This window comes from Variovorax davisae, from assembly GCF_030316845.1.
In the GTDB taxonomy this organism is placed as follows: Bacteria; Pseudomonadota; Gammaproteobacteria; order Burkholderiales; family Burkholderiaceae_C; genus Variovorax; species Variovorax davisae.
The window spans coordinates 217507-273374 of the sequence record NZ_JASZYS010000010.1; the positions used below are offsets into that span (position 1 = coordinate 217507).

General features: G+C 71.0%; 55 protein-coding genes (1 of these 55 running past the window's edge). 39 read left to right on the top strand and 16 right to left on the bottom strand.

Going from position 1 to position 55868, the window contains the following annotated elements:
* Positions 1-497 carry the 3' portion of a hypothetical protein gene (locus QTI33_RS22945; protein WP_286508645.1) on the top strand. The gene continues 94 nt to the left of window position 1, outside the view, so only the last 497 of its 591 coding nucleotides appear in the window; its start codon lies off the left edge, out of view; it ends in the stop codon at positions 495-497.
* Here the strand turns inward: QTI33_RS22945 and QTI33_RS22950 are convergent.
* Entirely contained in the window at positions 494-1090 is a 597-nt protein-coding gene (locus QTI33_RS22950) for a hypothetical protein (protein ID WP_286508646.1), read from the bottom strand. The genes QTI33_RS22945 and QTI33_RS22950 overlap by 4 nt on opposite strands.
* 153 nt (positions 1091-1243) lie before the next feature.
* Here QTI33_RS22950 and QTI33_RS22955 point away from each other — a divergent pair, with 153 nt between their 5' ends.
* The 3 genes from QTI33_RS22955 (at position 1244) to QTI33_RS22965 (ending at position 3523) form a co-directional block, all read left to right on the top strand.
* Entirely contained in the window at positions 1244-2662 is a 1419-nt protein-coding gene (locus QTI33_RS22955) for an 8-oxoguanine deaminase (protein ID WP_286508647.1), read from the top strand.
* A gap of 128 nt (positions 2663-2790) precedes the next feature.
* Positions 2791-3087 (top strand): hypothetical protein, encoded by a 297-nt coding sequence (locus QTI33_RS22960; RefSeq protein ID WP_286508648.1) that lies wholly within the window; start codon positions 2791-2793, stop codon positions 3085-3087.
* 37 nt (positions 3088-3124) lie between these two features.
* Positions 3125-3523 carry a phage holin family protein gene (locus QTI33_RS22965; protein ID WP_286508649.1) on the top strand — a complete coding sequence of 133 codons (399 nt, stop codon included), beginning with the start codon at positions 3125-3127 and terminating at the stop codon, positions 3521-3523.
* Positions 3524-3536: 13 nt separating this feature from the next.
* On the opposite strand, the gene QTI33_RS22970 is transcribed toward QTI33_RS22965, so the two are convergent.
* Both QTI33_RS22970 and QTI33_RS22975 read right to left on the bottom strand, forming a co-directional pair.
* A complete protein-coding gene (locus tag QTI33_RS22970; RefSeq protein ID WP_286508650.1) occupies positions 3537-3956 on the bottom strand; it encodes a YbaY family lipoprotein in 420 nt (139 codons plus the stop codon).
* A complete protein-coding gene (locus tag QTI33_RS22975) occupies positions 3953-5962 on the bottom strand; it encodes an acetoacetate--CoA ligase (RefSeq protein WP_286508651.1) in 2010 nt (669 codons plus the stop codon). The genes QTI33_RS22970 and QTI33_RS22975 overlap by 4 nt, the downstream gene beginning before the upstream one ends.
* 99 nt (positions 5963-6061) lie before the next feature.
* Here QTI33_RS22975 and QTI33_RS22980 point away from each other — a divergent pair, with 99 nt between their 5' ends.
* The 9 genes from QTI33_RS22980 (at position 6062) to QTI33_RS23020 (ending at position 14831) form a co-directional block, all read left to right on the top strand.
* Positions 6062-6781, top strand: a complete 720-nt coding sequence (locus QTI33_RS22980) for a TetR/AcrR family transcriptional regulator (protein WP_286508652.1) — start codon at positions 6062-6064, stop codon at positions 6779-6781.
* A complete protein-coding gene (locus QTI33_RS22985; RefSeq protein WP_286508654.1) occupies positions 6778-7722 on the top strand; it encodes an ABC transporter substrate-binding protein in 945 nt (314 codons plus the stop codon). Before QTI33_RS22980 ends, QTI33_RS22985 begins: the two co-directional genes overlap by 4 nt.
* Positions 7719-8513 (top strand): ABC transporter ATP-binding protein, encoded by a 795-nt coding sequence (locus QTI33_RS22990; protein ID WP_286508657.1) that lies wholly within the window; start codon positions 7719-7721, stop codon positions 8511-8513. Before QTI33_RS22985 ends, QTI33_RS22990 begins: the two co-directional genes overlap by 4 nt.
* Positions 8506-9279: an ABC transporter permease gene (locus QTI33_RS22995; protein ID WP_286508658.1), complete on the top strand. Its 774-nt coding sequence runs from the start codon at positions 8506-8508 to the stop codon at positions 9277-9279. The genes QTI33_RS22990 and QTI33_RS22995 overlap by 8 nt, the downstream gene beginning before the upstream one ends.
* On the top strand, positions 9276-10031 hold the full coding sequence (locus QTI33_RS23000) for an ABC transporter permease (protein ID WP_286508659.1): 756 nt from the start codon (positions 9276-9278) through the stop codon (positions 10029-10031). Before QTI33_RS22995 ends, QTI33_RS23000 begins: the two co-directional genes overlap by 4 nt.
* Positions 10032-10074: 43 nt before the next feature.
* The gene (locus tag QTI33_RS23005; RefSeq protein ID WP_286508660.1) at positions 10075-10881 is read left to right on the top strand and encodes a cyclase family protein; all 807 of its coding nucleotides are present in this window, start codon (positions 10075-10077) and stop codon (positions 10879-10881) included.
* An 8-nt stretch (positions 10882-10889) separates the two neighbouring features.
* A complete protein-coding gene (gene fahA, locus QTI33_RS23010; protein WP_286508661.1) occupies positions 10890-12221 on the top strand; it encodes a fumarylacetoacetase in 1332 nt (443 codons plus the stop codon).
* A gap of 72 nt (positions 12222-12293) precedes the next feature.
* Positions 12294-13916 carry a mechanosensitive ion channel family protein gene (locus QTI33_RS23015; RefSeq protein WP_286508662.1) on the top strand — a complete coding sequence of 541 codons (1623 nt, stop codon included), beginning with the start codon at positions 12294-12296 and terminating at the stop codon, positions 13914-13916.
* A 99-nt stretch (positions 13917-14015) separates the two neighbouring features.
* Positions 14016-14831: a class I SAM-dependent methyltransferase gene (locus tag QTI33_RS23020; RefSeq protein WP_286508663.1), complete on the top strand. Its 816-nt coding sequence runs from the start codon at positions 14016-14018 to the stop codon at positions 14829-14831.
* A gap of 12 nt (positions 14832-14843) precedes the next feature.
* Here QTI33_RS23020 and QTI33_RS23025 read toward each other — a convergent pair whose 3' ends face one another.
* From QTI33_RS23025 to QTI33_RS23045, 5 genes are all read right to left on the bottom strand, one after another.
* Positions 14844-15281 carry a MaoC family dehydratase gene (locus QTI33_RS23025; protein ID WP_286508664.1) on the bottom strand — a complete coding sequence of 146 codons (438 nt, stop codon included), beginning with the start codon at positions 15279-15281 and terminating at the stop codon, positions 14844-14846.
* Positions 15281-16558 (bottom strand): benzoyl-CoA 2,3-epoxidase subunit BoxA, encoded by a 1278-nt coding sequence (gene boxA / locus QTI33_RS23030; RefSeq protein ID WP_286508665.1) that lies wholly within the window; start codon positions 16556-16558, stop codon positions 15281-15283. The genes QTI33_RS23025 and boxA overlap by 1 nt, the downstream gene beginning before the upstream one ends.
* Positions 16559-16620: 62 nt before the next feature.
* Positions 16621-18048 carry a benzoyl-CoA 2,3-epoxidase subunit BoxB gene (gene boxB, locus QTI33_RS23035; protein ID WP_286508666.1) on the bottom strand — a complete coding sequence of 476 codons (1428 nt, stop codon included), beginning with the start codon at positions 18046-18048 and terminating at the stop codon, positions 16621-16623.
* 35 nt (positions 18049-18083) lie between these two features.
* A complete protein-coding gene (boxC, locus tag QTI33_RS23040; RefSeq protein ID WP_286508667.1) occupies positions 18084-19751 on the bottom strand; it encodes a 2,3-epoxybenzoyl-CoA dihydrolase in 1668 nt (555 codons plus the stop codon).
* Between the two features lie 129 nt (positions 19752-19880).
* Positions 19881-20813: a helix-turn-helix transcriptional regulator gene (locus tag QTI33_RS23045; protein ID WP_286508668.1), complete on the bottom strand. Its 933-nt coding sequence runs from the start codon at positions 20811-20813 to the stop codon at positions 19881-19883.
* A gap of 160 nt (positions 20814-20973) precedes the next feature.
* Here QTI33_RS23045 and QTI33_RS23050 point away from each other — a divergent pair, with 160 nt between their 5' ends.
* The 9 genes from QTI33_RS23050 to QTI33_RS23090 all read left to right on the top strand — a co-directional run bounded on the left by QTI33_RS23050 (position 20974) and on the right by QTI33_RS23090 (position 29956).
* The gene (locus tag QTI33_RS23050) at positions 20974-21438 is read left to right on the top strand and encodes a 4-hydroxylaminobenzoate lyase (protein ID WP_286508669.1); all 465 of its coding nucleotides are present in this window, start codon (positions 20974-20976) and stop codon (positions 21436-21438) included.
* Positions 21435-22988 carry a 3,4-dehydroadipyl-CoA semialdehyde dehydrogenase gene (locus QTI33_RS23055; RefSeq protein ID WP_286508670.1) on the top strand — a complete coding sequence of 518 codons (1554 nt, stop codon included), beginning with the start codon at positions 21435-21437 and terminating at the stop codon, positions 22986-22988. The genes QTI33_RS23050 and QTI33_RS23055 overlap by 4 nt, the downstream gene beginning before the upstream one ends.
* A gap of 36 nt (positions 22989-23024) precedes the next feature.
* Positions 23025-24575, top strand: coding sequence for a benzoate-CoA ligase family protein (locus QTI33_RS23060; protein ID WP_286508671.1), 1551 nt, complete (start codon positions 23025-23027; stop codon positions 24573-24575).
* Positions 24572-25372: an alpha/beta fold hydrolase gene (locus tag QTI33_RS23065; RefSeq protein ID WP_286508672.1), complete on the top strand. Its 801-nt coding sequence runs from the start codon at positions 24572-24574 to the stop codon at positions 25370-25372. Before QTI33_RS23060 ends, QTI33_RS23065 begins: the two co-directional genes overlap by 4 nt.
* A gap of 108 nt (positions 25373-25480) precedes the next feature.
* A complete protein-coding gene (locus tag QTI33_RS23070; protein ID WP_286508673.1) occupies positions 25481-26647 on the top strand; it encodes an ABC transporter substrate-binding protein in 1167 nt (388 codons plus the stop codon).
* Between the two features lie 19 nt (positions 26648-26666).
* Positions 26667-27539 carry a branched-chain amino acid ABC transporter permease gene (locus tag QTI33_RS23075; protein WP_286508674.1) on the top strand — a complete coding sequence of 291 codons (873 nt, stop codon included), beginning with the start codon at positions 26667-26669 and terminating at the stop codon, positions 27537-27539.
* Position 27540: 1 nt separating this feature from the next.
* Positions 27541-28512, top strand: a complete 972-nt coding sequence (locus tag QTI33_RS23080) for a branched-chain amino acid ABC transporter permease (protein WP_286508675.1) — start codon at positions 27541-27543, stop codon at positions 28510-28512.
* Entirely contained in the window at positions 28509-29255 is a 747-nt protein-coding gene (locus QTI33_RS23085) for an ABC transporter ATP-binding protein (RefSeq protein WP_286508676.1), read from the top strand. Before QTI33_RS23080 ends, QTI33_RS23085 begins: the two co-directional genes overlap by 4 nt.
* Positions 29255-29956, top strand: coding sequence for an ABC transporter ATP-binding protein (locus QTI33_RS23090; protein ID WP_286508677.1), 702 nt, complete (start codon positions 29255-29257; stop codon positions 29954-29956). The genes QTI33_RS23085 and QTI33_RS23090 overlap by 1 nt, the downstream gene beginning before the upstream one ends.
* Before the next feature lie 311 nt (positions 29957-30267).
* Here the strand turns inward: QTI33_RS23090 and QTI33_RS23095 are convergent, their stop codons facing one another.
* The 3 genes from QTI33_RS23095 to QTI33_RS23105 are packed head-to-tail and all read right to left on the bottom strand — an operon-like array spanning position 30268 to position 34810.
* Entirely contained in the window at positions 30268-31629 is a 1362-nt protein-coding gene (locus QTI33_RS23095) for an efflux transporter outer membrane subunit (protein ID WP_286508678.1), read from the bottom strand.
* An 11-nt stretch (positions 31630-31640) separates the two neighbouring features.
* Positions 31641-33602, bottom strand: coding sequence for a MacB family efflux pump subunit (locus QTI33_RS23100; protein WP_286508679.1), 1962 nt, complete (start codon positions 33600-33602; stop codon positions 31641-31643).
* Positions 33599-34810 (bottom strand): efflux RND transporter periplasmic adaptor subunit, encoded by a 1212-nt coding sequence (locus tag QTI33_RS23105; protein ID WP_286508680.1) that lies wholly within the window; start codon positions 34808-34810, stop codon positions 33599-33601. The genes QTI33_RS23100 and QTI33_RS23105 overlap by 4 nt, the downstream gene beginning before the upstream one ends.
* Positions 34811-34951: 141 nt before the next feature.
* On the opposite strand from QTI33_RS23105, the gene QTI33_RS23110 reads away from it, so the two are divergent.
* The 7 genes from QTI33_RS23110 (at position 34952) to QTI33_RS23140 (ending at position 41937) form a co-directional block, all read left to right on the top strand.
* Positions 34952-35485, top strand: coding sequence for a sigma-70 family RNA polymerase sigma factor (locus QTI33_RS23110; protein ID WP_286508681.1), 534 nt, complete (start codon positions 34952-34954; stop codon positions 35483-35485).
* Positions 35478-36443: a FecR family protein gene (locus QTI33_RS23115; protein ID WP_286508682.1), complete on the top strand. Its 966-nt coding sequence runs from the start codon at positions 35478-35480 to the stop codon at positions 36441-36443. Before QTI33_RS23110 ends, QTI33_RS23115 begins: the two co-directional genes overlap by 8 nt.
* 90 nt (positions 36444-36533) lie before the next feature.
* A complete protein-coding gene (locus tag QTI33_RS23120) occupies positions 36534-39014 on the top strand; it encodes a TonB-dependent siderophore receptor (RefSeq protein WP_286508683.1) in 2481 nt (826 codons plus the stop codon).
* Between the two features lie 40 nt (positions 39015-39054).
* Positions 39055-39684 (top strand): DUF4198 domain-containing protein, encoded by a 630-nt coding sequence (locus QTI33_RS23125; RefSeq protein WP_286508684.1) that lies wholly within the window; start codon positions 39055-39057, stop codon positions 39682-39684.
* Entirely contained in the window at positions 39681-39962 is a 282-nt protein-coding gene (locus tag QTI33_RS23130) for a DUF3649 domain-containing protein (RefSeq protein ID WP_286508685.1), read from the top strand. Before QTI33_RS23125 ends, QTI33_RS23130 begins: the two co-directional genes overlap by 4 nt.
* Positions 39959-41584 carry a PepSY-associated TM helix domain-containing protein gene (locus QTI33_RS23135; RefSeq protein WP_286508686.1) on the top strand — a complete coding sequence of 542 codons (1626 nt, stop codon included), beginning with the start codon at positions 39959-39961 and terminating at the stop codon, positions 41582-41584. The genes QTI33_RS23130 and QTI33_RS23135 overlap by 4 nt, the downstream gene beginning before the upstream one ends.
* On the top strand, positions 41581-41937 hold the full coding sequence (locus QTI33_RS23140; protein WP_286508687.1) for a DUF3325 family protein: 357 nt from the start codon (positions 41581-41583) through the stop codon (positions 41935-41937). The genes QTI33_RS23135 and QTI33_RS23140 overlap by 4 nt, the downstream gene beginning before the upstream one ends.
* Before the next feature lie 12 nt (positions 41938-41949).
* On the opposite strand, the gene QTI33_RS23145 is transcribed toward QTI33_RS23140, so the two are convergent.
* Positions 41950-42720 carry a class II aldolase/adducin family protein gene (locus QTI33_RS23145; RefSeq protein ID WP_286508688.1) on the bottom strand — a complete coding sequence of 257 codons (771 nt, stop codon included), beginning with the start codon at positions 42718-42720 and terminating at the stop codon, positions 41950-41952.
* Between the two features lie 99 nt (positions 42721-42819).
* Here QTI33_RS23145 and QTI33_RS23150 point away from each other — a divergent pair, with 99 nt between their 5' ends.
* Together QTI33_RS23150 and QTI33_RS23155 are read left to right on the top strand one after the other, a co-directional pair.
* The gene (locus tag QTI33_RS23150) at positions 42820-43521 is read left to right on the top strand and encodes a DUF899 family protein (protein WP_286508690.1); all 702 of its coding nucleotides are present in this window, start codon (positions 42820-42822) and stop codon (positions 43519-43521) included.
* A 10-nt stretch (positions 43522-43531) separates the two neighbouring features.
* Positions 43532-43909, top strand: a complete 378-nt coding sequence (locus QTI33_RS23155; protein WP_286508691.1) for a DUF1090 domain-containing protein — start codon at positions 43532-43534, stop codon at positions 43907-43909.
* Here QTI33_RS23155 and QTI33_RS23160 read toward each other — a convergent pair.
* Entirely contained in the window at positions 43906-46188 is a 2283-nt protein-coding gene (locus QTI33_RS23160) for a toll/interleukin-1 receptor domain-containing protein (RefSeq protein ID WP_286508692.1), read from the bottom strand. The genes QTI33_RS23155 and QTI33_RS23160 overlap by 4 nt on opposite strands.
* A 104-nt stretch (positions 46189-46292) precedes the next feature.
* Between QTI33_RS23160 and QTI33_RS23165 the strand changes: the two genes are divergently transcribed.
* Positions 46293-46703, top strand: coding sequence for a hypothetical protein (locus QTI33_RS23165; protein ID WP_286508693.1), 411 nt, complete (start codon positions 46293-46295; stop codon positions 46701-46703).
* Between the two features lie 70 nt (positions 46704-46773).
* On the opposite strand, the gene QTI33_RS23170 is transcribed toward QTI33_RS23165, so the two are convergent.
* A complete protein-coding gene (locus tag QTI33_RS23170; protein ID WP_286508694.1) occupies positions 46774-47496 on the bottom strand; it encodes a Crp/Fnr family transcriptional regulator in 723 nt (240 codons plus the stop codon).
* 104 nt (positions 47497-47600) lie between these two features.
* On the opposite strand from QTI33_RS23170, the gene QTI33_RS23175 reads away from it, so the two are divergent.
* The 4 genes from QTI33_RS23175 to QTI33_RS23190 all read left to right on the top strand — a co-directional run bounded on the left by QTI33_RS23175 (position 47601) and on the right by QTI33_RS23190 (position 51811).
* Positions 47601-48521, top strand: coding sequence for a beta-keto acid cleavage family enzyme (locus QTI33_RS23175; RefSeq protein WP_286508696.1), 921 nt, complete (start codon positions 47601-47603; stop codon positions 48519-48521).
* 13 nt (positions 48522-48534) lie between these two features.
* Positions 48535-49485: a 3-hydroxyacyl-CoA dehydrogenase NAD-binding domain-containing protein gene (locus QTI33_RS23180; protein ID WP_286508697.1), complete on the top strand. Its 951-nt coding sequence runs from the start codon at positions 48535-48537 to the stop codon at positions 49483-49485.
* A 40-nt stretch (positions 49486-49525) separates the two neighbouring features.
* Positions 49526-51337: a feruloyl-CoA synthase gene (locus QTI33_RS23185; protein WP_286508698.1), complete on the top strand. Its 1812-nt coding sequence runs from the start codon at positions 49526-49528 to the stop codon at positions 51335-51337.
* A gap of 75 nt (positions 51338-51412) precedes the next feature.
* Positions 51413-51811: a surface-adhesin E family protein gene (locus QTI33_RS23190; protein ID WP_286508700.1), complete on the top strand. Its 399-nt coding sequence runs from the start codon at positions 51413-51415 to the stop codon at positions 51809-51811.
* Here the strand turns inward: QTI33_RS23190 and QTI33_RS23195 are convergent.
* The gene (locus tag QTI33_RS23195; RefSeq protein WP_286508701.1) at positions 51808-52344 is read right to left on the bottom strand and encodes a DUF4136 domain-containing protein; all 537 of its coding nucleotides are present in this window, start codon (positions 52342-52344) and stop codon (positions 51808-51810) included. The two genes, QTI33_RS23190 and QTI33_RS23195, sit on opposite strands and share 4 nt — an antisense overlap.
* Positions 52345-52420: 76 nt before the next feature.
* Complete coding sequence (locus QTI33_RS23200) at positions 52421-53062, bottom strand: response regulator transcription factor (protein WP_286508702.1); 642 nt, start codon at positions 53060-53062, stop codon at positions 52421-52423.
* Positions 53063-53278: 216 nt separating this feature from the next.
* Here QTI33_RS23200 and QTI33_RS23205 point away from each other — a divergent pair, with 216 nt between their 5' ends.
* The 3 genes from QTI33_RS23205 to QTI33_RS23215 all read left to right on the top strand — a co-directional run.
* Positions 53279-53737: an FHA domain-containing protein gene (locus QTI33_RS23205; protein ID WP_286508703.1), complete on the top strand. Its 459-nt coding sequence runs from the start codon at positions 53279-53281 to the stop codon at positions 53735-53737.
* Positions 53738-53998: 261 nt separating this feature from the next.
* Complete coding sequence (locus tag QTI33_RS23210) at positions 53999-54724, top strand: OmpW/AlkL family protein (RefSeq protein WP_286508704.1); 726 nt, start codon at positions 53999-54001, stop codon at positions 54722-54724.
* 121 nt (positions 54725-54845) lie between these two features.
* A partial coding sequence (locus QTI33_RS23215; protein WP_286508705.1) for a methyl-accepting chemotaxis protein occupies positions 54846-55868 on the top strand: 1023 nt, incomplete at its 3' end.

The window sequence follows — 55868 nt, forward strand, 5'->3', positions numbered from 1 at the left end:
GCACCCTGGATCCGGTGCCGGTGAGCCGAGGCGGCACCGAAATGCGCATCGAGCACTTCAAGCCCGCCGACACCGACGCCAGCCGGCGGCTGCACAAGGTGAAGATCGGCCGGGTCCTGCTGCCCCGGCTGGTGGCCTTCATCGCCGAGCATTTCGCGAGCATCACCCTGATCCAGATCTCGCTGGCGCGCGACATCGCGGGCTATGGCGAAGGCTTCAGGCTGGCGGCCGAACGCGCCGCGGTGCTGCAGGCCATGGGGGCCGGCCGGATCCTGATCACGCCCATGCCCGACACCCAGCGCATGGGCCATTTCGTGGTCGCCGGCGTCTGGGAATACAAGCAGGCCAACCTGGCCGCACTGGCGGCGACACTGCAGAAGGAATGGGCCGCGTTCGAAGAACGACAGGCCGCCGCCGCCCGCGGACCCGCCCGCAAGCGCCGCTGGTTCTTCGCCCGCCGGCCGCTCGGCGGCGGGGCCCGCTGGCCACGGCGCTAGGCCGCTTCGAGTTCGCGGAAGCAGGCCAGCATCGCCGCCACGCCGGGGGCGTCGACCGGCCCCTGCCGCCAATCGGGCGCCTCGTGGTCCATCTGGACGCAGAGGTCGTCCCAGGCCTGGGCGAGCGCCGCCCATTCGGTCACGCCGGGCTCGGCGATGCGCTGCGCCAGCAGCGGCAGCGCATGCCGCAGGGACGGCACCTGCTCGATCAGCAGCCGGCAGCGCCGGAACGCGCCGCCGTCGCGCGGCAGCACCGGCAACCGGTGCCGGTAGTGGCGGGGCCGCACGCCGGTCAGCAGCACGAACAGCGAGAGGCTGGCCGGCCCCTGTTCGCCGGCCGCCAGCCAGCGCAGGGATTGCGGGTCGAGCCGCAGCGCGGCGCGGCCCAGCTGGGCGCGCATCCGTTCGATGGCGGGGGGCGTTTCACGCAGGCGCAGCCGCGCCAGTGCCCCGGGGGTGCCGATGACGGCGGTGGCGTCCAGCATGCGCGCCATGCCGGCGTGCAGCAGCTCGGTGTCGTGGGCCTGCTTCATCAGGGCCAGGAACTCGGGCAGCGGCATGTGCCCATAGACCACCCGGCATCCTTCGCGCATCAGGATGCGATAACCGGGCTCGCCGGATGGGGGAAGGCTCCGAGTGTCCACCCCAAGCTATCGGCAGCAGCGCCGTGCGCGAACAGGGGGGCGGCGAAAAAAATCGCGCGGCCTGGTGCACACTGGCCGCCGGCCCCCACCAGGAACCCCGCCATGAACGCCGCCGCGACACCCCGACGCCCGCTGATCCTCCGGCACGCCGACCGGCTGGTCACCATGGACGCCGCCCGGCGCGAGATCCCCGACGGCGCGCTCGTGACCGAGGGCCCGGCGGTGGCCTGGGTCGGCGCCACGGCGGAGCTGCCAGCGGTCTACGCGGAGGCCTTGGCGCGCGGCAAGGCCGACGCGATCGACCTGCGCGGCCACGTGGCGATGCCCGGGCTGGTCAACACCCACCACCACATGTACCAGAGCCTGACGCGGGCCGTGCCCGAGGCCCAGGACGCCGAGCTGTTCGGCTGGCTCACGAACCTGTACCTGCTCTGGGCCCGGCTCACGCCCGAGATGATCCGGGTCTCGACCCGGACCGCGATGGCCGAGCTGATGCTGTCGGGCTGCACCACGTCGAGCGACCATCTCTACCTGTTTCCGAACGGCGCGCGGCTCGACGACTCGATCGAGGCCGCCGAGGCCATGGGCATGCGCTTCCATGCGGCGCGCGGCAGCATGAGCGTGGGCAAGAGCCTGGGCGGCCTGCCGCCCGACGAGGTGGTCGAGAGCGAGGACGCGATCCTGCGCGACAGCGAGCGCCTGATCGGCCGCTGGCACGATCCGTCGCGCCACGCGATGCGCCGCATCGTGCTGGCGCCCTGCTCGCCGTTCTCGGTCTCGCGCGACCTGATGCGGCTGTCGGCCGAACTGGCGCGCGAGCGCGGCGTCTCGCTGCACACCCACCTGGCCGAGAACGACAACGACATCGCCTACTCGCGCGAGAAGTTCGGCATGACGCCGGCCGAGTACGCCGAGGACCTGGGCTGGGTCGGACCCGACGTCTGGCATGCCCACTGCGTCAAGCTCGACGCGGCCGGCATCGCCCTGTTCGGCCGCACCGGCACCGGGGTCGCGCACTGCCCGTGCTCCAACATGCGGCTGGCCTCGGGCATCGCGCCGATCGGCGCCATGCGGCGCGCCGGCGTGCCGGTCGGCCTGGGGGTCGACGGCAGCGCCTCGAACGACGGCGCCCACCTGCTCGGCGAAGCGCGCCAGGCGATGCTGCTGCAGCGCGTGGGCTTCGGCCCGGCCGCGATGACCGCCCGCGAGGCGCTCGAGATCGCCACCCTGGGCGGTGCCCGCGTGCTCGGGCGCGACGACATCGGCGCGCTGGCGCCGGGCATGTCGGCCGACGTCGTGGCCTTCGACCTGCGCGGTGTCGGGCATGCGGGCGCCGGCCACGACCCGGTCGCCGCGCTGGTCTTCTGCCAGCCGGGCGCCGCCGCCCTGAGCGTGGTCGATGGGCGGGTGCGGATCCGGGACGGCCGCTTCACCGACCTCGACCTCGCGCCGCTGCTGGCGCGGCACCGCGAACTGGCCCGTACGCTGTATGAGCAGGCGCGCCACCCGCATCTGGCCTGAGCCACGGCAGCCGGCACCCGCTCACCGTTTTCCGTGATGGCGCGATCGCGGATCTCTTTGTATCTTCGAGGGTTCCGCCCGGGGGTGGAGCCAATCAACGAAGTCATCGGAATCTGGAAGAGTGAGCCATGCAGCCTGAGGTCGAGATCACGAAACGCGCGGACGGCAACTTCAAGGCGACCGTCGGGACCGGCGACGGCACCCACCACTACGCGCGCGAAGGACTGGTCTCGCTCGCCGAGTGCCTGCAGGACGCGGCCTCGGTGCTCGGCGACGAATTCAGCTACGCGACCGTCATCTACGACCGCCTGCGCATCGGCAGCTACCCGGTGGCCGTGATGGAGCACCGGGCCTTCGAACTGGCGGATGAGCTGATGGTGAAGTTGTCGAACCGGCGCGCGGAGGGCAGAGCGGCGCCGATATGATGGCCGGGTCATCTACGAACGAACCGCGAGCCCCGTCATGCTGAATTCCCTGGCGCCCTTTCTCCTGCATTGGGCCATCACGGCCCTCTCGCTCTGGGTCGCCAGCTACATCTTTCGCGGCCTCAAGTTCGAGAGCACCGGCTCGCTGGTGATCTCGGCGCTGCTGCTCGGCTTCGCCAACGCGGTGGTCAAGCCGCTGCTGATCATCCTGACCCTGCCGCTGACCTTGCTGACCTTCGGCCTGTTCCTGCTCGTGATCAACGCGCTGATGATCCTGCTGGTGTCGGCGCTGGTGCGCGGCTTCAGGGTGTCGGGCTTCTGGACCGCGCTGTTCGCGAGCATCTTCATCTCTCTGCTGAGCGTGTTCCTGGGTGCGCTGGTCGACACCAGTGGCCCGGATGCGATCCAGATGCCCAGCAGCGGCAACTGGCTCTGAACGCCGAGCGCCTCTAGCGCGCGACTTTGATCAGCATCAGGCTGGCCGTGCTGCCCTGGCCCTGGGTCAGCACGGGGTGCGCGGTGTCGGTGACGAACAGCAGCTGGCCGCCCTGCAGGATGCGGGCCGACACCGTGTAGCGCATGCGCGGGTCGATGCGGGCCGGATCGACGCCGAGCTCGAACTGGAACGGCACCTGCCGGCCGCCAGCACGGATGCGCTGCTCGGCAAGCACCACGGCGGCCACGTCCATGCGTGACACGTCGAGCAGTTGGACGACGACCTCGGCCTCGGGGTCGAGCGCGATGCGCTCGCGGTAGGCGACCGAGCCGGTCACGCGCAGGGGCACGGGCGCGCCCGGCGCTGCCGCGCAGCCCGCCAGCAGCACGGCGACGGCGCCGCCCAGGCCGAACAGGATCGAGCGTTTCTTCATGCGGCCGGATTGTGCGCCTGCGCATGGCGCGCGGCGAACGCCACGTACCAGTCGAGGCTGCCGGGGTTGGCCATCGCCTCGCGGTTCACCACCTTGTCGATCGGCTGCCCCAGCAGCAGCTTCTTGATCGGCAGCTCCTGCTTCTTGCCCGACAGCGTGCGCGGGATCTCCGCCACCTGGAAGATGTCGTCGGGCACGAAGCGCGGCGACAGCGAGCTGCGGATCGACTGCTCGAGCCGGCCGCGCAGCGCGTCGTCGAGCGCCACGCCCGGACGCAGCACCACGAACAAGGGCATGTAGCTCTCGCGGCCGAGGTATTCGAGGTCGACCACCATCGAGTCGAGCACCTCGGGCAGGGCCTCGACCGCGTTGTAGATCTCGCTGGTGCCCATGCGCAGGCCCTGGCGGTTGATGGTCGCGTCGCTGCGGCCGTAGATGATGCAGCCGCCGTCCTCGCCGATCCTGATCCAGTCGCCGTGGCGCCAGACGCCGGGGTAGGTGTCGAAGTAGCTCGACAGGTAGCGCGCATTGCCTTCGTCGCCCCAGAAGAAGAGCGGCATCGACGGGATCGGCCGGGTGCAGACCAGCTCGCCGACCTCGCCGATCACCGGTTGGCCCTGGTCGTTCCAGGCCTCGACCGCATGGCCGAGCTCGCGGCACTGCATCTGGCCCGGCACCTCGGGCAGCTCGCGGTTGCCGCCGACGAAGGCGCCGCAGAAGTCGGTGCCGCCAGAGATGTTGCACCACCACACGTTCTGCGCGCCCGCGTCGAGCACCTGCTGAGAGCCCCAGCGCTGCACTTCCTCCGGCAGCGGCGAGCCGGTGCTGCCGAGCGCGCGCACGCGCGACAGATCGCCGCAGTCCCTGGCGACCAGGCCGGCCTTCATGCAGTGGGTGAAGTAGGCCGCGCCGGCACCGAAGAAAGTGACCCGGTGCCGCGCGACGAAGCGCCACAGCACGCCCCAATCGGGCTTCTCCTTGCTGCCCGCCGGGTTGCCGTCGTAGATGCAGATGGTGGCGCCGAAGGCCAGGCCCGAGAGCTGCGAGTTCCACATCACCCAGCCGGTGGAGCTGTACCAGTGGTAGCGCTCGCCGAAGTTGTTGGCGCCATAGCTGGCGCCGACGTCGTTGTGCAGGCCACAGGCACGCATCGTGAGGAGGATGCCGCCCTGCCCGTGGACGATGGGCTTGGGCAGTCCGGTGGTGCCGCTCGAATAGACGATCCAGATCGGATGGTCGAAGGGCAGCCACTCGGGCTCGAAGGCCGCCACCTCGCCGTCGTCGCGCTCGGCGGCCTGCGTCCACTCGACATCGTGGGCCACCTCGGCGGCGGCGAACGGGGTCTTCACCAGCAGCAGCTTCTGCACGCTCGGCAGCTGGCCGCGCAGCGCCTGCAGCACCGCGCTGCGGTCGAGCGGCTTGCCGCCGTAGTGCACGCCGTCGACGGCGATCAGCAGCTTGGGCTCGATCTGGCCGAAGCGGTCGGCCACGGCCGGCGTGCCCATGTCGGGGGCGCACACGCTCCAGATCGCGCCGATGCTGGAGCAGGCCAGGAAGGCGACCATGGTCTCGGGCCGGTTGGGCATGTAGGCCGCGACCCGATCGCCGCGCCCCACGCCGAGCGAGCGGAGCGTGAGCGCCACCGAGGCGACCTGGCGGCGCAGTTCGGGCCACGACATCTCGCGCACCTCGCCGAGTTCGTTGTCGCTCACGATGGCCGGCATGCCCGCGGCATGGGCGGCGTCGGCGTGGCGCAGCACCTCGCGCGCGTAGTTGACCTGGGCACCGGGGAACCAGCGCGCGCCGGGCATGCGGGCGTCGGCCAGCACCGCCGCGTGCGGCGTCGGCGAGCGCAGCCCGGCGTAGTCCCAGATGCTCTGCCAGAAGGCATCGAGCTCGGTGACGGACCAGTGCCAGAGCGCGCCGTAGTCGTCGAAGCGAAGGCCGCGGGTCTGGTGCAGCCAGTCCTGGTACAGGCGGATCTGGGGAATGTGGGGGGCGCGCATGCACCAAGCCTAGCGCCGCGGCCGGCCGCGCTCAATCGGGGTTGACCTCAGGGTTTGTACGTGTGTTCAATTTTTTTGTACAACCGTTCAATACGACCCATGAGCACCCGCCCCCTGCCGGTCAAGCGCCGGGCGACCCGAGCCACCGCCGCCGAGGCGGCGCGGCCCGATCGCAAGCAGGCGATCCTGCTGGCGGCCGAGAAGCTGTTCGCGCGCCACGGCTACCACGTGGTGACGATCCGCCAGATCGCCGAGGAAGCCGGCGTGCCGCTGGCGCTGGTGGGCTACTACTACGGCCAGAAGCACGAGCTCTTCCACGCCATCTTCGCGCACTGGGGCCACTCGATCGAGGAACGCCTCGACGGCCTGCGCGCGGTCGACAACGACCCGGCCGACCCGCGCACCTTGCCGCGCATCATCGAGGCCTTCACCGGCCCGGTGCTGGCCCTGCGCGCCAGCGCCGAAGGCGAGTACTACGCGCTGCTGGTGGCGCGCGAGCTGTACCACGCGACCGAGGAGGCCGACCGCGTGCTGCGCGGCTACTTCGACCCCCTGGCCGAGGCCTACATCGACGCCCTGCACATCGCGCTGCCGCATGCCACGCGCGGCGAGGTCGCCTGGGGCTACCAGTTCGCGCTCGGCGCCCTCTTGCACCACCTGAGCGACAACCGCATCGAACGGCTGTCGCGCGGCGAGAACCGGCGCGGCGATCCGGCGGCGGCGCCGATGCTGGTGCGCTTCATCGTCGGCGGCCTGCGCGCCGCGCTGCCGCGGCCCCGGACCCCGAACAAGAAAACCCACCCCAGGAGACAGACATGATGAAACGACGCAAGCTGCTGTCGGCGCTCGGCGCCGCCGGCGTCGCGGCGGCGCTGCCCGCGCACGCCCAACCCGCCGGCCGGATCGTGTTCGGCTACACCGCCGTGACCGATTTCGCCTCGGTCTTCGTGGCCGCCGAGGAGGGTTACTTCAAGAAGCGCAACCTCGACGTCGAGCTCAAGTTCATCCCGCTGAACTCCACCATCCCGGCCGCGCTGCAGTCCGACTCGCTGCAGATCGGCGGGCCGACGCCGTCGGTGTTCCTGCAGGCGGTCGATGGCGGGCTCGACCTGGTGCTGGTGGCGGGCGGTGGCCTGACCTCCAAGACCATCACCGGCTTCGGCCTGGTGGCGCGCGCCGGCTCGGGCATCAAGACGGCGCAGGACTGCGTCGGCAAGAAGATCGGCGTGCCGGGACTCGGCGCCTTCCTGCACGTGACCTTCCGCGCCTACCTGAAGGACAACGGCGTCGACTACCGCAAGGTGAACTTCGTCGAGGCCGCGTTCCCGCAGCACGGCGACCTGCTGCGCGGCGGCTCGGTCGACGCGGTGGTGTCGGCGGACCCGTTCATGAGCCGCATCACCGACAGCGGCGCCGGCTACGTGGCCTCGTACTACTCGACCTTCCTGCCCGAAGGCAACCAGACCATCGTGCACGCCGCCAAGCGCGAATGGGTGCAGAAGAACGGCGCCGCGGCGCGCGGCTTCCGCGAGGCGGTGCAGGAGGGCGCGGCCTTCATGCAGCAGCCGAAGAACGACGCCCGCGTGCGCGCCAGCATCGGCAAGTACATCAAGCTGCCGCCCGAGGTGCTGGCCAAGGTGCAGATCTCGCCGCCCGGTCCGCTGGTGAGCGAGAAGCAGCTCGCCTACTGGGTCGGCCTGATGAAGGAGCAGGAGATGCTCAAGACCGCGCTCGACGTCACGCAACTGGTCGTGAAGTGAACGCCCGCGAGACCCGGGCGCCGGAGCTGCTCCGCATCGAGGGCGTCAGCATCCGCTACGACGGCCGCGAGGTGCTGTCGCCGACCTCCTTCGAGGTGGCGCGCGGCGAGTTCGTGTGCATCGTCGGGCCGAGCGGCTGCGGCAAGACCACCCTGCTGCGCGCCGCCAGCGGACTGGTCGCACCCAGCGGCGGCGCGGTGCGGCGCCACGGCCTGCCGATGACCGGGCCGTCGCGGGAGGTGGCTTTCGTGTTCCAGGACTACGGCCGCGCCCTGCTGCCCTGGCGCACGGTCGAAGGCAACGTGAGCCTGGCGCTGGAGGCCGCCGGCGTGCCCGCGGGCCTGCGCGCGCCGCGCATCGCCGAGGCGCTGGACAAGGTCGGCCTGGGCCGCCATGCGCGCAAGTTCCCGCTGCAGCTGTCGGGCGGCATGCAGCAGCGGGCGCAGATCGCGCGCTGCCTGGCCCAGAAGCCCGAGCTGATGATGATGGACGAGCCCTTCGGCGCGCTCGATGCACTCACCCGCCAGGGCCTGCAGGACGAACTGGCCCGGCTGGTGCGCGAGGACGGCCTCACGGTGCTCTTCGTCACCCACGACCTCGAGGAGGCGATCTACCTCGGCGACCGCGTGATCGCGCTGCAGGCCGACCCCGGGCCGGGGCGCCCGAGCATGGCGCGGATGATCGAGGTCGCCATCCCGCGTCCGCGCGACCAGCTGACGACCAAGGAACACCCCGAGTTCCTGCGGCTGCGGCGCGAGCTGTTCTCCTTCATCGCGCAGGGCCATGACTGAGCCACGCCGCGCAGTCTCCTTGCTGCGGCCCTGGGTGCTGCCGGCCTTGCTGCTGGGTGCCTTCGAGTGGTACGCGCGCCGCGCCGCCGCCCTCGGCAGCGATGCGCTGGCGCCGCCGAGTGCCGCGGCGCGGGCCTTCGCGGGTGCGGCCCTCGATGGCTCGCTGTGGCAGGCCACGGCGTTCACGCTCAGCACCGCGGCGCTCGGTTTGCTGCTCGGCGCCGTGCTCGGCATCGGCGGCGGCATCGTGCTCGGGCTCTCGCGCCGTGCCGCCGACCTCGGAATGCTGTCGATCGAGGTGCTGCGACCGGTGCCCTCGGTGGCACTGATCCCGCTGGCGATGCTGATGTTCGGCTTCGGCGTGCGCATGGAGCTGGCGATCGTCGCCTTCGCCACCTTCTGGCCGATGCTGATCCTGGTGCAGGCGGCGGTGCGGCAGGTCGACCCGCGCCTGCTGGAGGTCAGCCGCGTGCTGGGCCTGTCGAAGCGCGACCGGGCTTGGAAGATCGTGCTGCCGGCGATCGTGCCGCGGCTGTTCGTGGCGCTGCGCCTGGGCGTGGCGGTGGCGCTGGTGGTCGCGGTGACGGTCGAGATCGCCGCCAACCCGAACGGCATGGGCTACGCGATGATGATCGCGCAGCAGAGCTTCGACCCGGCCCTGATGCTGGCCTGGCTGGGCTGGATCGGCCTGGTCGGCTATGCGATCAACGCCGCGATGCAGTGGCTGCAGCGGCGCGTGGCGCGGCGCATGGGCGCCACGCCATGAACCGTCGCCTCGGCCCCTGGATCGGCTCGGCCGGCGTGCTTGCGGCGCTGGTCGCGCTGTGGTGGGCCGCCAGCCACGCCGGCTGGGTCAGCCGCGTGTTCCTGCCCACGCCCGAGGCCACGGCGGAGAGCCTCGCCGAGGGCCTGCGCGGCGACCTGCTCGGCTACACGCTGGCGACCGTCGGCCGCATGCTCGAAGGCTGGCTGCTGGCCTCGGTCTTCGGCGTCGTGCTCGGCGCCGCCATCGGCGTTTCGCCGTCGGTGCGCGCCTGGGTCCAGCCGACGCTCGAATTCATCCGCCCGCTGCCGGCCTCGGCGCTGCTGCCGCTGGCGATCTCGATCTTCGGACTCAACCCCGGCATGGTGCTGTTCGTGGTGGCCTTCGGTGCCATGTGGCCGGTGCTGCTGGCGACCGTGCACGGCTTCGCGGCCGTCGAGCCGCGGCTGTCCGAGGTGGCGCGCTGCCTGCAGCTGCCGCGCGCCGCCTTTGTCTGGAAGATCGGCCTGCCGAATGCGCTGCCCGACATCCTGGCCGGCATGCGGCTGTCGATGACCATTTCGCTGATCGTCGCCGTGGTCGGCGAGATGATCGCCTCGCAGAGCGGGCTGGGCCAGGCCATCCTGCTGGCGGCGCGCAGCTTTCGCGCCAGCGAGCTGTTCGCCGGCATCGCGCTGCTGGGCCTGATCGGCTTTGCCAGCAACGCGCTGCTGGCGGTCGCGGAGAAGAAATTGCTGCGCTGGCAGCACACGTGAGACCTTGCTCTGTCCCCAACTGACCCCAAAAAGGAGCCCCACCATGACCCGCAAGTTCGTCGACCTGTCCATCTTCCTCGAGAACGACGTGATGTCGGACCCGCCCGCCTTCGCGCCGAAGATCCAGTACTTCACGCACGAGCAGACCTACGAGCAGATCGAGCCCTTCTTCCCCGGCCTGAAGAAAGAGGACCTGCCCGACGGCGAAGGCTGGGCCGTGGAGCTGGTGCAGCTGTCGACCCACAATGGCACCCACCTCGACGCGCCCTACCACTTCCACTCCACCATGGACAAGGCCCTGGGCGACAAGAAGCCCGCGATCGCGATCCACGACGTGCCGCTCGAGTGGTGCTTCCAGCCCGCGGTGAAGCTGGACTTCCGCCATTTCGAGGATGGCTACGTGGTGACGGCCGACGACGTCGAGGCCGAGCTGAAGCGCATCCGCCACACGCTCAAGCCGCTGGAGATCGTGGTGGTCAATACCCGCGCCGGCTCGCGCTACGGCCACAACGACTACGTGTCGGCCGGCGCCGGCATGGGCTACGAAGCGACGATGTACCTGCTGGAGCGTGGCGTGCGCCTGACCGGCACCGACGCCTGGAGCTGGGATGCGCCCTTCGTCCACACCGCGAAGAAGTACGGCGAGACGCAGGATGCCTCGCTGATCTGGGAAGGCCACAAGGCCGGCCGCGACATCGGCTACTGCCACATCGAGAAGCTGCACAACCTCGAAGTGCTGCCGCCCGACGGCTTCTTCATCAGCTGCTTTCCGCACAAGATCCGCGGCGCCTCGGCCGGCTGGACGCGCGCGGTCGCGATCTTCGACGATGCGCTGATGGCCAGCGAGTGAATGCCGCCATGCCGCTCGACCACACGCACGACCCCGCGGCCCGCAGCTGGCTCGCCTCGGCCCAGGCCGCGCGCTGCGACTTTCCGATCCAGAACCTGCCGTTCGCGGTGTTCCGCGTGGCCGGCAGCGGCGAGGCCTTCCGTGGCGGGGTGGCGATCGGCGACCAGGTCGTCGACCTGGCGGCGCTGGCCGATCTCGGAACGCTCGATGGCCCGGCCCTGCAGGCCGCACGCGCGTGCGCGCAGCCTGTTCTCAACGACTTCTTCGCCCTCGGCCCGGCCGCCTGGCGCGCGCTGCGCCACGCGCTGTTCGCCGCGTTGGCGGCAGACGCCGCCGCGGCCACCGCCGACGCGATGCGCGCCTGCCTGCGGCCCCAGTCGGCGGCCGAATTCACCCTGCCGGCGCGCATCGGCGACTACACCGATTTCTACACCTCGATCGACCATGCGCTGAACATCGGCCGCCTGCTCAAGCCCGACGATCCGATCACGCCGAACTTCCAGTGGATCCCGATCGCCTACCACGGGCGCGTGTCGACGCTGGGCGTCAGCGGCCAGCGCTTCCACCGGCCGATGGGCCAGACGATGGCACCCGGGGCCGGCGCGCCGGTCTACGGCCCCTGCGCACGGCTCGACTACGAGCTCGAACTCGGGATCTACATCGGCCGGGGCAACGCGGCCGGCGAAGCCATCCCGCTCGACCGCGCCGAAGACCACGTCTTCGGCCTCTGCCTGCTCAACGACTGGTCGGCGCGCGACATCCAGTTCTGGGAGATGGCGCCGCTCGGGCCTTTCCTGGCGAAGAACTTCGCCACCACGGTGTCGCCGTGGATCGTCACCCTGGACGCACTGGCCCCCTACCGCAGCGCCTGGACCCGGCCGGCCGACCATCCGCAGCCGCTGGACTACCTCGAGGGCGCGGCCAACCGCGCGCAGGGTGCGATCGACATCCGGCTCGAGGTCTGGCTGGAGAGCGCGCGCGACCGCGCCGCCGGCAGCGGGCCGACGCGCCTGTCGGGGACCAGCTTCCGCCACCAGTACTGGAGCATCGCCCAGATGGTGGCGCACCACACGGTGGGCGGCTGCAGCCTGAACCCGGGCGACCTGTTCGGCAGCGGCACGATCTCCGGGCCCGGGCCGGGCGAGGCCGGCGCCATGATCGAGCTCACCCGCGGCGGGCAGGCGCCGGTGGCGCTCGCCGGCGGCGACACGCGCGCCTTCCTCCAGGACGACGACGCCGTGATGCTGCGCGGGTGGTGCGAGAAGCCGGGCGCGGCACGGATCGGCTTCGGCGAGAGCCGGGGGACGGTGCTGCCGGCCCGCGGGTCGACGCCGGCCTGACGCCGCGCCTTGTCCGGGCTGGCCGATCGTGGTGTACTTTCCGCCACCCCAGCGCAAAGGAACGACTTCGGGATGGCCTTTCCACTCGTCTGCTTCTTCATGCTTCCCGTGGCGCGCCTGCGCCGGTGCGCCTGGCTGCTGGCCTTCGCGATGAGTGCGGCGGCAGTTGCCGCAGCCGCCCAGGAAGCCCCGCCCACCGGCGCCACGCTCAAGGTCTGGAACCGCACGGTCTTCGTCTTCCGGATGCCGATGTTCGGCCTTTCGCCGCAGCAGCGCGCCGACCGGGCCGCCGAGCGCATCGGCGACCTCCCGCTGGCCAGCCTCGGTGCGCCGGTCGAGGTCGCCAACTTCAGCCACGAAGGCGTGCCCGGCTATGCGGTGATGCTGGACGGCGGCACGCTGTTCGCGGTGTTCGCCAACGACCTGGAGCCCGGCGACCCGGCGCTGGCGCAGGTGGCTGCGCAGGCGGCCTCGCGGCTGCACCAGGCGCTGCTGGCGCGCCAGGCACAGGCCAGCAAGCGCCAGTTCGCGATCGCGCTCGGCGGGGCCGCGCTCGCCACGCTGGTGCTCGCGGCGGTGGTGCTGGCGCTGCAGTTCATGGCCGGGCGCATCGAGGCGCGGATGCGGGGCCCGCGCGAGCGGGCGTCGGCACGGCCCCTGTTCGATGCCCGCCGGATCGCCGTGACCTTGCTGGGCTATGCCGTCCAGTGGCTCAAGGTCGGCCTGATCCTGATGGCGGCCTATGTCTGGCTGGCCTACGTGCTGACCCGCTTTCCCTACACCCACCCCTGGGGCGACACGCTCGACGCCTCGCTGGTCGGGGTCGCCTCCCGGGTCGCGGTCGCGGTGCTGCACGCCATGCCCGACCTGGCGATGGTGGCCGTGATCTTCTTCCTCGCGCACCTGGCGGTGCGCGGCCTGCACACGCTCTTCAACGCCGCGCATGCGAGCGGCGTGAAGGTCGCCGCGCTGCAGAGCGACACCATCGGCGCCACCCGGCGGCTGACGGTGGTGCTGGTCTGGCTGTTCGCGGCGGTGGTCGCCTACCCCTTCATCCCGGGGTCGGACTCCAACGCGTTCAAGGGGCTCAGCGTCTTCTTCGGGGTGCTGGTCACGCTCGGGTCGTCGGGCGTGGTGTCGCAGATCATGTCGGGCTTCGTGCTGATCTACTCGCGCGCGCTGCGGCCCGGCGACTACGTCCAGATCGGCGAATCCGAGGGCTACGTGGTCGAACTCGGCACCCTCTCGACCAAACTGCGCAACCGGCTCGACCAGGAAGTCACGCTGCCCAATTCGGTGGTGGTCGCCACCCGGATCCTGAATTCGAGCGACACCACCAAGGCCAGCGACGGCGGCATCGCGCTGGCGACCTCGGTCACGATCGGCTACGACAGCCCCTGGCGCCAGGTGCAGGCGATGCTGCTGATGGCCGCCGGCCGCACGCCCGACCTGCTGGCCGCGCCGGCGCCGACGGTGCGGCAGGTGCAGCTGCAGGACTTCTACATCGCCTACGAACTGAATGTCTTCATGCGCGTGGGCGCGCCCAAGTACGACGTGCTGGATGCGCTGCACGGCCACATCCAGGACGTCTTCAACGAGTACGGCGTGCAGATCATGTCGCCGCACTTCGCGCTCCAGCCGCCGGAGCCGGTGCTGGTGCCCAGGGAAGGCTGGCGGCCGGCGCCGGCGGAGTGAGGGCGGACACGGTCAGCCTGGCGCGGACTTGTCGCCGGTCCGCAAAAGGATCATCCTCTCTGCGCGAAAGGGGCCGCAGCCCCGCCACAGGAGGACCCGATGACCGCGTCGTTCCGTGATTTCGAGCATGCGGGCTGGACCGACCCCGCGGTGTGCGCCAGCTACGACGACCTCATGGCGGGCCTGACGGCCCAATCGATCGAGGCCCTGCTCGACGGCGCCGGCGTGGCCCCCGGTCAGTCGGTGCTCGACGTGGCGACCGGCGCCGGGCACGCGGCCGGCGCGGCCCAGGCACGCGGCGCCGAGGTCACGGGGATCGACTTCTCGGCCGAGCAGGTGCGCCTCGCCAGGCGCCGCCACCCCGCCGTGCATTTCGAGGAAGGCGATGCCGGCCGGCTGCCGTTCGAGGACCAGCGCTTCGACGCCGTCATCGCCAACTACGGCGTGCTGCATTTCCCCGAGCCCGAGCGCTTTTTCGGCGAGGCCTTCCGGGTGCTGAAACCGGGCGGGCGGCTGGCCTTCACGGTCTGGGATCTGCCGCCGAAGACCCGGCTGTTCGGCGCCGTGCTCGATGCCATCCGCATCCACGGCGCGCTCGACGTCGGGCTGCCGGCGGGCCCCGGCATGTTCATGTTCGCCGACCCGTCGGTGAGCCGCCCCGTGCTCGCCGCGGCCGGCTTCGTGGCGTGCTTCGTGACGCCGGTCCCGCAGACCTTCAGGGCCGCCTCCGGCGAAGCCATCCTGCGGACCCTCAAGACCGCCACGGTGCGCACGCGCGGCACCCTGCAGCGCCAGCAGGACGGCAGCGCGGACGCCATCGACGCCGCGATCCTGCAGGCGCTCGCGCCCTGCCGCAACGCCGAGGGCTACGCGGTGCCGATGCCCGCCATCCTCACGGTGGCGACGCGGCCCTGATCACGAGCCTTGTCAGGACGGCAGCCGGAACAGGCTGGTCGCCTCGAGGTCGAGCACCGGCAGCTCGCGCTGGTTGAAGAGGCGCCAGCGCCAGCGCAGGATGCCCAGGTGCGGCCGCTTCTCGGAGCGCCGTACCTCGATCACGTCGGCCACCAGCCGCAGGCTGTCGCCCGGTCGCACCGGGTTCGGCCACTTGAGGAAGGCCAGCCCCGGCGAGGCGAACGACTCGGAGCCCGCCAGCGCGGCATCGGTGACCAGCCGCATCGCGATCGCGCTGGTGTGCCAGCCGCTCGCGATCAAGCCGCCGAAAGGGCCTTCGCTGGCCGCCTCGGCATCGGTGTGGAACCACTGCGGGTCGTAGGCCCGGGCGAATTGCAGGACTTCCGCTTCGGTGACGAGGTAGGGGCCGGCCTCGATGGCCTGGCCTTCGTGGAAGTCCGCAAATTTCATTAGTAGGTTTCCAGGTGCAGCCGGCCTTCCCGCTTCAGGCCCATGCCGACCTGGTCCCAGTCCAGCCCGGCCTCGGTCGCGACATCGCGCAGCGCGAGCACCACGCCCTCTTCCATGCTCTTCAGGCCGCAGACGTAGAAGTGGGTCTGGCCATCCTTCAGCAGCTCGGCCAGGTCGGCGGCGCGTTCGCGCATCAGGTCCTGCACGTAGCGCTTGGGTTGGCCGGCCGTGCGCGAGAAGGCGAAGTTGATGTCGATGAAGTCCTTCGGCAGGGTCTGCAGCGGACCGAAGTACGGCAGCTCCTGCTGGGTGCGGGCACCGAAGAACAGCATCAGCTTGCCGCCCTCGAACTTGCCGCTCTTGCGCAGCCGCCGGCGCCATTCGGTCATCGCGCGCATCGGCGCGCTGCCGGTGCCGGTGCAGATCATGACGATGTGCGACTTCGGGTGGTTCGGCATCAGGAAGGACGATCCGAAGGGCCCGATCACCTGCACCTTGTCGCCGACCTTGAGGTCGCACACGTAGTTGCTGGCGACGCCGCGCACCGGCTTGCCCTGGTGGTCTTCCAGCACCCGCTTGACGGTCAGCGAGATGTTGTTGTAGCCGGGCCGCTCGCCGTTGCGCGGGCTGGCGATCGAGTACTGGCGCGCGAAATGCGCCTTGCCGTTGGCATCGGTGCCGGGCGGGATGATGCCGATCGACTGGCCTTCCAGCACCGGGAACGGCATGGCGCCGAAGTCGAGCACGATGTGGTGGGTCTGGTTCTCGTAGCCGGCCTCGGTGCAGTTGAAGTTGCCGACCACGGTGGCCGTGGTCGGGCTCTTCGGCGGATGCAGGTTGGTGTAGGCATGGGCCGCCGACCAGGGCGGCACGGTGGCGCCGTACTGGGCCGAATTGAAAGCCACTTCGCCCGCCTCTGCCGCTGGCTGCGGTGGCGCCGCCGGCACCTGCTGCAGCGCCTCCTGCGGCTCGCCCACGCCTTCGGCTTCCAGCTGCTCGGGCGTGAGTTCGGCCGGGAGTTCGTCCCAGGTCAGCTGCTCCTCGATCGAATAGGCGCGCACCACGGGCATGGTGCGCCAGTTGTCGATCGAGCCGGTCGGGCACGGCGAGATGCAGGCCATGCAGCCGTTGCAGACATCGGCGCGGACGACGTAGTTCCGGTCGTCGTGCGTGATCGCATCGACCGGGCAGGTGGCTTCGCAGGTGTTGCAGCGAATGCAGATCTCGGGGTCGATCAGGTGCTGCCTGATGACCGAAACGTCGACTGCCATGTCCATCGTGAGTCTCCTTTATGTCGCCGCGGGGCCGCCTTTCGACGGCGCCGCGGCGCCGTCGATGGTCAACCGAAACGGACGTATTCGAAATCGACCGGCTGGCGGTTGATGCCCATCACCGGCGGCGCGATCCAGCCGGCGAACTTGCCCGGATCGACCACCCGGCCCATCAACGATGCCACGAAAGCGAAGTCGTCGGGCGTCGGCAGCCATTCGTTCTTCTTGGCCGCCCATTCGGCCTCGTTCACCACCCGGCCATCGGGCGACATCTTGATGCCGGCCAGGGCGCCGATCTGGCGGTTGAAGGCCTTGTGCGGCACGGTCAGGCGGGTCGGGATGCCGGCCTTCTCGAGCACCTTGTTCCAGCGCTGCACGCCGGCCACCGAATCCTTGATGAAGTCGTCGCGCAGCACTTCGTTGAGCGCGTTGAGCATCGGCACGTCTTTTTCGACCAGCTGGCCGTTGACCACTTCGAGCACCTTGTAGGTCTGGCCCTTGAGCACGTGGTCGTCGGTGCGCTTGCCCTCTTCGTAGCGGCCCTTGAGGCCCGAGCTGTAGAAGATGGCGGCATTGCTCGACTGGTCGGCGCCGAACAGGTCGATGGTCACGCTGTAGTGGAAGTTCAGGTAGCGCTGGATGGTGCCGAGGTCGATGGCGCCGGCCGCGCGCACCTTCTGCGGGTCGTCGGTCTTGAGCTCGTTCATCACCTGGGCGGTGCGCTGCAGCACCCGCGACACGCCGCTCTCGCCCACGAACATGTGGTGCGCCTCTTCGGTCAGCATGAACTTGGTGGTGCGCGCCAGCGGATCGAAGGCGCTCTCGGCCAGCGCCGACAGCTGGAACTTGCCGTCGCGGTCGGTGAAGTAGGTGAACATGAAGAAGGCCAGCCAGTCGGGCGTCTTCTCGTTGAAGGCGCCCAGGATGCGCGGGTTGTTGGCATCGCCCGACTGGCGCTGCAGCAGCGCCTCGGCTTCCTCGCGGCCGTCGCGGCCGAAGTGCTTGTGCAGCAGGTAGACCATCGCCCACAGGTGGCGGCCCTCCTCGACATTGATCTGGTAGAGGTTGCGCAGGTCGTACATGCTGGGCGCGGTCAGGCCCAGGTGGCGCTGCTGCTCGACCGAGGCCGGCTCGGTGTCGCCCTGCGTGACGATGATGCGGCGCAGGTTGGCGCGGTGCTCGCCGGGCACGTCCTGCCAGGCCTTCTCGCCCTTGTGGTCGCCGAAGTGGATCTCGCGGTTGGCGTCGCCCGGATTCAGGAAGATGCCCCAGCGGTAGTCGCGCATCTTGACGTGGCCGAACTGGGCCCAGCCCTGCGGGTCGACGCTGACGGCCGTGCGCAGGTAGACCTCGTAGGCGGTCGAGCCGTCCGGGCCGACGTCGTCCCACCAGTTGACGAAGTTCGGCTGCCAGCCTTCGAGCGCACGCTGCAGGGTGCGGTCTTCGCCGAGGTTGACGTTATTGGGGATCTTTTCGCTGTAGTTGACCGTGCTCATTTCGTTGTCCTTGGTTCGTTGCGAAGCGGGTGGGATCAGACGCGGTTCAAGTCGAAGCCGGCCTTCTCGCCGGTGCCGTAGACCTTCAGCGCGCCCTTGGGGCCGACCGCGTTCGGGCGGTTGAAGATCCAGTTCTGCCAGGCGGTGAGGCGGCCGAAGATGCGGGTGTTCATGTTCTCCTTGCTGGCGAAGCGCAGGTTGGCCTCCAGGCCGGTCAGCGCGTCGGGCGACATGGCGGCGCGTTCCTCGATCGCCATGCGGATCTCGTCGGCCCAGTCGATGTCGTCGGGCGCCATCGTGACCAGGCCGAGCTGGAGCGCCTCGTCGGCGTCGAGGGCCTTGCCGGCGGCACCGCGGGCGGCTTCCAGCGGCGCGCTCTCTTCATAGAAGCGGCGCTGCAGGCGGCTCTGGTCGTTGACCATCGGGAAGAAGCCGAAATTGAGTTCGTTCAAGCTCAGCTTGGGCGCCTTCTCGGGCGCGTCGGGCAGCGCCAGCATGTAGGCGCGGTCGGCCGCGAAGGCCAGCTCGGCCAGGGTGCCGGCGAAGCAGGAGCCCTCTTCGACCAGTGCGAACAGGCTGCGCGACGAGACGTCGAGCCGGGCCAGCGTGCGGCGCAGTGCGCCGATGGTTTCGCGCACCAGCCAGTGGTCCTGGTGGGCGACCAGCGTGGCGTCGCTGGCCAGCACGGCCTGGGCGTCGCCCTCGGTCTTGAGCAGCCAGGTGCCGATGTCGAGTTCGTTGGTGCGCAGGTTCAGGATCGCGTCGTCGAGCTGGCGCGCCATCGCCAGCGGCCACCAGGCGGCGCCGGCGGCTTCGATCGCGGCGATGTCGGTGGGTTGCGTGCCGGTGGGCGCCTTGATGGTCAGCGTCGCGGTGCGGCGGGCGCGGTCGATGTCGACCGAGACATGGGCGTAGCGCAGGCTGTCGGCGCCGTCCTGGCGCTCCAGGCGGGTCAGGCTCACGCCCTTGCCGTTGGCCGGGCGGTCGCTGCCCTCGGCCAGCTTGGCGGCGCGCTCCTGCACCGCGGCGCCGAACTGGGCCGGCTTGGCGATCGCGTCGACCAGCCGCCAGTCGACCGCGCGCTGGCCGCGCACGCCTTCGACGCTGGTGCAGAAGATGTCGGCCAGGTCATGGCGCACGCGGCGCTTGTCGGTGACGCGGGTCAGGCCGCCGGTGCCGGGCAGCACGCCGAGCAGCGGCACTTCGGGCAGCGAGACCGAGGACGAGCGGTCGTCGACCAGGATGATCTCGTCGCAGGCCAGCGCCAGCTCGTAGCCGCCGCCGGCGCAGGCGCCGTTGACCGCGGCGATGAACTTGAGGCCCGAATGCTTCGAGGTGTCCTCGATGCCGTTGCGGGTCTCGTTGGTGAACTTGCAGAAGTTCACCTTCCAGGCGTGGCTGGAGACGCCGAGCATGAAGATGTTGGCGCCCGAGCAGAAGATCCGGTCCTTGCCGCTGGTGACGATCACCGAGCGGACTTCAGGGTGTTCGAAGCGCACGCGGTTGAGTGCGTCGTTGAGCTCGATGTCGACGCCCAGGTCGTAGCTGTTGAGCTTGAGCTTGTAGCCGGGGCGGATCCCGCCGTCTTCCGCGATGTCGAGCGACAGCCGGGCCACCGGGCCCTCGACGCTGAGCTTCCAGTGGCGGTACTGGGTGGGGTCGGTGCGGTAATCCACGCGAAGGGCTGGGGTGCTGTCGGTCATGCAGGTCTCCTGGGGTGTCGGGGGGCTGGCTAGGAACAATAGTGCACTTATCGATCGCCAGAACATGCATCATGCTGCATGTTCTGGCGCACGTCAACCCTTCGCAGACTTTTTTACCTATGAAAAGACTCAGTCGGCCTGCGCCATCGCCTCGCGCACCGCGGTTCGCAAACGGGCGAAGCTCTGCGCCAGGTCCTGCCCGCCGGTGTCGACGCTGAGGTCGGCCTTCGAATAGAACGCGGCCCGCCCGCTCAGGATGCGCCGCAGGTCGTCCATGGCTTCCTTGCTGGCCGCCATCGGGCGGGTGTCGCCCTGGGCCGCCACCCGGCCCATGTGCTCCTCGGGCGCGGCCTGCAGCCAGACCGTGGTGCAGTGCGCCAGCAGCTGGTTGAAGGTGGCCGGGTCGGAGACGATGCCGCCGGGCGTGGCGATCACCACCTCGCCGTAGATCTGCACGGTTTCCTCGAGCGCGCGGCGCTCGTAGCGGCGGTAGGCGTTGGTGCCGTAGAGGTCGTGGATCTCGCGCACGCTGCAGCCGGCGATCTTCTCGATCTCGCGGCTCAGCTCGATGAAGGGCATGTCCAGGTCGTCGGCCAGCATCTGGCCGAGCGTGGACTTGCCGGCGCCGCGCAGCCCGATCAGCGCGATGCGCCGGTGCCGCGCCGGGTCGCCGGCCGCGGTGCCGAGCAGTTCGCCGAGCGCGATCCGGGCCCGCCGCAGGTCGGCCTCGCTGCGGTCCTCGAGCAGTTCGCGGATCAGCAGCCACTCGGGCGAAATGGTCGTGACGTCGCCGACCAGCTCGGCCAGCGAGCACTGCAACGCGCTCGCGACCTGCTGCAGCACCAGGATCGAGGCGTTGCCGATCCCGTATTCGAGGTTCGCCAGGTGGCGCTCCGAGACGTCGGCCGCCAGCGCCACCGCCTTGCGCGTGAGGCCGCGGCGCGCACGCAGGTTGCGCACGCGCTCGCCGAGCGCCGCCAGCAGGGGGTTCTTGGCTTCCTCGGCCGGCGCCGGGACTTCGGGAGAGGCGGACAGCACCGCCTCCTCAGCTCGCTGGTTCATGACTCGCTTTCGCTCTGCCGGCGCTTCGGCTTCAGGGTTAACACCAGTACATGCATTATATTGCTTGACACCTCAGGAGTCGGTGCTTATGGTTCGCTCACAGGCAAGATACTGCACGCAGGCAATTGCCGCAAGTTCAACCCCACGCATGAACACGCCCATGTCCAAAGACAGCTTCCACCAACTCGTTGCGGACCTCACCGGCCAGATCGCCGGCCGCCCGCTCGACCAGGATCTCGACCAGTGGCTCAACAGCCAGCACGGCGCCGGCAGCCCCAGCTTCGAAAAGCTCCGGCAGGCCTGCATCGACGGCGTCGCCGAAGGCTGGCTGTGCGAGCGCGAAGGCGGCGGCATCCGCTACGGGCGGGTCTTCAAGGCCGAGGATGCACTGAGCCGATTCTCGGTCGACGTGGTCGACATGCGCGACCTCGCCGGGCCGCACCACACGCATCCCAACGGCGAGATCGATTTGATCATGCCGCTCGAGGGCGACGCGACCTTCGACGGTCGGCCGGCCGGCTGGTGCGTCTACCCGCCCGGCAGCGCCCATCACCCGACCGTCGCCCAGGGACGCGCGCTGGTCCTCTATCTGCTGCCCGAAGGGCAGATCAGCTTCACGAAATGACCGAACTCCTCCCCAACCACGTCGCCGGCCGCTGGCAGGCCGGCAGCGGCGCCGGCACGGCGCTCTTCGATCCGGTGCTCGGCACTGAACTGGCGCGGGTCGACGCCACCGGGCTCGACCTGCCCGCCGCCTTCCGCTTCGCCCGCGACAGCGGCGGGGCCGCGCTGCGCGCCCTGACCTACCGCGAACGCGCCGGCCTGCTGGCCGCGATCGTCAAGGTGCTGCAGGCCAACCGCGACAGCTACTACGAGATCGCCACCGCCAACTCGGGCACGGTGAAGAACGATTCGGCGGTCGACATCGACGGCGCGATCTTCACGCTCGGCCAGTACGCCAAGTGGGGCGATGCGCTCGGCGACGTGCGCGCGCTGCGCGACGGCGATGCCGCCAGGCTCGGCAAGGAGCCGGTCTTCCTGTCGCAGCACCTGCAGGTGCCGACGCGCGGCGTGGCGCTGTTCATCAACGCCTTCAACTTCCCCTCCTGGGGCCTCTGGGAGAAGGCCGCCCCGGCGCTGCTGTCGGGCGTGCCGGTGATCGTCAAGCCCGCCACCTCGACCGCCTGGCTCACGCAGCGCATGGTGCGCGACGTGGTCGAGGCCGGCGTGCTGCCGGCCGGCGCCCTGTCGGTGATCTGCGGCAGCTCGGCCGGCCTGATGGACCAGCTCCAGCCCTTCGACGTGGTGTCCTTCACCGGCTCGGCCGAAACCGGCGCCGTGATCCGCTCGCACCCGGCCGTGGCCCAGCGCTCGGCGCGCGTCAACATCGAGGCCGACAGCCTCAACTCGGCGCTGCTGCTGCCCGACGCCGCGCCCGGCAGCGAGGCCTTCAACCTGCTGGTGCGCGAAGTGGTGCGCGAGATGACCGTGAAGTCGGGCCAGAAGTGCACCGCGATCCGTCGCATCCTGGTGCCCGCCGCGGTCTACGACGCGGCCGCCGAAGCCATCGGCGCCAAGCTGGCGGGCGTCACGGTCGGCAATCCGCGCAACGAGAGCGTGCGCATGGGCGCGCTGGTGAGCCGGGCCCAGCTGGCCGCGGTGCGCGAGGGGCTGGCAGCGCTCAAGACCCAGGCCGCCGTGCTGCACGACGGCAGCGGCAAGGCCTTGGTCGACGCCGACCCGGCCGTCGCAGCCTGCATCGGCCCGGTGCTGCTCGGCGCACGCGATGCCGACGCGGCCGGTCGCGTGCACGACATCGAGGTCTTCGGCCCGGTCGCCACGCTGCTGCCCTACCGCGATCTCGACCATGCGGTGGCGCTCGCCCAGCGCGGCCAGGGCTCGCTCGTGACCTCGTTGTACGGCGCCGACGATGCCGCGCTCGGCCAGGCGGCGGTGCAGCTGGCCGCCAGCCACGGCCGCGTGCACGTGATCTCGCCCGAGGTGGCGCAGGCCCAGACCGGCCACGGCAACGTGATGCCGATGTCGATGCACGGCGGCCCGGGCCGCGCCGGCGGCGGCGCCGAGCTCGGCGGCCTGCGGGCGCTGGACTTCTATCACCGCAAGAGCGCGGTGCAGGCCAGCCCCGCGGTGCTGGCGCAGCTCGGCATCCAGTAGGCCGAAGCAAGACGAGACGATCCGAGGAGACGCACGATGACCCTGCCCGACACCTTCAACTTCGCCGAGCACCTGTTCGCGCTGAACCGCGGCCGCGCCACCAAGGCGGCCTACATCGACGACCGCGGCGCGCTCGGCTACGGCCAGCTCGAGGACCGCGCGCGCCGGCTGGCCACCGCCCTCCTCGCCAGCGGCATCCGCCGCGAGGACCGCGTGCTGCTGCTGATGCTCGACGGCAGCGACTGGCCGGTCAGCTTCCTGGGCAGCCTCTATGCGGGCGTGGTGCCGGTGGCGGTCAACACGCTGCTCACGGCCGACGACTACGCCTACATGCTGGCCCACAGCGGCGCCACCGCGGCGCTGGTGTCGGGCGCGCTGCTGCCGGTGCTGCAGGAGGCGATCGAAAAGGGCGCCCACCCGCTTCGCGCGCTGTTCGTGTCGCAGCCGACGGGCGCCCTGCCCGACGGTGCGCAGAACTTCGACTCGGCCATCGCGGCCAGCGAGCCGCTCGCGGCGCCGGCCGCCACCACGCCGCAGGACCATGCCTTCTGGCTCTATTCCTCGGGCTCCACCGGCAAGCCCAAGGGCACGGTCCACACCCACGGCAACCCCTGGTGGACCGCCGAGCTGTACGGCAAGCCGGTGCTGGGCCTGGCCGAGGACGACGTCTGCTTCTCGGCCGCCAAGATGTACTTCGCCTACGGCCTGGGCAACGCGCTGACCTTCCCGCTGTCGGTCGGCGCCACGGTGCTGCTGATGGCCGAGCGGCCGACGCCCGATGCCACCTTCAAGCGCTGGACGGGTGCGCACAAGCCAACCGTCTTCTTCGGTGCCCCCACCGGCTTCGCCGGCATGCTGGCCTCGCCCCATCTGCCGGCGCGCGAGGCGGTCGCGCTGCGCATGTGCTCCTCGGCCGGCGAAGCCCTGCCGGGCGAGATCGCCCAGCGCTTCAAGGCCCACTTCGGCTGCGAGATCGTCGACGGGATCGGTTCGACCGAGATGCTGCACATCTTCATCTCCAACCGGCCCGGCGACATCCGCTACGGAACCACCGGCCGCCCGGTCGAGGGCTACGAGATCGCGCTGCGCGGCGAGGACGGCCAGCCGGTCGCGGACGGCGAAGTCGGCGACCTCTACATCAAGGGCCCGAGCACGGCCACCATGTACTGGGGCAACCCGGAGAAAAGCGCCGAGACCTTCCGAGACGGCTGGACCAAGAGCGGCGACAAGTACTCGCGCGACGCCGACGGCTACTACACCTACGCCGGCCGCAGCGACGACATGCTCAAGGTGAGCGGCATCTACGTCTCGCCCTTCGAGGTCGAGGCCACGCTGATGCAGCACCCGGCGGTGCTCGAGGCCGCGGTGATCGGCAAGGAAGACGCCGACGGCCTGACCAAGACCAAGGCCTACGTGGTGTGCAAGGACGGCCAGTCGGTCGGCGAGGACGCGCTCAAGGCCTTCGTCAAGGAGCGCCTGGCGCCCTACAAGTACCCGCGCTTCATCGAGTTCGTGGACGAACTGCCGAAGACCGCCACGGGCAAGATCCAGCGCTTCCGCCTGCGCGAACGGGAACAGCAAAAGTGACGCCCGACTCCGAATTTGCCGCCATCCGCTGGCGGGGGAAAGAGGTGCGCGTCGAATACCAGCGCATCGCACCCGAGCGCAGCGAGGCCCCGCTGCTGGTCTTCCTGCACGAAGGCCTGGGCTCGATCTCGATGTGGAAGGATTTCCCCGAGCGCCTGTGCACCGCCGGCGGCTTCCGCGGCCTGGTGTTCTCGCGCCCCGGCTACGGCCGCTCGACGCCGCGCGATGCCGACGAGACCTGGGACGTCGACTTCATGCACCGCCAGGCGCACGAGGTGCTGCCGGCCTTCTTCGAGGCCATCGGCCTCGAGGAAAAGCCCTGGCTGTTCGGCCACAGCGACGGCGGCTCGATCGCGCTGCTGTACGCGGCGCGCTTCCCCGACCGCGTGGCCGGGCTGGTGGTCATGGCGCCGCACATCCTGGTCGAGGACGTGACGGTCGCCAACATCGAGCTGGCGCGCCAGGCCTACCTGGAGACCGACCTGCGGCAGAAGCTCGGGCGCTACCACGACGACGTCGACTCCGCCTTCTGGGGCTGGAACCGGATCTGGCTGCACCCGCCCTTCAGGCTATGGAACATCGAGCCCGAGCTCGACGCCATCCGCTGCCCGGTGCTGGCGATCCAGGGCGTCGACGACGAGTACGGCACCCTGCGCCAGATCCGCGGCATCGCCGAGCGCGTGCCCCAGACCCGGCTGCTGGAGATTCCCGACTGCGGGCATTCCCCGCATCGCGATCAGCCCGAAACGGCGATAGTGGCGACCGCTTCATTTGTCAAGGCAGAAAACTCCCCCTGAAGACCCGCCCGCCCGCGCGAGCGGAACGGTGTCCCTGGGGGAAACTCTTACTTGAGTCATGAATAGTTTAGCTGTAAAGTAATTTCAATCAACCGAAGGAGACAGTTCATGAGCCACCGCATCGCTCGCACCACCCTCACCGCCCTGGCGCTCGCATGTGTCGCCACGCTCGGGCACGCCCAGCAGGGCAAGCTGAAGGTGGGCCTGATGCTGCCTTTCAGCGGCACCTACGCCGCGCTCGGCGTCGCGATCGAGAACGGCTTCCGGCTGCGCCTGGAGGAGCAGGGCGGCAAGTTCGCCGGCCGCGAGATCGAATTCGTCAAGGTCGACGACGAGTCGGACCCGGCCAAGGCCACCGACAACGTCAACAAGCTGATCAAGCGCGACAACGTCGACGTCATCATCGGCACGGTGCATTCGGGCGTGGCGATGGCGATGGCCAAGGCGGCCAAGGAAAGCGGCACCGTGCTGATCGTGCCGAACGCCGGCGCCGACGCGGTCACCGGCCCGATGTGCGCCCAGAACATCTTCCGCAGCTCGTTCTCGAACTGGCAGCCGGCCTACGCGATGGGCGAGGTCTCCGGCAAGCAGGGCAAGAAGAAGGCGATGACCATCACCTGGAAGTACGCGGCCGGCGACGAATCGGTGGCCGGCTTCAAGGAAGGCTTCGAGAAGGCCGGCGGCAAGGTCGACAAGCAGCTCACGGTGCCGTTCCCGAACGTCGAGTTCCAGGCTCTCTTGACCGAGATCGCGGCGGCCAAGCCCGACGTGGTGTATGCCTTCTTCGCCGGCGGCGGCGCGGTCAAGTTCGTCAAGGACTATGCGGCGGCCGGCCTCAACAAGACCATCCCGCTGGTCGGCCCCGGCTTCCTGACCGACGGCACGCTCGAAGCGCAGGGCGATGCTGCCCAAGGCATGCAGACCACGCTGCACTACGCCGACGGCCTGAACACGCCGCGCGACACGGCCTTCCGCACCGCCTACGCCAAGAGCTTCAAGCTGCAGCCCGATGTGTACGCGGTGCAGGGCTATGACGCGGCGCAGATCCTCGGCATCGGCCTCGCGGCCGTGAAGGGCGACATCTCGAAGAAGGCCGAGTTCGCCGCCGCGGTCGAGAAGGCCAAGATCGACAGCCCGCGCGGCACGTTCACCATGAACAAGGCGCACAACCCGGTGCAGGACGTCTACCTGCGCAAGGTCGAGGGCAACGAGAACAAGCTGGTGAACATCGCCGTCAAGAACCTCGCCGACCCCGCGCGCGGCTGCAAGCTGTAATCGAGAGCGAAGACACTGCATGGACTTCGGTACCTTTCTCGTTCAGTGCCTGAACTCCGTGCAGTACGGACTGCTGCTGTTCCTGGTCGCTTCCGGCCTGACGCTGATCTTCGGCATCATGGGCGTCATCAACCTGGCGCACGGCAGCTTCTACATGCTCGGGGCCTACATGGCCTTCGCGCTGTCGCCGCTGTTCGGTGACCAGTTCATCGTGATGCTGGCGGCCGGCGTGGTGCTGGCCGCCGTGTTCGGCTACCTGCTCGAGTGGGCGTTCTTCAGCTACCTCTACCAGCGCGACCACCTGCAGCAGGTGCTCATGACCTACGGGCTGATCCTGGTGTTCGAGGAGCTGCGCTCGATCCTGGTCGGCAACGACGTCCACGGCGTCAAGGCGCCGCCCTGGCTCGAGGGCAGCTTCGCGCTCGGCGACCTGATGAGCTACCCCTGGTACCGGCTGTTCGCCTCGGCCGCCTGCGTGGTGCTGGCGGTCGGGCTCTACTACGTGGTCAACCGCACGCGCCTGGGCATGATGATCCGCGCCGGCGCCAGCAACCGCGACATGGTGCGCGGGCTGGGCATCGACATCCGCCGGCTCTACCGCATCGTGTTCGCGGCCGGCGTCGCGCTCGCCGCGCTGGCCGGCATGATCGCGGCGCCGATGTCGTCGGTCTACCCGGGCATGGGCGCCAGCGTCCTGATCATCTGTTTCGTGGTGGTGGTGATCGGCGGCATCGGCTCGATCACCGGCGCCCTGGTGGCCTCGCTGCTGGTCGGCTTCGTCGACACCTTCGGCAAGGTCTTCTTCGCCGAGCTGAGCGGCATGGGCGTCTACGTGCTGATGGCGATCGTTCTGATATGGCGCCCGGAAGGCCTGATGGGGCGCAAGGTCTGACATGCAACGCCTCTCCCATTCCATCCCCCTCTTGTGCGCCATCGTGCTGGCGGTGTTCGGCCCCATGCTGAGCCCCTACCTGTCCGACCTGGTGGTCAAGGTGATGATCCTGTCGATCTTCGCTTTGAGCCTCGAACTGCTGGTCGGCATGACCGGCCTCGTGAGCCTGGGCCACGCGGCCTTCTACGGCATCGGCGCCTACGCGACGGTGCTCGGCTCGGGCAAGGACGGCGGCTCGATCGCACTGCTGCTGCCCCTGGCCATGGGCTCGGCCGCGGCCTATGCGCTGGCGGTCGGGGCGCTGAGCCTGCGCACCCGCGGCGTCTACTTCATCATGGTCACGCTGGCGTTCGCGCAGATGGCCTTCTTCGTCTTCCACGACACCGCCCTGGGCGGCGGCAGCGACGGCATCTACATGTACATCCGCCCGACCCTCGGCGCCCTCGACATGGAAAACCGCTACACGCAGTTCTACGTCGTGCTGGCCGCGCTGGTGCTGACCTACGGCCTGCTGGCGCTGATCCGGCGCTCGCGCTTCGGTGCCGCGCTGGCCGGCATCCGGGTCAACGAGCAGCGCATGCGCGCGGCCGGCTTCGCGGTCTACGGCTACAAGCTCGCGGCCTTCGTGATCGCCGGCGCGCTGGCCGGGCTCGCGGGCTTCCTGCTGGCGTCGCGCGACGGCGTCGTCAACCCCGAACTGCTGGCCTGGCACAACTCGGGCGAGGTGCTGCTGATGATCATCCTGGGCGGCCTCGGCCACCTGCGCGGCGCGGTGATCGGCGCGGTCGCCTTCACGCTGCTGAAAGAGCTGCTCTCCACCCATGCGCTGGTCGGGCCGCTGGCCGACCACTGGCAGCTCACGCTGGGGCTGGCGATCATCGCCTTCGTGGCGCTGCTGCCCAAGGGGATCATCGGCATCGCGGCGCGCCTGTCGCCCGCGGCGGCCAAGCCGCCGAAGGGAGCTGCCGCATGACCACCCTGCTCGCGGTCGAATCGCTCACCCGCCGCTTCGGTGGCCTGGTCGCGGTCAATGCGGTCAACCTGGACCTGCGGCGCGGCGAGGTGCACGCGGTGATCGGCACCAACGGCGCCGGCAAGTCGACCCTGATCAACATGCTCTCGGGCGAGATCGATGCGTCGGACGGCCGCATCTCGCTCGACGGCGAAGACATCACGACCCGCGCGCAGTTCCGCCGCGCGCTGGCCGGCGTCGGCCGCAGCTACCAGCGGACCACGATCTTCCCCGAGTTCACGGTGCTGGAAAACTGCCGGCTCGCGGCGCAGGCCGCGAATCCGCGGCCGTGGGCCATCTGGCAATCGTCCAGCCACTGCGCCGAAAGCAATGCGTCGGCCCGCGAGGCGCTGGCCGCGGCCGGCCTCGACGGCGTGGCCGAGCGCATCGCCGGCACGCTGAGCCATGGCGCCAAGCGCCAGCTCGAGGTCGCGATGTGCCTGGCGACCCGGCCGCGCGTGCTGCTGCTCGACGAACCGCTGGCCGGCATGGGCGCCGAGGAAACCGAGCGCATGCTGGGGCTGCTCACGCGGCTCAAGGCCTCGCACGCGATCCTGCTGGTGGAGCATGACATGGACGCGGTGTTCCGCATCGCCGACCGCATCACGGTGATGGTCAACGGCACCGTGATCGCGACCGGCGACCCGGATGCGATCCGGACCAATCCCGAAGTGCGGACGGCCTACCTCGGCGAGGACCACTGATGCTCCAGATCGAAGCCCTCAACACCTACTACGGCGACAGCCACATCCTGCGCGGTGTCGACGTCGCGATGCCGGCCGCCACCTCGGTCGGCCTGCTCGGACGCAACGGCATGGGCAAGACCACGCTGATCCGCTCGCTGATGGGCTACGTGCGGCCGGCCTCGGGGCGCGTGCGGCTCGACGACCAGGACGTGACCGGCTGGACGCCCGAGAAGATGGCGCGGCGCGGCATCGGCTACGTGCCCGAAGGGCGCGGCATCTTCCCCAACCTGTCGGTGCGCGAGAACCTCGTGATGAGCGCACGCGCCGGCATCGACGGCCAGCGAGACTGGACCTTCGACCGCGTGATGGCGACCTTCCCGCGGCTCACCGAGCGGCTGTCGCACGGCGGCCAGCAGCTGTCGGGCGGCGAGCAGCAGATGCTGTCGATCGGCCGCGCGCTGATGACCAACCCGCGGCTCATGATCCTCGACGAGGCCACCGAAGGCCTGGCGCCGCTGATCGTGGCCGAGATCTGGCGCGTGATCGCCGGCATCCGCTCGACCGGCATCGCGACCCTGATCGTCGACCGCGACTGGCGCCGCGTGCTCGGCCACACCGACCTCGCGGTGGTGATGGAAAAGGGCCGCATCGTGCGCCACGGGGCGTCGGCCGAACTGCTCGCCGAGCCGGCCGTGCTGGAAGAACTGCTGGGCGTCTGAGCGGGGTCGCGCTGCTCGCGCGCAGGCCCGATCCTTCAAGGAATCGCGCGGCGCTCCCCGCCCGTTCCCGGAACCAAGGAAGAAAAATGCCGAACAACCGCCGACGCGTGGCCGCCCTCCTTGTCGCCGCCTTCCTCGGAACCCTCGCCGCAGGCGCCTCGGCGGCCGCCGGGGAAACGCTCAAAAGCGGCGCCTAACTCGTGACGGTCGGCGGCCGCACCGACTGCCACACGCCCGACCTTCGTCATCAACGTGCTGCCGGCCGACGCCTACAACGCCATGCCCGAAGCCGCCGCCCGGCAAGTAGGACGTCACGGTGCCGCCGCGAGGCTGGCGGTCTGTGCCCCCCAGCCACCGCCCAGGGCCTTGAACAAGCCCACCGACGCCTGCAGCCGCGCCAGCTGCAGCTGCGCCCCGCCGTCGAGCACCGCGTACAGCGTGCGCTGCGCATCGAGCAGCGTGAGCGAGGTCTCGGCGCCTGCGCGGTAGCGCGACTCGGCGATCGCGAGCGCCCGCCGCGCCTGCTTCTCCTGCTCGGCCTGGGTCGCGCGCTGCGCCTCCAGGCTGGCGAGCGCCTGCAGCGCCGCGTGCGCGTCGGCGAAGGCGGCCACGATGCTTGCCCGGTAGCCGGCCAGCAGTTCCTCTTTGCGCGCCACGGCGAGGTCGCGCCCGGACGCCAGCCTCCCGGCATCGAAGATTGGCGCCGCCAGACCCGCCGCCAGCGTGTACAGCGGCGACTCGAACAGGTCGCGCCAGCGCCCGCCCCCGGTGCCCACGCCGCCCGACAGCGACAGGCTCGGCAGCATCGCCGCCCGCGCCACCGCGATGTCGGCATCGGCGGCGGCCAGCCGGGCCTCGGCGCGGGCGACGTCCGGCCGCCGCGCCAACAGGTCCGAGGGCAGGCCGTCGTCGACGTCCGGCACCCGCAGGGCGACGAGGCTGCCGGCCGCCGGCGCCGTCGGCGCCTGCCGGCCCAGCCAGGTCGCCAGCACGATGCGGCTGTCGTCGGCCTCGCGTTGCAGCTGCTGCAGCGCGCGCCGCTGGGCCGCCACGATGCCGCGCTGCTGCGCCAGTTCGAGCGGCGCCGCGGCCCCCGCGCGCTGGCGTGCCTCGACCAGCGCCAGCAGCCGCTCGGCATCCGCGAGATTGAGTTCGGCGATCGCCACCCGGTCGCGCAGGCCGACGGTCTGCAGCCACGCGGCGACCGTGCCCGCGGTCACCGTGAGGGCCACCGCGTCGCGCTCGAAGCGGCTGGCGCGCCAGTCGGCGTGCGCGCCTTCGCGCAAGCCGCCCAGGCCGCCCCAGAGATCGACCTCGTAGCGCGCGACCAGGCTGGCGGCGTAGGCATTGCCGGCCACCGGCGCATCGCCGCGCCAGCGCCCTTCGCGGCTGGCGCCGGCCGCCAGCGAGACGCTGGGCCACAGGCTGGCGTCGGCGCCGCGCGCCAGCGCCCCGGCCTGGCGCACGCGCGCCGCCGCGGCCGCGACGTCGAGGTTCTGCGCCTGCGCTTCGGCGACCAGCGCGGCCAGCTCGGTGCTGCCGAAGGCGTGCCACCAGGCCTGGTGGTCGGCGCTGGCGGCACCGGGCGCTGTCGGCGCGGGTGGGGCAGCGGCACAGGCGGCCAGGACCAGCACCATCGGGACCAGCAGGCCGCGCAGCCAGGGGTTCGTCATTCTTGTCTTCCTCATTCGCTCGACAGTGCGACCACCGGGTCGAGTCCCGCCGCCTGGCGCGCCGGCATGAACCCGAACACCAGCCCGGTGGCGGTGGCGCAGACAAAGGCGCCGGCGATCGCGCGCAGCGAGAAGATCAGGGGCACGCCCGCGACGATCAGCCCGGCGCCGATCGCCAGCCCGATGAGCACGCCGGCGCTGCCCCCGACCACCGACACCAGCACCGCCTCGGTCAGGAACTGGCGCAGGATGTCGCTGCGGCGGGCACCGGTCGCCATCCGGATGCCGATCTCGCGGGTGCGCTCGCGCACGGTCATCAGCATCACGTTCATCACGCCGATGCCGCCGACCAGCAGCGAGACGGCGGCGATCAGGCCCAGCAGCAGGGTCATCGTGTCCTCGGTCCTGGCCTTGGCCGCGATCGCGGCGGCGGCGTTGCCGATGCGGTAGTCGCGGATGCCGTGGCGCTCGAACATCAGCTCGTCGACCGCCTTCTCGGCCGCGTCGACGCTGGCGCCTTCACGCACCGCCATCGCGGTGTAGGTCGGCTCGCGCTGGCCGAAGACTTTCACGCCCGCGGTCGAGAAGGGCATCAGCAGCAGGTCGTCGTAGCTCTGGTCGCCCGCGGCGGCGCCCTTCTCGGCCATCACGCCGACGACCTGGAACGGCATGTTCTCGATCAGGATGCGGCGGCCGACCGGGTTCGGCACCTCGGGCATCAGGTCGCGCGCCAGCTTGTGGCCGAGCACCGCCACCGCCGCCAGGTCGCGGTCGTCCTCGGCGCTGAAGAAGCCGCCGAGCCGCACCGGCCAGCTCTGCACCTCGGGCATCGCGGCGCCGGTGCCGCGCACGTAGGTCTGCAGGTCCTTCTCGCCAAAGCGCACCACCTTGTTGCCGGTGACGTTGGGCAGCACATGCGACAGCAGCGGCAGATCGCCCACCGCCTGCAGGTCGGCCAGGGTGACGCTGCGGCCCGGAATGCGCGAGCTGGCGCCGACCGAGCTCATGTAGAGCAGGTTGGCGCCGAAGGCGCTGGCCTGCGCCACCACCTGGTGGCGGGCGCCGAGGCCGACGGCCAGCATCACGATCACCGAGGCGACGCCGATCACGATGCCCAGCAGGGTCAGGCTGGTGCGGAAGCGGTTGATCCACATCACGCGCCAGGCGGCCCGGCAGGCGTCGCGCAGCTCGGTCGAGAGCGACGGGCCCCGCGATTCGCCCGCCGGCTCGACCTGGGCACGCGCGGCCGACCGCGGCGGCGCCGCGCGCGCGCTGTCGGCCACGACGAGGCCGTCGCGGATCTCGACCACGCGCCGCGCGGCGGCGGCGACTTCGCGGTCGTGCGTGATGATGACCACGGTGTGGCCGGCATCGGCCAGCTCCTCCAGCAAGGCCATCACTTCGGCGCCGCTCTTCGAGTCGAGCGCGCCGGTCGGCTCGTCGGCCAGGATCACGCGGCCGCCGTTCATGAGCGCCCGCGCGATCGACACCCGCTGCTGCTGCCCGCCCGACAGCTGGTGCGGCCGGTGGCCGAGCCGGTCGCCCAGGCCCAGCCGGTCGAGCAGGGCCTGCGAGCGCGCGTGGCGCGCCGCTTCGGGCTGGCCGGCATAGATCGCCGGCACCTCGACGTTCTCCTGCGCCGACTCGGTGGCGATCAGGTGATAGCCCTGGAACACGAAGCCGAAGGCCTCGCGCCGCAGCCGGGCCAGCTCGTCGGCATCGAGCATCGCGACGTCGCGGCCGTCGAAGCGGTAGGTGCCGGCGCTCGGCCGGTCGAGGCAGCCCAGCAGGTGCATCAAGGTCGACTTGCCCGAGCCCGAGGCGCCGACGATGGCGACGAACTCGCCGGCCTCGATGCGCAGCGACACGCCGCGCAGCACCTCGACCGCCGGCGCGCCGCCGCGGCCGCCGTAGTGCTTGCGCAGGCCGTCGAGCGCGATCAGCGGCGGGCGCGGGCCAGCCTCGGCGTTCAAAACTGGAATCTCCGCACGCCGCTGCCCGCGGGCCGCTCGGCCGTCACCAGCCGGTCGCCCTCGGCCAGCCCCTCGAGCACCTCGGCCGTGAGCCGGTCGCGCACGCCGATGCGCAGTTCGCGCGGCTCGGGCTGGCCGTCGGCACGCAGCACGCGCGCCTTGTAGCGGCCCGGCTGCCCGGCCACCGGCTGCAGCGCCGGCAATGGCGCGGTCAGCACGCCGCGCGCCGCGGCCGTCACGAAGGACACCTGCGCCGTCATCTGCGGCATCAGTTCGCCGTCGGCATTCTCGACGTCGAACAGCACCGTGTAGAGCACGACCTTGCTGGTGGTCGGCGCGAGCGCCGTCCCGGCGGCCTTGCCTTCCGGCTGCTGCGGCGCCGGCAGCACCTGCCGGACCGTGCCGCTCCAGCGCCGCTTGGCCTGCCCCGGCGTGCCGCCGAGGGTGCTGAAGTGCACCGGCATGCCGGCCCGCACCCGCCGCACCTCGGCCTCGGACACCTCGGTCCACACGGTCATCGCCGACAGGTCGGCGATGCGCAGCACGTTGGGCGTCTGGTAGGCGGCGTTGAGGGTCTGGCCCTCGCGGGCGTCGAGCGCCACCACGGTGCCGGCCATGGGCGCGTCGATGCGGGTGTAGCCGAGCTGGGCCAGGTTGCCCTTCAGGGTCGACTGCGCCTGGTCGATCTGGGCCTTCAGGTGGTCGATGCGCGCGGCGGTCCGGTCGCGCTCGGCCTCGGCGGCCTGCACGTCCTCGTCGCGGGTGGCGCCGTCGCGCGCCATCTGCTGCTGGCGCGCATGCTGGTGGCGTGCGAGGCGATGGCTGGCCTGCTGGTCGGCCAGCTGCGCCTGGAGCCCGGCCAGCGCCGCGCGGCTGGCGTCCACGGTCGACTGCTGCACCGTGGGGTCGATCTCGGCCAGCAGCTGCCCCTTCGCGACCGCGTCGCCGGCGCGCACGTGCAGCCGCCGCACCTGGCCCGAGACCTGGGCGCCGACGTCGACGTACTTGCGCGGCTGCAGCGTGCCGATGGCGTCCACGGTGGCCTCGATGTCGCCGCGGCCGATGGTGGCGGTCTCGTAGCCGCCGTCGCCGGCGCGGCCGCCGGCCCACAGTGCCGCCGCCCCGGCCAGCGCCAGCAGCGCGACCAGGGCCGCCCAGCGCCGTCGGCGGGCGGGGCTTCGGCCAGGCCGCGCGGGGCCCGGGTTCATGGGGTTCTGAAAGCTCATGCAGGGATGACGCGCGAGCCGGGATTTCGGGTAGTCCGGCGCAGCCTTGAAGGAGTACTTACATCTATAATGCGAATCGTTATCAATTGCATCCGCAAAAGTCCTCTGCCAGAAAGCCGATCCGTGTCGCCGCACCATCAGGAATTCCATGATCTGTACGTGGCGCACCACGGATGGCTGCGCGGCTGGCTCATGGGCCGGCTGCGCTGCGGCTTCACGGCCGCCGACCTGACGCAGGACACCTTCGTCAACCTGATGGAGCAGCCGGCGCCGCCGGTGCTGCGGCAGCCGCGCGCCTTCCTGCAGGTGGTCGCCAGCCGGCTCATGATCAACCGATTCCGGCGCATGACCATCGAGGCCGAGGTGCTGCGCACGATCGGCTGGATGGCCGAGGACGAGCAGGCGGCCAGCGCCGAAGACCTGGCCTCGACCCGCCAGCTGCTGGGCCAGGTGCTGGCCATGCTGGCCAACGAGCTCGACGTCAAGAGCCGCACCGCCTTCCTCATGGCACGGGTCGACGGCCATTCCTACCGCGAGATCGCGGCGCATCTGGGGGTGTCCGAAACCCGCGTCAAGCAGTACCTGGCCAAGGTGCTGCTGCACTTCCACGCCCGCATGGCGAGCGCCGCGGCCCAGCCCGTCGCCTGCCATGACTGAGGCGGCGCTGGCGCCGCAGAGCATCGAGGAGCAGGCCGCACTCTGGGTCGTGCGGCTCGACGAGGCGGCGGCCGACGGCGCCACCCGCGCCGACTGCGCCCGCTGGTGCGCCGAGGACCCCCGGCACGCGCGCGCGCTCGACGCCATGCGCCGCATGTGGGAGGCGGTGACGCCGCAGACGCCGGTGCCGGCGCGGCGTGCGGCGCGCCCGCTCGGCGCGCGCCATGCGGGGGCCCTGCTGGCGGTCGTCGCCGGCATGGCCTGGCTGGGCAGCGCCCTGCCCCTGCGCGTCTGGCTGGCCGACGAGCGCACCGCGGTCGGCGAGGTGCGCCAGCTGACGCTGGCCGACGGCAGCCGGGTCACGCTCAACAGCGACAGCGCCATCGACATCGACTTCTCCGGCGACAAGCGCCGCCTGCGGCTGCGCCGCGGCGAGGTCTACGTCGAGGTGGCGAAGAGCAGTGCCCCCTTCGTGGTGATCGACCGCGACGGTGCCGCCCGCGCACTCGGCACCCGCTACGCGGTGCGGCGCGACGCCGACGAGACGACCGTGACCGTGACCGAGTCGCGCGTCTGGGTGCGGCCGCGGGCGGCGGTGGACAAGGGCGCCGAGTTGTCGGCCGGCGAGCAGGCCGCCTTCGACCGCAACGGCATGACCCGCCCGGCCGAAGCCGCGCCGCCCGGCGCGCTGGCCTGGCGCCAGGGACGGCTGGTGTTCCAGGATGCGCCGGTGGCCGAGGTGCTGCGCCAGCTGGCGCGCTACCGCTCGGGCCTGCTGCTGGCCGACGAGCCCGCGCTGGCCGGCCTGCGCTTCACCGGCGTGCTGCCGGCGACGCAGGGCGACGAGGCGCTGGCGGTGCTGGCGGCCGCGCTGCCGCTCGAGGTGTCGCGCCTCTCGCCCTGGCTGGTGCGGGTGTCGGCGCGCCCGCGTCCGCCCGCGCCCCAGGCCGCGCGCTGAAGGAATTTGCGCCGGCCCCTACCCGAAATCGCGGGCCGATTGTCATAGGTGGTGAGAAGGAGTTCACCCATCCATGACAGGAAGCCGGAAATGAATCAAAGCAAGAAGAAGATCGGCCGCCCAGCGCGTCCGCTGCATCGCCTCTCGGCGTTCGCGCTCGCGCTGGGCGTGGCGGCCGGCGGCGCCTGGGCGCAATCGCCGGCCGCCGACAGCCAGGCCGTCGAATGGCACCAGCCCGCCCAGCCGCTGGGCAGCGCGCTGACCGCGCTGGCGGTCCACACCGGCCTGCTGGTGGGCGTCGACGCCGACGCGGTGCGCGGCAAGCAGGCACCGGCGATCGAGGGCCGCCACACGCCGCGCCAGGCGCTGCTGCTGCTGCTCGAAGGCAGCGGGCTCGAAGCGGTGCGCGGCAGCACCGGCGGCTACACCGTGCGCCCCGCCGCGCCGCAGCCGCGCGTCGAAGCCGCCGGCAGCGAGCAGCATGCCGCGGGCGGCGGTTCGCTCGACACCGTCACCGTGACGGCCGGCCGCGACACCGTCAGCGAGGGCACCGGCTCCTTCACCGTCGACGGCCCGATCGGCACCGCCACCGGCCTGCCGCTGACGCTGCGCGAGACGCCGCAGTCGGTCACGGTCATCACCCGCCAGCGCATGGAAGACCAGAGCATCCGCCAGGTCAGCGACGTGCTGCGCAACACCACCGGCCTGAGCTTCGTGCAGAGCGGCAACGCCGGCACCGACGCCAACGCGGTCTATTCGCGCGGCTTCCAGGTCGAGAACTACCAGATCGACGGCATCCCGCAACTGGGCAGCTGGCTGACGCAGACCGGCGACCTCGCGCCCTACGACCGGGTCGAGGTGGTGCGCGGCGCCACCGGCCTCATGAACGGCGTCGGCACGCCTGCGGCCACCATCAACCTGGTGCGCAAGCGGCCGACCCAGCAGTTCCAGGCCAGCGCCTCGATCGCCGCCGGCTCGTGGAACTACTACCGCGGCGAGGTCGACATCGGCGGCGCGCTGAACGAGGCCGGCACCGTGCGCGGCCGGGTGGTGGCGGCGCTGCAGGACAACGCGTCGTGGATCGACCGCTACCAGGAGAAGAAGCAGATCTTCTACGGCATCGTCGAGGCCGACCTCACGCCCGCCACCCGGCTCACCGCCGGCGTCGACCTGCAGCAGCACGACAACGACGGCTCGGCGCGCAGCGGCCTGCCGCTGTTCTTCAGCGACGGCTCGCTCGCCAACTTCGATCGTTCGCAAAGCGCGGCCGCGAGCTGGGCCCACTCCTACCAGGACCAGCGCCAGTACTTCCTGGCGCTCGACCACCGCTTCGACAACGGCTGGACCGCGCACGCGGCCTTCAACCGTTCGGAGCGCGGCTACGACGACGTGATCGGCTACGCGGCGCGCGGCTACGTCAACCGCAGCACCGGCGCCGGCCTGGCGCTGTGGCCCAACCAGTGGAACTCGAACCCGGTGCAGAACGCGGCCGACTTCCACGCCACCGGTCCCTTCGAGCTGTTCGGCCGCAAGCACGACCTGGTGGTGGGCTACAACATCTCGCGCACCGTCGACCAGCCGCCGAGCTATACCAACTGGTACATCCCCAACTACGACGCATCGATCCCGAACTTCTTCCTCTGGAACGGCGACCTCCCGGCGCAGCCCTTCAACCCGCAGACCGGCACCAACGAGACCGCGACCAACCAGTCGGGCGCCTATGCCACGGCGCGGCTGCGGCCGACCGATGCGCTGTCGGTGATCCTCGGCGCCCGCGTGAGCGACTGGAGCGAGAAGACGCGCCGGATCCCGTTCGTCGGCAAGGCCACCTTCGGCTCGCGCAGCGAGAACGGCGTGGTCACGCCCTACGCCGGCCTGGTGTACGACCTCAGCGACCACTGGTCGGTCTACACCAGCTACACCGACATCTTCAAGCCGCAGACCAACAAGACCCTGAGCGGCGACAACCTCGCGCCGCTCGAAGGCGTGGCCTACGAGGCGGGCGTGAAGGGCTCGTTCTACAACGACCAGCTGAACCTCAGCGCCGCGGTGTTCCAGATCGACCAGGACAACCTGCCGGTGCTGATCCCGAACCAGTTCGCGCCCGACGGCTCGGCCGCCTACCGCGCGGCGCAGGGCACGCAGTCGCGCGGCTACGAACTGGAGGCCGCGGGCGAGCTCATGCCCGGCTGGCAGATCGGCTCCGGCTTCTCGCGCAGCGTGGCCCGCGATGCCGCCGGCGTGCGGCTCAACACCGGCGTGCCGAACCAGCTGTTCAAGCTGTTCACCACCTACCGCATCGCCGGCATCGGCAACGGCCTGACGGTGGGCGGCGGCGTCAACTGGCAGAGCGAGACCTACACCAGCAACCTCGGGCCGACGGGCAAGGCGACCTTCACGCAGCCCAGCTACGCCACGGTCGACCTGATGGCGCGCTACCCGGTCAGCAAGAACCTGTCGATCGCGGTGGCGCTGAACAACGTCTTCGACAAGAAGTACTACACGAGCACCAGCAGCAGCTTCTACGGTGCGCCGCGCAACGTGATGGTGACCCTGCGTGGCTCCTTCTGACCCTTCCTCCAACCTGCCACCCACTCCCCAAGGACCCTCCATGACACTCAAGAAAACCCTGCTCGCCCTCTCGCTGGTGCTCTCCGGCGCGGCCCACGCCCATTTCGTCTGGCTGGAACCCGCGGCGGCGGGCGGCGAGGCCAAGGCCTACTTCGGCGAGTGGGCCGATGACCTGCGCGAGACCGAGGCCGGCCACCTCAAGCTCGTGGCCGCGCCGCGCGCGGTCGCGGCCGACGGCAAGCAAGCGCCCGCCACCCGCCACAGCGACCACTTCTCGGTGCCGGCCGGCGCCAGCGGCGACGCCCGGCTGGTCGGCGGCTATGTCAGCGACAAGGGCGTGGTGAGCCTCTACCAGGCCCGCACCGGCCGCACCGAGACCACGGCGCGCCACGCGCTCGAGCTGGTGCCGCAGGCGCCGGGCAGCAACGGCTTCACGCTGCTGCTCAACGGCAAGCCGCTCGCCAAGACCAAGGTGGTGGTGTTCGGCCCGCCCAAGTGGGAGAAGAGCTTCTACAGCGACGACGCCGGCCAGCTCACGCTGCAGACGCCGTGGCCGGGCCAGTACGTGGCCGAGGTCTCGCACACCGACAAGGACGCGGCAGGCAGCTGGGACGGCAAGCCCTACACCCAGACCCGCCATGTCGCGACGCTGAGCTTCATCGCCAAGTGAGCGGCAGCAAGCTGGGGGTGGCATCGCGCGCGGTCGCGGCCATCGGCGGCGGCTACGCCGTCGGCGGCCTGAGCGCCGCCGTGCTCGCGCTCTGGCTGCCCACGACGCCCGCCGAAGCCGCGCTGACCGGCACGCTGGCCTCGTTCGTGGTCTACGTCTGCGCCGTGCTGTGGGTCTTCGCGGCGCCCACCGCCGGGCGCGCCTGGATCGGGCTGGCCGTGCCGGCGACCGCGCTCGGCGCGCTGCTGCTCGCGGGCCGCAGCGGGAGCCTCGCATGAAGGAAGGCTTCCGCCAGTCGATGGCCTGGCTGCACACCTGGTCCGGCCTGCTGGTCGGCTGGGTGCTGTTCCTGGTGTTCGGCGCCGGCACCGCCGCCTACTACCGCGACGAGATCACCTTCTGGATGCAGCCCGAGCTGCACGCGGCCTCGCGCGCGCCGGTGCCGCAGGCCGAGGCGCTCGCGCATGCGGTGGACTTCCTGCAGCAGCGCGGCCCCGGGAGCCCGCGCTGGTTCATCACCCTGCCGACCGAACGCGAACCCACGGTGCGCCTGTTCTGGAGCGGCCCGCCGCCGCCGCCGGCCGCGCCCGGCGAGAAGCGGCCGCGCACGCGCTTCGAGAACGCCGCGCTCGACCCGGCCAGCGGCGAGGCCGCGAGCGCGGCGCGCGCCACGCGCGGCGGCGAGTTCATCTACCGCCTGCACTTCGACCTGCACTACATCCCGACGCTGTGGGCGCGCTGGATCGTCGGCTTCTGCGCGATGTTCATGCTGGTCGCGATCGTCAGCGGCATCGTCACGCACAAGCGGATCTTCAAGGACTTCTTCACCTTCAGGCCGAAGAAGGGCCAGCGCAGCTGGCTCGACGCCCACAACGCGACCGCGGTGCTGGCGCTGCCCTATCACCTGATGATCACCTACACCGGGCTGGTCACGCTGATGTTCATGTACATGCCGTGGGGCCCGCAGGTGGCCTACAAGGACCATGGCGGCATCGACGCCTTCTTCGCCGACGTGTTCCCCGCGGGCGGGCCGCGCGATGCCAAGGCCGCCGGCCGGCACGCCACGCTCGCGCCGCTGGCGCCGATGCTGGCGCAGGCCCGCGCCCACTGGGACGGCGCGCCGGCCGGCCGCATCGTCGTCAGTCATCCGAACGATGCCCACGCGAGCGTGAGCATCACGCGCCAGGAAGGCCGCGGCATGTCGCAGAACCAGCCTTCGGTGCTGTTCGACGGCGTCAGCGGCGCGCTGCTGTCGACCGCGGGCGACGCGCCCAGGGCGGCGGCCGAGACGCGCGGCGTGCTGTACGGCCTGCACATCGCGCGCTTCTCCGATCCCCTGCTGCGCGCGCTGTTCTTCGTCTCCGGTCTGGCGGGCTGCCTGATGGTGGCCACCGGGCTGCTGCTGTGGGCGGTGAAGGAGCGGCAGAAGTACGCCAAGCGGCTGAAGCAGGGTGGGCGCATCGGCGTCGGCCTGCGGCTGGTGGACGGGCTCAACCTCGGCACCATCGCGGGCGTGCCGATCGCCTTCGGCGCCTACTTCTGGGCCAACCGCCTGCTGCCGGTGGGCATCGACGACCGCGCGGCGGTCGAGATCCGCTGGTTCTTCATCGCCTGGGGCGCCGCCCTGCTGGCTGGCCTGGCGCGGCCGACCCGGCGCATGTGGCAGGCGCAGCTGGTCTTCGGCGCGCTGCTGTTCGCGGGCATTCCGATGCTCAATGCGCTGACCACGGCGACCCACCTGGGCGTGTCGCTGCGCGCCGGGCTGTGGCCGGTGGCGGGCTTCGACCTGGTGTCGCTCGCGCTGGGCCTCGGGCTCGGCGCGGCGGCGTGGTTCACCGGCCGGGTGCGGCGCAAGGCGAAGCCGGCCGCGGCCGCGCAGGCCTTGGAGGCGACGCCATGAACACGCTGCTGCTGGTCTGCGCGGCCTTCGCGGGGGCGCTGGCCGGCTTCCTGGCGCTGGGCCTGGCGATGGACCGGCACCACGAGGACGCCTACGGCCGCGGCAGCACGCCGGGCCGGCGCCGGCCCTGGCTGCGCGCCGCGGGCGCCGCCTTGCTGCTGCTCTCGCTCTGGGCGAGCCTGGGCCTGCAAGGAAGCACCCAAGGCTGGGTGCTGTGGTTCGGCGTGCTCACCGCGGCGGCCTTGGCCGCGGCCGGCATCCTCGCCTCGCGGCCGCAGCGCGCGGCGGCCATCGGGGTCGGCGCGTCGCTGCTGGCGCTGGCGAGCCTGCCACCCGGGCTGCTGGCGGGCTGAACCTCCGCGCCGTCAATCCACGAGATCGGGATCGCTGCGGATGATCTCGTCCCAGAGCGTCTGGAACGACAGCCAGCCGAAGGTCGGCGATCCGAGCACCGACGCCAGCCAGCGGGCGTCCTCGGGCGCCCACTGGGTCGGCGTGCCCGCCGCCTCGGCGAGCAGCTGCGCTTCGCAGCAGCGGTTCATCAGCACGAACCACCAGGCGGCCTCGTCGATGGACTGGCCGGTCGTGAAGATGCCGTGGCCGCCATGGATGGCCATGCGGTGCGGGCCGAAGCCCTCGGCGAAGCGGCGCGCCGCGTCGGCGTCCCGCACCACGCGCGGCGCCAGGATCAGCGCCTGGTTCTCGAAGAAGATGCAGGCGTCCTGGGTGATGGGGTCCAGCCGGCGCTCGAAGGCCGACCAGGTCGAGGCGTGCAGCGCATGGGCGTGGCAGACCGCGTTGACCTCCGGGCGCGCCCGGTGCACCGCCGTGTGGAGCAGCAGGCCGACCGGGTTGACCATGCCGCTGCCGCGCACCACCCGGCCTTGCGGGTCGACCTGGACCAGGTGCGAGACCTTGACCTGGTGCATGGCGACTCCCACCGGGTTGACCCAGAAATGGTCGTGCAGCTCGGGGTCGCGCAAGGTGACGTGTCCCAGCAGCCCGTCGGAGAAGCCGCGCCGGCCGAAGATGCGGCAGGTGGCCGCGAGGCGCTGCAGCGCATGCGCGCGCTCGGCCTCCGTGGATTCGAAGCGCGGCGGGGCACGGGTCGCGAAGTTCTCGACGCCGATCTGCATGGTCGCGCTCCTTGGGATGGCCGACGCGCGACCTTACTCCGAAGGCAGCGCCGGGCCAAGCGGTGCACAATCGCCTGCGCACCACCGAGGAGCCCCGCCATGACAGCCTCACCGACCCCGGCCGTGGAACTCGCGAAGCAGGCGAAGACGCCCTTCCCTGGCGCCTCGGCCGACTACGAGACGGCCCGCCAGGCCCTGCTGGCGCAGGAGATCGAGTTCCGTCGCCACATGACGCGCCTGACCGCCCAGCGCCGCGCGCTGCCGCCCGGGCCGGTGATCGAGAAGGACTACCGCTTCAAGGACGAGCAGGCCTTCGAGGTCGGCCTGGTCGACCTCTTCGGCGACAAGGACACGCTGGTCACCTATTTCTGGATGTACGGGCCGCAGCGCGAACGGCCGTGCCCGATGTGCACCAACTGGCTCGGCGCCGTGAACGGCAACGCCGCCGACATCAAGCAGCGGGTGGCGCTCAAGATCCTGGGGCGCTCGCCGGTCGAGCGGCAGTACGCCTTCGCGCAGGAACGCGGCTGGCGCGACCTGAACTTCGTCCAGACCGTGGGCGACGACTACGCCCGGGACCTCGGTATCCTGATGCCGGACGGCAGCGAGTATCCGGCGCTGACCGTGTACCGGCGCGATGGCGACCGGGTGCGGCTGTTCTGGGCCAGCGAGATGACGCGCGAGATGGCCGACCCCGGCCAGGACCCGCGCGACGCGCCCGATATCGCCTCGCTCTGGTCGGTGCTGGACCTGACGCCGGGCGGCCGCGGCACCGATTGGTATCCGAAGCTCAACTACTGACCAGGCATCGATGAGAACCTTGCACCACCTGTTCGCGGCCGGCGTCCTCGGCCTGTCCCTGGGCGCCGCGGCCCAGCCTCCCGCCGGCGGCCCCTGCCGCGCGAAGTACGACGAGATCAACGCCCAGCTGGCCGAGGCCAAGGCGCAAGGTCAGCGGCAGCGCGCGCGGGGCCTGCAGCGCGCGCTCGACGAAGTGTCCCGCAGCTGCACCGACGACCGCCTGAAGGCCGAGCACGCGCAACGCATCCGCAAGCAGGAGCAGGAGGTCGCCAGGCGCCAGCGCGACCTCGAACAGGCGCAGAAGCAGGGACGCAGCGACAAGGTGGCGAGCCGCCAGGCCAAGCTGCAGGCGGCGCAGGACGAACTGGCGCGCCTGTCGCAGCCCTAGGTGCACGCAGGCGCGTAGGGCCGCTCGGCGCCGACGTAGCGCCGCCACTCCTCCAGCGTCAACCGGCGCCCGGCCAGTCTGCAAGACACCTGCGCCCAGTGGCCGAGGCCGGCCTCGAAGAAGAAGCGCTCCTGCGCCTGCGGATCGGCGCCGGCGATCCAGCCCGCGCCATCCGGCGCCGCACCGAGCAGCCGGGCGCCCGGCGGCAGCGCGAGCGCGGCATCCAGCGGCGCGGCGGCGGGCAGGTCCCAGAACAGCAGCCGGCCACCCACCTGCACCGCGACGCGGGCGCTGTCGGCCGCGAACACGGGGTTGCCGGCGATCGATTCGCCCATCTCGCCCGGCAGCTCGGCGCCGTCCACCACCGGCTGGCGGTCGCTCGCGCGGATGACGGTCAATCGCGGCACTTCCACGCTGGAGAGGCCGCTGGTGTCGACGCTGAAGGGCGCCGGCGGCGGCGCCGTGGTGCCGGGCCAGGCGATCCAGCGGCCGTCCGGGCTGCGCACGCCGCGCGCCTCGGACTGCTGCGGCGCAGGCGCCGGCCCCGCCCATCGCTGCCAGCGGCCCAGGTCGACCGGCAGCGTCACGAACAGCCGGCCGTCCTGGCCGGCCGACACCAGCGTGCGTCCGTCGGCCGCAAACGCCAGGCCGCGCACGGCGCCCGCATGGCGCAGCAGCGCCTGCCCCGGCCAAGGCTGAGCGTCTTGGGTCCAGGACCAGCGCATCACCGCGCCGTTGCCGTGGCCGGTGACGACGAAGCGGCCGTCCGGGGACACCGCCATCCGCTCGAGCGCGCCCTGCCCGGGCACGTCCTGCTTCGCAATGCGCTCGCCGCTCAGGGCGTCGAACACCTCGATGCGTCCGCCGCGCGAGGCGGCGAACACCCAGCGGCCGGAGGCGTCGAAGGCCAGCCCCGCCACGGCGCCGATGGCCGACGTCGCCAGCCTGGGAACGGCAGCGCCGGGCGCGACCGCGACGGCCTGCATGAAGCCCTGGTCGCCGCCCGCGACGACCCAGCGGCCATCGGGACTGAACGCCACGGCCGTGAGGTCGACCGCCGCGTTCAGCAGCAGCCGGGCGCTGCGGCTGGCGAGCTCGTGCAGCCGCAGCGACCTGCCACTCGACACGGCGGCCAGCGTCGCGCCGTCCGGGCTGAACGCCAGCCCGAAGACGAAGCTCGGCGTCGACTCGCCGATCTTGTCGCCATCCGGCAGGGTGCTGCTGCCCGTGGCCTGGTGGACGGTGATCTCGCGGCTCGATCCGGCATGGGCCCAGGTCCGGCCGTCCGGCGCGAAGGCGATGGCCGTGACGGCGCCGTAGAGGTTGATGCCGGTCGTCGGTGGCACGACGGTCTCGACGGCCGGCCGGTCCAGCGCGCCGCGCAGCACCGCGCCATGCGCGTCGGCCAGCACCAGCGCATCGCCCTGGGGGCTCACCGCCAGGGCGGCGAAGGCCGCCGGGTGCTGCTGCAGGCGCGCGACGGGCAAGGACGACATGACCCCCAGCAAGGCGCCGTCCGACGCCGGCGTGCGCACGATCGCCTGCGATTGCACCGCCAGCAGCAGCGCGCGAACCGGATCGCGCACCAGCGACGCCGTCGACTGCGCCGCGAGCTGGCGCGAGAGCGCCTGGTCGCGCAGTGCGTTGGCCCGGTCGCGCTCGCGCAGGGCGACCAGGGCCTGCCACACCGCCAGGGCCGCCAGCACGGCCAGGCCCAGGCCCACCGCGCCCACGAAGGCACGCCACAGCCGGTTCGCCGTCAGCCGGCGCGGGGCCGTGAGCAGCCGGGCCACGAGCGGGTCGGTCGCCAGGCCCCGGGCCGCGGAATCGGGCTGCTCGTCGAGCCAGATGCTTCCGCCGTGCTGCAGCCAGGGCTGCGCGGCTTCGGACAGCACGGGGTCGCGAAAGCTGCCATCGAGGCAGACCGGGATCACGGGCCGGCCCGGCCGCTCGGCCCTGAAGGTCTCGACCTCGGTGCGCACCCAATTGGGCAGCGCCAGCGTGCCGCGGTTGACGACCACCACCAGCAGCTTCGAGCGCAGCAGCGCCCGCCGCAGGGTGTCGGACAACGGTGCGCCGGGGGGCGCCTCGTCTTCGCTGAAGAACACGCTCAGGTCCCGCTCGCGCAGCCGCCGGGCCAGGTCCGACGCGTAGCTCTGCGAGCCGCGCGGCGGTCCGCCGAGCGCGAAGGAGACGAACACGTCGTAGCCGAACAGACGCGAGGCGAACGAGGCCTTCGGGGCTTGCGGGGAAGGCGATGGGGCCGGCGTTTCCTTCACGCGGCCATTCTGGCGGATGGCGCCGGCTGGCGCACGCGGCGCCCCTCGCCGGGAGGATGCGCAAACGCGCGCCTTGCCTAGACTGGGAGGCCATGAAGTGGGAGATGATCATGGTGACCCAACCACCGCAACCGCTGGCTCGCGCGCCCCTGCGCTGGGCCAGCGTCGTACTCGCAGCCGCCGCCTTGGGCGCGCATTCGCCAGCCACCGAGGCCCAGCCCGCCGGCTGCAACTACGGCCCGGACACCTGCGCGCAAGGCTATGTCTGGCGCGAAGCCGATGGCCGCGACCATGTCTGCGTGAAGCCCGAAATCCGGGCCCAGACAGCCGCCGAGAACCGCGCGGCGCCGACGCGCGTGGCAGGCTCGGGGGCCTACGGGCCGAACACCTGCCGGCAAGGCTTCGTCTGGCGCGAAGCCTTCCGGGGCGACGTGGTCTGCGTCATCCCCGAAGCGCGCGCGCAGGCGGCCAGCGACAACGCGCAGGCCGCCCGTCGCCGGGCCTGCCGCCAGTAGGCTCTCACTCGAAGTCGCCGCGGAAGACGACGGCTTCGGAGCGCATGGGCCTGGGTCGGCGACCTCGTGATCAGATCTGGTCCACGAACCGCCGCAGCCCTTCCAGGTCGACCACGGTGATTCCCCCGTACTCGATCTGCAGCAGCCCCGCCGCCCGCAGCCGGTTCAAGGCCGCGTTGCACCGCTGCCGCGACAGCCCGGAGAGATTGGCGATCTCCTCCTGCGAGGTCTCCAGGTGCGCCTGCCCCAGCGGATGCAGCCAAGGGTGGAACAGCCCCGCGATCGCCCTGGCCACCTGGCTGTCGGCGTCCAGCAGCCGCTGCGCCGCGTAGTTGCCCATGAACCAGTGCAGCCGCTCGTTGATCTGCACCAGCAGGAAGTGGTTGAAGCTCAGCTGCGTGCGGTGCAGCCACTCGAAGGTCTCGATCGGCAGCACCGCCACCCGGCTGTCGCGCAGCGCGATGATGTCGGCCGTGCGCGGCACGGCGCGCAGCAGCGTGCCCTCGCCGGCCCAGCTGCCGACCGACAGGCCGCCGAAGGTCACCGAGCGGCCGTCGTCCGAGGTGATCGACCATTTGAGCAGGCCTTCGAGCGTGCCGTACCAGTGCAGCGGGGTCTCGCCGCGCCGGCACAGCGCCGCGCCGGCCGCCACGTGCTCTTCGCGCATCTCGTCCAGCACCCGGGCCTGGGCGTCGGCATCGAGCTCCGCGAACCAGCCCGAGACCTCGAGCAGGCCCGGGATGGAGAGGGAAAGGGAGGCGTGCTGTCTCTGATGGTGAGGCTTGTGGGGCATGGGCGATCCTCGCCTCGTAAACCCTGATCCAGAATGTCGTCGCGATGACTGCCAGGGGGATGCAGGCCAAAAATAATACCCTGCTGTTCACAGGAGACCCACCGATGTCGAAGCGCAAAGTGATCGTGACCATCGCCCCCACCGGCGGCATGGCCCACAAGTCGCAGAACCCCCACCTGCCCACCCAGCCGGCCGAGATCGCCGCCGACGTGGTGGCCTGCTGGCGCGCCGGCGCCAGCGTGGTCGCGCTGCACGCCCGCCGCCCCGACGACGGCGCCACCTGCAACGCCGACGTCTACCGCGACATCAACACCCGCATCCGGGCGGCCGGCTGCGACATCGTCATCAACAACTCCACCGGCGGCGGGGTGCACGGCGACATGATCAAGCCGCTGCCGGGCGACCGCTGGGAGATCGCCTTCGAGGAGCGCATCAAGGGCATGGACGCCGGCGCCGAGATGTGCACGCTCGACGCCACCACGCTCAACCTCTCCTTCGAGGGCCGCGAGATCCTCATGGACACGCCGCTGACCAAGGGCCGGGCCCTGGCCGCCGGCATGAAGGCCCGCGGCATCAAGCCCGAGTGGGAGGTGTTCAGCCCCACCCACATCCTGCAGGACACGACCACCCTGATCCAGGAAGGGCTGGACGACGAGCCCTACTTCATCAACCTGGTGATGAACGTGCACCGCAACTTCCAGAACGCGATGCCCTACTCGCCGCGCAACCTGCAGATGATGGTCGACACCCTGCCCAAGGGCGCGATCTTCGGCGTCAGCGGCATCGGCCCGTCGCAGCTCGAGGCCAACATCGCGGCGCTGCTGCTGGGCGGCCATGCGCGCGTGGGGCTGGAAGACAACCTCTACTACCGCCACGGCGAGCTGGCCACCAACCTGCAGCTGACCGAGCGCATCGTGCGGATCATCCGCGAGATGGACATGGAACCCGCCACGCCGGCCGAGGCGCGCGAGATCATGGGCCTGCCGCGCGTCGGCGCGCCCCGGCCCGAGTTCGCGCCGCGCTGAACAGGACACCGACATGAGCAACACGCCATCGGACGTGCAACGGGTGGCGGTGGTCGCCACCGGCGTCATCGGCGCGAGCTGGGCCGCCTACTTCCTGGCGCGCGGGCTCGACGTCGAGGCCACCGACCCTTCGCCCGGCGCCGAGGCGCGGCTGCGCGGCGCAGTGGCGCAGCACTGGCCGACGATGGTCCGCTTCGGGCTCGCCGACGGCGCCTCGCCCGAGCGGCTGCGCTTCCACGCCCGGCTGGAGGACGCGGTCGCCCAGGCCGACTTCGTGCAGGAAAACGGCCCCGAGCGCATCGACATCAAGATCGACCTGTTCCGCCGCATGGATGCGGCGGCGCCGCCCGCCACCCTGCTGGCGTCGAGCTCCTCGGGGCTGGCAATCAGCGCGGTGCAGTCCGAATGCCGCCACCCCCAGCGCGTGGTGCTGGGCCATCCCTTCAACCCGCCGCACCTGATCCCGCTGGTCGAAGTGGTCGGCGGCGCGCACACCTCGGCCGAGGCGATCGCGCGGGCGATGGCCTTCTACGCGGCCATCGGCAAGCGCCCGATCCATGTCCGGCGCGAGGTCAAGGGCCACATCGCGAACCGGCTGCAGGCGGCGCTGTGGCGCGAGGCCTTCCACCTGGTCGAGCAGGGCGTGGCCTCGGTCGCCGACATCGACACCGCGATCGCGCACGGCCCGGGCCTGCGCTGGGCGCTGATGGGCCCGTTCATGAACCTGCACCTGTCGGGCGGCGCCGGCGGCATCGCCCACCTGCTCGACCACCTGGGCGGACCGATCGAGGACTGGTGGCACGACCTCGGCGCCCCCGCGATGACGGCCGAGCTCAAGCGCCAGGTGACCGAGGGCATGGCCGACGAACTGGACGGGCGGCGCAGCGCCGACCTCGAAGCGGCGCGCGACACCCTGCTGCTGGATTTGATCCGCGCCAAGGCCGCCTCGGCCACCCTCGAATAACACAAGACAACAAGGCCCGACAACGGCCTGGAGACACGCCATGGCCAGCATCGGCTTCCTGGACGACGCGCGCCAGATCGCGCCGCCGCGCGCGCTGCGCATCGACTTCGACGACGGCTCCTTCGCCTTGCGCTCGCCGGTGGCGCTGCGGCCCTACGCCCGCTGCGTCGGCGAGTGGCTCGAGCGCTGGGCGCGCGAGACGCCCGACGCGATCGCGCTGGCCGAGCGCGACGACAGCGGCGAGGCCTGGCGCCGGCTCGACTACCGCGCCCTGCGGCAGGCCGTGGGCGCGGTGGCGCAGGGCCTGCTCGACCTGGGCGTGCCGCCGCAGCGGCCGGTGGTGATCCTCTCCGACAACGCGATCGACCATGCCGTGCTGATGCTGGCGACCCTGCACATCGGCCGCACCGCCTGCTCGCTGTCGAGCGCCTATTCGCGCATGGCCCGCGACCCGGCCCGGCTGCACGGCCTGCTGCGCGCGCTCGACCCGGCGCTGGTCTATGCGTCGGACGCCCGGCTCTACGGCGCCGCGCTCGACGGCCTGGCGCTCGACGCGCCGCGGGTCTTCAGCCGCCATGCCGACACCGTGCCTGGCGCGCTGTCTTTCGAGCGCCTGCTGCAGACGCCCGAGACGCCGGCCGTCATGCAGGCCTTCGAGGCGATCCTGCCCGACGACCATGCCAAGTACCTGCTGACCTCGGGCTCGACCGGGCGGCCCAAGGTGGTGATCAACACCCACCGCATGCTGTGCGCCAACCAGCAGATGATGGCGCAGACCTGGCGCTTCCTGGACGACGAGAAGCCGGTGCTGGTCGACTGGCTGCCGTGGAGCCACACCTTCGGCGGCAACCACAACCTGCACATGGTGCTGAGCCATGGCGGCGCGCTCTACATCGACGAGGGCCGGCCGGCGCCGGGCCTGATCGAGAAGACGCTGCGCAACCTGCGCGAGGTGCGCCCGACCTTGCTGTTCAACGTGCCGCGCGGCTTCGACATGCTGCTGCCCTTTCTCGAAGCCGACGATGCGCTGGCCGCGGAGGTGATGTCGCGGCTGCGCCTGGCCTTCTATGCCGCCGCGGCGCTGGCGCCGTCGACCTGGCAGAGGCTGGAGGCGGTCGCGCGGCGCGTGCGGCCGGCCGAGCCGCTGTGGCTCACCACCTCGTGGGGCGCCACCGAGACCTCGCCGGCCATCACCTCGGCGCACTGGCGGCTCGACGGCGCCGGCTGCATCGGCGCGCCGCTGCCGGGGCTGGAGCTGAAGTTCGTGCCGAACGGCGACAAGCTGGAGATGCGGGTCAAGGGCGTGTCGGTGTTTCCCGGCTACCGCAACGCGCCGCGCGAGACCGCCGAGGCCTTCGACGACGAGGGCTACTACCGCATCGGCGACGCCGGCTACCTGGCGGACCCGGCGCGGCCCGAGCGCGGCGTGATGTTCCACGGCCGCGTGGCCGAGGACTTCAAGCTCGCGAGCGGCACCTGGGTCTCGGTCGGCACGCTGCGGGTCGACCTGGTGTCGCGGCTGGCGCCGCTGGTGCAGGACATCGTGGTCACGGGCCACGACCGCAGCGAGATCGGGCTGCTCGTGTTCGCCAGCCCGCAGGCCGCGGCGCAGCCGCGCGAGGCCCTGCACGCCGCGCTGCTTCGGGTGATGCGCGAGCTGCGCGATGCCGGCGCCGGCTCCTCGCAATGCCCGGTGCGGGCGCTGGTGCTGGGCGCCCCGCCCGACATCGATGCCGGCGAGATCACCGACAAGGGCTACATCAACCAGCGCGCGGTGCTCGCGCGGCGCGCCGCCGAGGTCGTGCGGCTGCATGGGGAGGCCGACGACCCGGAGGTGGTCAGACTCGCGTAAGCGGCGCGCGGCCGCCGCTGGCTAGAATCGAAAATTCATCGCCAGCGGAGATTTCTCGACGTGAGAAGGTGGTTCGTGTTGCTCGGATTGATCGCCAGCCAGGCCCAGGCGCAGCCCCTGTGGTTCACCGTCACGGGCAATCCGGACGATCCCGGCGTGGACACGGTCGAGGTCGACCCGGTCGCGGTGCGCACCGACGGCGCGCTCAAGACCATGAACGTGCGCGTGAGCCGTGCCGCCGAGCGGCGCAACTGGGACGGCCTGCCCTACCGCTCCTACGAATCCCGGGTGGTGTTCGACTGCCGGGCCCGCAAGGGTTCCTACGTCGAGGCGACCTTCTATCCCGTGCCGCTGTGGCGCGGGGCTCCCAAGCCCACGGTCGACTACAGCGCCAATCCCCGGCCGATGCTGTTCCTCGACGTCGAGCCCAACCCGACCCAGCGGCTGATCCGCGCCGCCTGCCGCTCGCACTAGCGTTTCGGCGCCCCCGGCGGGAAGTCCGCGAACAGGCGGTCGAGCGTGCGCTGCACCGTGGCGTCGAGCCGCGACGCATCGTCGGGCAGCACGCCCTCGGCGCTGCCGCGCCAGATCGCGCGCCGGCTCCTGGCGTCGAACATGTCGACCACCAGCGTGCCGGCCCGGTAGTTGTCGACCGACATCGTCACGCTGTCGCGCGCGCCGCTGAAGCCGAGCCAGCGCAGGTCGTGGCCGATGCCGCTGTAGAAGTTGTTGAAGGTCTGGCCGTCGCGGGTGGTGACGTGGGCCGCGACATGCACCTCGCCATCGGCGACCCGCTTCCAGCCGCGCGCCTGCAGCCGGGTGTCGATGCCCTGGATGACGCTCTGCGGCACCAGGGCCGGATCGCCCGCCGGCTCGGCGATCCAGCTGTAGCTGCGATAGCCGTCGAAGCTGGCCTTGGCGTCGAAGTCGGTCTTGACGGTCACCGGGCTCGCGCAGGCCGCCAGCAGGCTCGCCAGCGCGAGGGCAAGGAATCGTCGTCCGATCATGGGTTCTCCTGGGTGGCGAGCGTCCGGCGGACGCCATGCAGCAGGATGGTACAGCCGGGCCGGCGCGGCCCCGGGCTCAGGCGACGCTGGCGAGCGCGTTCGACGCCAGGTGGCCGTTGGTGCGCGCGTAGTGCAGCGCCTGGGTGCGGCTGTTGACGCCGATGCGGCGGTACAGGCGCCACATGTGGACCTTGACCGTGTCCTCGCTGATCTCGAGCCGCTCGGCCATCTCGCGATTGCCCAGCCCCTCGGCGATCAGCTGCACCAGCTGGACCTGGCGCCGGGTCAGGCTGGCGCTGCTTTCGGGCGCGGCGGCCGGGGCTTCGTCCCGGTCCTGCTCGGACTTCAGCACGCTGCGCAGGCCCTTGATCAGGCCGGCCGCATCGGAAGCCTTCTCGATGTAGATGTCGGCACCGGCCGAGAGGCACAGCGCCTCCATGTCGGCCGCCGGCAGCGCGGAATAGACCGCGATCGGCACCTCGGGGTGCTCGCGCCGCGCCGCCTCGACGCCGTCGCAGCCCTTGGTGTCGGGCAGGTTGAGGTCGAGGCAGATCAGGTCGGCGGCGCCGTTGCGCTCGACCGCGCCGGCCAGCTTGTCGAGCCGATCGATCTCGATGATGCCCGCCGCCGGTTGCAGCCGCCGCAGCATCAGGGCAATGGCATCTCTCATCATCGGGTGGTCGTCCACCACGTAGAAGACATTGCGCGCTTTTCTCATTACCAGGTTCTTTCCGACACTCGAGAGGGCTACGGCGAATCAGTTCGCCGAAAGGGCCGAGCGTAGTGGACGAAACAACCGATTGGGAGCCCTTCGCCGCCTCCGGACCCCGGCGAGCGCGACCTAAGTCTCAGTTTTCGGAACTCGATCGACTTCAGGAATCGCCCACCGTTGCCGAAATGCGATCACCTCAACCAACCGAGCAACGAGATTGAAATGTCCAGACTCATCGTCCTGACCCGCCACGGAAGCGTCCGGCAGGTCAACATCAAGGGCCCGATCACCACGATCGGGCGCGACCCGTCATGCGGGGTCCACATCGACAGTCTGGGGGTCAGCCGTCATCACGCGGCGATCCACTGGACGGGCGACCGCTTCGTGCTGACCGACCTGGCCAGCCGCAACGGCACCTTCGTCAACAAGACGCGGATCCGCGAGCGCGCCCTGGCCAACGGCGACGCGATCAGCACCGGCGACTGCCAGCTGCGCTTCCTGTACGAGACCCGGCCGCTGCCTACCGAGGAAGCGCTGCGTCTGGTCACGCTGTCGCACGCGCCGGTCGACATCGATGCCGCCGTGCGCGAGCGCAGCGACTGGGCGACCTTCTTCCGCCAGGGCGCGCGGTCCCGGCATGGCGACGGCCATCGCTCCGGCCGCGGCGAGCGGCGCGTCTGACCGCCCCGCCCCACCCGCCCGCCCCGATCCGTCGGGGCGGTTTTCCTTGGGGCAAAAAAATGGCCCGCACGAAGCGGGCCGAATGATCTCTGGTTAGAAGATCCCTGGAGAACCAGCCTTGTTATCGACAGATCGGCGAAAAACTTGAGGCTTGGCGGCAGGATCCAGAATTGTTACCGAGGTGACACCGGGAAGTGAACCCTTGCTCAGCCAACTTATCCTATGGACTCCCCTCGCTACCCACTCCCACACGGACATCAAATGAAGACGAAGTTTTTTGCACTCGCAGCCCTTGCCGCCCTCGGATCGGGCAGTGCCCTGGCCCAGAAGGCCGGTGACTGGCAGGTCGGTGCCGGCTGGCTGCATTTCGCGCCGCAGGATTCGAGCAAGCCGCTCACGTTCACCTCGCCGGTCGCCGCCGTAGTGCCGGGCTCCGGTGCCAGCGTCGGCACCTCCGACACCCTGGGCCTGAACCTCACCTATTTCATCGACAGCCACTGGGCGGTCGAAGGCGTGATGGGCGTGCCGCCGAAGTTCAAGCTCTCCGGCGAAGGCACGCTGGGCCCGATCGGCGAACTCGGCGAAGCCCGCCAGTGGAGCCCGACCGTGCTGGCCAAGTACTACTTCAACGACGGCGATGCCAAGTTCCGCCCCTACGTCGGCCTCGGCGCCACCTACGTCTGGTACAGCGACGTCAAGCTCACGCCCGGCCTGCAGGGCGCGCTGGCCAACCGCCTGGGCCTGCCGGCCTCGGCGCTGTCGGCGACCACGGCCAAGCTCGACAGCTCGTTCACGGCGGTGTTCAACGCCGGTGTCGCCTACCAGTTCGATCCGCACTGGGGCATGGCCTTCTCGGTCTCCTACATTCCGCTCAAGACCACGGCCAAGCTGACCACCACCGCCCGCGGCTTCCCGGTGGCGACCAGCGAGTCGAGCCTGAAGGTGAATCCGATCGTTCCGTACCTGGCGGTCACCTACAAGTTCTGAGGCGGGTTCCCGAGCGCGCTCGGCGGTCTTGGTTCAGGCGGACGAGGCAGGGCCTCAAGTATTTCGGCAGGCTGCCGATATACCTGGGCTGTCCCCCTTTGTCCCATCTGGAATCACGACCATGTTCTTGAACAATTTTTCGATAGGCAGGCGCCTGGCCCTCGTGCTGGGTGCCATCCTGGCCCTGTTCCTCGCCACCAGCGTGTTCGCGGTGCTGAAGCTGCGCGAGCTCGGCGTCGAGATCGAGGGCATGGTGACCGACAACGTCAAGACCGAGCGCGCCGGCTCGGACTGGCTGCGCCACACCAACTCGGGCGTGCAGCGCGCGGCCGCGATCGCCAAGAGCAGCGATCCCAGCCTGATCGCGTACTTCGCGCCGGCCACGGCGGCCTCGATCAAGGACACCAACGCGCTGCAGAAATTCATCGAAGGCCAGATGACCGCGCCCGAGGAACGGGCGCTGTTCCAGAAGGTCGGCGAGCTGCGCAAGGACTACCTCGCCGCCCGCGAGGAGGTGAGCAAGCTCAAGCTCGCGGGCGACCTCGAAGGCGCCGAGCGCGTCTTCACGTCGCGTTTCGAACCGACCTCGGTCAACTACCTGGCCGGCGTCCAGCAGATGGTCGACCTGCAGCGCGCCGCCCTCGACGCCGCCGCCCAGCGGGCCGAGGCCATGCGCGCGCAGACCACCACGCTGCTGATCGTCTGCTCGGCGGTGACGCTGGTGCTCGGCAGCCTGCTGGCCTGGGGCCTGTCGCGCAGCATCACGCGGCCGCTGCGCCGCGCCGAGGCCACCGCCCAGGCGATCGGCGCGATGGACCTGAGCGGCACCGCCGAAGCCAGCTACGCCAAGGACGAGACCGGCCTGCTGCTGCGCGCCATCGACGGCATGCGCACGGCCCTGCAGGCGTCGCTGCAGCAGGTGCATGGCGTGGTCGCGAACGTGTCGACCGCCAGCACGCAGATCGCGACCGGCAACCAGGATCTCTCGTCGCGCACCGAGCAGCAGGCCAGCTCGCTGGAAGAGACCGCCGCCTCGATGGAAGAGCTGACCTCCACCGTCAAGCAGAACGCCGACAACGCCCGCCAGGCCAATCAACTCGCGGTTTCGGCTTCGGAAGTCGCCGTCAAGGGCGGCAGCGTGGTC

Coding starts and splice junctions, on each gene's coding strand:
- QTI33_RS22950 (WP_286508646.1), bottom strand. CDS start 1,090: ATGCGCGAAGGATGCCGGGTGGTCTATGGGCACATGCCGCTGCCCGAG.
- QTI33_RS22955 (WP_286508647.1), top strand. CDS start 1,244: ATGAACGCCGCCGCGACACCCCGACGCCCGCTGATCCTCCGGCACGCC.
- QTI33_RS22960 (WP_286508648.1), top strand. CDS start 2,791: ATGCAGCCTGAGGTCGAGATCACGAAACGCGCGGACGGCAACTTCAAG.
- QTI33_RS22965 (WP_286508649.1), top strand. CDS start 3,125: ATGCTGAATTCCCTGGCGCCCTTTCTCCTGCATTGGGCCATCACGGCC.
- QTI33_RS22970 (WP_286508650.1), bottom strand. CDS start 3,956: ATGAAGAAACGCTCGATCCTGTTCGGCCTGGGCGGCGCCGTCGCCGTG.
- QTI33_RS22975 (WP_286508651.1), bottom strand. CDS start 5,962: ATGCGCGCCCCCCACATTCCCCAGATCCGCCTGTACCAGGACTGGCTG.
- QTI33_RS22980 (WP_286508652.1), top strand. CDS start 6,062: ATGAGCACCCGCCCCCTGCCGGTCAAGCGCCGGGCGACCCGAGCCACC.
- QTI33_RS22985 (WP_286508654.1), top strand. CDS start 6,778: ATGATGAAACGACGCAAGCTGCTGTCGGCGCTCGGCGCCGCCGGCGTC.
- QTI33_RS22995 (WP_286508658.1), top strand. CDS start 8,506: ATGACTGAGCCACGCCGCGCAGTCTCCTTGCTGCGGCCCTGGGTGCTG.
- QTI33_RS23000 (WP_286508659.1), top strand. CDS start 9,276: ATGAACCGTCGCCTCGGCCCCTGGATCGGCTCGGCCGGCGTGCTTGCG.
- QTI33_RS23005 (WP_286508660.1), top strand. CDS start 10,075: ATGACCCGCAAGTTCGTCGACCTGTCCATCTTCCTCGAGAACGACGTG.
- fahA (WP_286508661.1), top strand. CDS start 10,890: ATGCCGCTCGACCACACGCACGACCCCGCGGCCCGCAGCTGGCTCGCC.
- QTI33_RS23015 (WP_286508662.1), top strand. CDS start 12,294: ATGGCCTTTCCACTCGTCTGCTTCTTCATGCTTCCCGTGGCGCGCCTG.
- QTI33_RS23020 (WP_286508663.1), top strand. CDS start 14,016: ATGACCGCGTCGTTCCGTGATTTCGAGCATGCGGGCTGGACCGACCCC.
- QTI33_RS23025 (WP_286508664.1), bottom strand. CDS start 15,281: ATGAAATTTGCGGACTTCCACGAAGGCCAGGCCATCGAGGCCGGCCCC.
- boxA (WP_286508665.1), bottom strand. CDS start 16,558: ATGGACATGGCAGTCGACGTTTCGGTCATCAGGCAGCACCTGATCGAC.
- boxB (WP_286508666.1), bottom strand. CDS start 18,048: ATGAGCACGGTCAACTACAGCGAAAAGATCCCCAATAACGTCAACCTC.
- boxC (WP_286508667.1), bottom strand. CDS start 19,751: ATGACCGACAGCACCCCAGCCCTTCGCGTGGATTACCGCACCGACCCC.
- QTI33_RS23045 (WP_286508668.1), bottom strand. CDS start 20,813: ATGAACCAGCGAGCTGAGGAGGCGGTGCTGTCCGCCTCTCCCGAAGTC.
- QTI33_RS23050 (WP_286508669.1), top strand. CDS start 20,974: ATGTCCAAAGACAGCTTCCACCAACTCGTTGCGGACCTCACCGGCCAG.
- QTI33_RS23055 (WP_286508670.1), top strand. CDS start 21,435: ATGACCGAACTCCTCCCCAACCACGTCGCCGGCCGCTGGCAGGCCGGC.
- QTI33_RS23060 (WP_286508671.1), top strand. CDS start 23,025: ATGACCCTGCCCGACACCTTCAACTTCGCCGAGCACCTGTTCGCGCTG.
- QTI33_RS23070 (WP_286508673.1), top strand. CDS start 25,481: ATGAGCCACCGCATCGCTCGCACCACCCTCACCGCCCTGGCGCTCGCA.
- QTI33_RS23075 (WP_286508674.1), top strand. CDS start 26,667: ATGGACTTCGGTACCTTTCTCGTTCAGTGCCTGAACTCCGTGCAGTAC.
- QTI33_RS23080 (WP_286508675.1), top strand. CDS start 27,541: ATGCAACGCCTCTCCCATTCCATCCCCCTCTTGTGCGCCATCGTGCTG.
- QTI33_RS23085 (WP_286508676.1), top strand. CDS start 28,509: ATGACCACCCTGCTCGCGGTCGAATCGCTCACCCGCCGCTTCGGTGGC.
- QTI33_RS23090 (WP_286508677.1), top strand. CDS start 29,255: ATGCTCCAGATCGAAGCCCTCAACACCTACTACGGCGACAGCCACATC.
- QTI33_RS23095 (WP_286508678.1), bottom strand. CDS start 31,629: ATGACGAACCCCTGGCTGCGCGGCCTGCTGGTCCCGATGGTGCTGGTC.
- QTI33_RS23105 (WP_286508680.1), bottom strand. CDS start 34,810: ATGAACCCGGGCCCCGCGCGGCCTGGCCGAAGCCCCGCCCGCCGACGG.
- QTI33_RS23115 (WP_286508682.1), top strand. CDS start 35,478: ATGACTGAGGCGGCGCTGGCGCCGCAGAGCATCGAGGAGCAGGCCGCA.
- QTI33_RS23120 (WP_286508683.1), top strand. CDS start 36,534: ATGAATCAAAGCAAGAAGAAGATCGGCCGCCCAGCGCGTCCGCTGCAT.
- QTI33_RS23125 (WP_286508684.1), top strand. CDS start 39,055: ATGACACTCAAGAAAACCCTGCTCGCCCTCTCGCTGGTGCTCTCCGGC.
- QTI33_RS23135 (WP_286508686.1), top strand. CDS start 39,959: ATGAAGGAAGGCTTCCGCCAGTCGATGGCCTGGCTGCACACCTGGTCC.
- QTI33_RS23140 (WP_286508687.1), top strand. CDS start 41,581: ATGAACACGCTGCTGCTGGTCTGCGCGGCCTTCGCGGGGGCGCTGGCC.
- QTI33_RS23145 (WP_286508688.1), bottom strand. CDS start 42,720: ATGCAGATCGGCGTCGAGAACTTCGCGACCCGTGCCCCGCCGCGCTTC.
- QTI33_RS23150 (WP_286508690.1), top strand. CDS start 42,820: ATGACAGCCTCACCGACCCCGGCCGTGGAACTCGCGAAGCAGGCGAAG.
- QTI33_RS23155 (WP_286508691.1), top strand. CDS start 43,532: ATGAGAACCTTGCACCACCTGTTCGCGGCCGGCGTCCTCGGCCTGTCC.
- QTI33_RS23165 (WP_286508693.1), top strand. CDS start 46,293: ATGATCATGGTGACCCAACCACCGCAACCGCTGGCTCGCGCGCCCCTG.
- QTI33_RS23170 (WP_286508694.1), bottom strand. CDS start 47,496: ATGCCCCACAAGCCTCACCATCAGAGACAGCACGCCTCCCTTTCCCTC.
- QTI33_RS23175 (WP_286508696.1), top strand. CDS start 47,601: ATGTCGAAGCGCAAAGTGATCGTGACCATCGCCCCCACCGGCGGCATG.
- QTI33_RS23180 (WP_286508697.1), top strand. CDS start 48,535: ATGAGCAACACGCCATCGGACGTGCAACGGGTGGCGGTGGTCGCCACC.
- QTI33_RS23185 (WP_286508698.1), top strand. CDS start 49,526: ATGGCCAGCATCGGCTTCCTGGACGACGCGCGCCAGATCGCGCCGCCG.
- QTI33_RS23195 (WP_286508701.1), bottom strand. CDS start 52,344: ATGATCGGACGACGATTCCTTGCCCTCGCGCTGGCGAGCCTGCTGGCG.
- QTI33_RS23200 (WP_286508702.1), bottom strand. CDS start 53,062: ATGAGAAAAGCGCGCAATGTCTTCTACGTGGTGGACGACCACCCGATG.
- QTI33_RS23205 (WP_286508703.1), top strand. CDS start 53,279: ATGTCCAGACTCATCGTCCTGACCCGCCACGGAAGCGTCCGGCAGGTC.
- QTI33_RS23210 (WP_286508704.1), top strand. CDS start 53,999: ATGAAGACGAAGTTTTTTGCACTCGCAGCCCTTGCCGCCCTCGGATCG.